The organism is Rhodoglobus sp. G.S.4 (genome assembly GCF_056619605.1).
This window is the reverse complement of record NZ_CM152748.1, coordinates 747,620-804,750: the sequence shown is the minus strand read 5'-3', so window position 1 is coordinate 804,750 and position 57,131 is coordinate 747,620. Positions and strand designations below refer to the sequence as shown.

The 57,131-nt window shown below is 59.6% G+C and carries 55 protein-coding genes and 2 riboswitches (2 of these 57 running past the window's edge); of the genes, 21 read left to right on the top strand and 34 right to left on the bottom strand.

Annotation, left to right across the window (positions count from 1 at the left end; genetic code table 11):
• Window positions 1-831 carry the 5' portion of a PIG-L family deacetylase gene (locus AC061P_RS03940; RefSeq protein ID WP_480391890.1) on the bottom strand. The gene continues 171 nt to the left of window position 1, outside the view, so the window shows 831 of its 1,002 coding nt (coding positions 1-831); the start codon lies at window positions 829-831; the stop codon falls past the left edge of the window.
• 115 nt (window positions 832-946) lie between these two features.
• Between AC061P_RS03940 and efeU the strand changes: the two genes are divergently transcribed.
• From efeU to efeB, 3 genes are read left to right on the top strand one after another with little or no spacing between them, the layout of a single operon-like run.
• Entirely contained in the window at window positions 947-1,804 is an 858-nt protein-coding gene (gene efeU / locus AC061P_RS03935; RefSeq protein ID WP_480391889.1) for an iron uptake transporter permease EfeU, read from the top strand.
• On the top strand, window positions 1,804-2,976 hold the full coding sequence (gene efeO / locus AC061P_RS03930) for an iron uptake system protein EfeO (RefSeq protein ID WP_480391888.1): 1,173 nt from the start codon (window positions 1,804-1,806) through the stop codon (window positions 2,974-2,976). Before efeU ends, efeO begins: the two co-directional genes overlap by 1 nt.
• A gap of 29 nt (window positions 2,977-3,005) precedes the next feature.
• Window positions 3,006-4,271 (top strand): iron uptake transporter deferrochelatase/peroxidase subunit, encoded by a 1,266-nt coding sequence (efeB, locus tag AC061P_RS03925; protein WP_480391887.1) that lies wholly within the window; start codon window positions 3,006-3,008, stop codon window positions 4,269-4,271.
• 160 nt (window positions 4,272-4,431) lie between these two features.
• On the opposite strand, the gene AC061P_RS03920 is transcribed toward efeB, so the two are convergent.
• The 7 genes from AC061P_RS03920 to AC061P_RS03890 all read right to left on the bottom strand — a co-directional run bounded on the left by AC061P_RS03920 (window position 4,432) and on the right by AC061P_RS03890 (window position 14,438).
• On the bottom strand, window positions 4,432-4,884 hold the full coding sequence (locus AC061P_RS03920; RefSeq protein ID WP_480391886.1) for a hypothetical protein: 453 nt from the start codon (window positions 4,882-4,884) through the stop codon (window positions 4,432-4,434).
• A gap of 163 nt (window positions 4,885-5,047) precedes the next feature.
• On the bottom strand, window positions 5,048-6,955 hold the full coding sequence (gene typA / locus AC061P_RS03915; RefSeq protein WP_449648644.1) for a translational GTPase TypA: 1,908 nt from the start codon (window positions 6,953-6,955) through the stop codon (window positions 5,048-5,050).
• Window positions 6,956-7,159: 204 nt separating this feature from the next.
• A complete protein-coding gene (locus AC061P_RS03910; RefSeq protein WP_449648645.1) occupies window positions 7,160-8,962 on the bottom strand; it encodes an ABC transporter family substrate-binding protein in 1,803 nt (600 codons plus the stop codon).
• A 103-nt stretch (window positions 8,963-9,065) separates the two neighbouring features.
• A complete protein-coding gene (locus AC061P_RS03905) occupies window positions 9,066-10,817 on the bottom strand; it encodes a dipeptide ABC transporter ATP-binding protein (protein WP_449648646.1) in 1,752 nt (583 codons plus the stop codon).
• Entirely contained in the window at window positions 10,814-11,773 is a 960-nt protein-coding gene (locus AC061P_RS03900; RefSeq protein WP_449648647.1) for an ABC transporter permease, read from the bottom strand. The genes AC061P_RS03905 and AC061P_RS03900 overlap by 4 nt, the downstream gene beginning before the upstream one ends.
• The gene (locus tag AC061P_RS03895; protein ID WP_449648648.1) at window positions 11,763-12,692 is read right to left on the bottom strand and encodes an ABC transporter permease; all 930 of its coding nucleotides are present in this window, start codon (window positions 12,690-12,692) and stop codon (window positions 11,763-11,765) included. Before AC061P_RS03895 ends, AC061P_RS03900 begins: the two co-directional genes overlap by 11 nt.
• 138 nt (window positions 12,693-12,830) lie before the next feature.
• Window positions 12,831-14,438, bottom strand: coding sequence for a peptide ABC transporter substrate-binding protein (locus AC061P_RS03890; protein ID WP_449648649.1), 1,608 nt, complete (start codon window positions 14,436-14,438; stop codon window positions 12,831-12,833).
• 373 nt (window positions 14,439-14,811) lie between these two features.
• Here AC061P_RS03890 and AC061P_RS03885 point away from each other — a divergent pair, with 373 nt between their 5' ends.
• The 3 genes from AC061P_RS03885 (at window position 14,812) to AC061P_RS03875 (ending at window position 16,626) form a co-directional block, all read left to right on the top strand.
• Window positions 14,812-15,603: a CPBP family intramembrane glutamic endopeptidase gene (locus AC061P_RS03885; RefSeq protein WP_480391885.1), complete on the top strand. Its 792-nt coding sequence runs from the start codon at window positions 14,812-14,814 to the stop codon at window positions 15,601-15,603.
• A gap of 78 nt (window positions 15,604-15,681) precedes the next feature.
• Window positions 15,682-16,158, top strand: a complete 477-nt coding sequence (locus AC061P_RS03880; protein ID WP_480391884.1) for a GyrI-like domain-containing protein — start codon at window positions 15,682-15,684, stop codon at window positions 16,156-16,158.
• Window positions 16,159-16,203: 45 nt separating this feature from the next.
• A complete protein-coding gene (locus AC061P_RS03875) occupies window positions 16,204-16,626 on the top strand; it encodes a VOC family protein (protein ID WP_480391883.1) in 423 nt (140 codons plus the stop codon).
• Window positions 16,627-16,667: 41 nt separating this feature from the next.
• Here the strand turns inward: AC061P_RS03875 and AC061P_RS03870 are convergent, their stop codons facing one another.
• The 5 genes from AC061P_RS03870 to AC061P_RS03850 form a co-directional block, all read right to left on the bottom strand.
• Window positions 16,668-18,380, bottom strand: coding sequence for a VWA domain-containing protein (locus AC061P_RS03870; protein ID WP_480391882.1), 1,713 nt, complete (start codon window positions 18,378-18,380; stop codon window positions 16,668-16,670).
• Between the two features lie 350 nt (window positions 18,381-18,730).
• The gene (gene gcvP, locus AC061P_RS03865) at window positions 18,731-21,655 is read right to left on the bottom strand and encodes an aminomethyl-transferring glycine dehydrogenase (RefSeq protein WP_480391881.1); all 2,925 of its coding nucleotides are present in this window, start codon (window positions 21,653-21,655) and stop codon (window positions 18,731-18,733) included.
• Entirely contained in the window at window positions 21,655-22,026 is a 372-nt protein-coding gene (gene gcvH / locus AC061P_RS03860; RefSeq protein ID WP_449648655.1) for a glycine cleavage system protein GcvH, read from the bottom strand. The genes gcvP and gcvH overlap by 1 nt, the downstream gene beginning before the upstream one ends.
• Window positions 22,027-22,028: 2 nt before the next feature.
• Window positions 22,029-23,186 carry a glycine cleavage system aminomethyltransferase GcvT gene (gene gcvT / locus AC061P_RS03855; RefSeq protein WP_480391880.1) on the bottom strand — a complete coding sequence of 386 codons (1,158 nt, stop codon included), beginning with the start codon at window positions 23,184-23,186 and terminating at the stop codon, window positions 22,029-22,031.
• A 34-nt stretch (window positions 23,187-23,220) separates the two neighbouring features.
• A riboswitch (glycine riboswitch) is annotated at window positions 23,221-23,323 on the bottom strand.
• A gap of 1 nt (window position 23,324) precedes the next feature.
• A riboswitch (glycine riboswitch) is annotated at window positions 23,325-23,445 on the bottom strand.
• A gap of 76 nt (window positions 23,446-23,521) precedes the next feature.
• Window positions 23,522-23,953, bottom strand: a complete 432-nt coding sequence (locus tag AC061P_RS03850) for an Lrp/AsnC family transcriptional regulator (RefSeq protein ID WP_449648657.1) — start codon at window positions 23,951-23,953, stop codon at window positions 23,522-23,524.
• 130 nt (window positions 23,954-24,083) lie between these two features.
• Here AC061P_RS03850 and AC061P_RS03845 point away from each other — a divergent pair, with 130 nt between their 5' ends.
• Together AC061P_RS03845 and ctlX are read left to right on the top strand one after the other, a co-directional pair.
• The gene (locus AC061P_RS03845) at window positions 24,084-25,115 is read left to right on the top strand and encodes an ornithine cyclodeaminase (protein WP_480391879.1); all 1,032 of its coding nucleotides are present in this window, start codon (window positions 24,084-24,086) and stop codon (window positions 25,113-25,115) included.
• A 7-nt stretch (window positions 25,116-25,122) separates the two neighbouring features.
• Window positions 25,123-26,115, top strand: a complete 993-nt coding sequence (gene ctlX / locus AC061P_RS03840; protein WP_449648659.1) for a citrulline utilization hydrolase CtlX — start codon at window positions 25,123-25,125, stop codon at window positions 26,113-26,115.
• Window positions 26,116-26,204: 89 nt separating this feature from the next.
• Here ctlX and AC061P_RS03835 read toward each other — a convergent pair whose 3' ends face one another.
• Window positions 26,205-27,866, bottom strand: coding sequence for a VWA domain-containing protein (locus AC061P_RS03835; protein ID WP_449648660.1), 1,662 nt, complete (start codon window positions 27,864-27,866; stop codon window positions 26,205-26,207).
• 296 nt (window positions 27,867-28,162) lie between these two features.
• Window positions 28,163-28,552 (bottom strand): PPOX class F420-dependent oxidoreductase, encoded by a 390-nt coding sequence (locus tag AC061P_RS03830; RefSeq protein WP_480391878.1) that lies wholly within the window; start codon window positions 28,550-28,552, stop codon window positions 28,163-28,165.
• Here AC061P_RS03830 and AC061P_RS03825 point away from each other — a divergent pair.
• Entirely contained in the window at window positions 28,541-29,650 is a 1,110-nt protein-coding gene (locus AC061P_RS03825) for a prenyltransferase/squalene oxidase repeat-containing protein (protein ID WP_449648662.1), read from the top strand. The genes AC061P_RS03830 and AC061P_RS03825 overlap by 12 nt on opposite strands.
• Before the next feature lie 153 nt (window positions 29,651-29,803).
• On the opposite strand, the gene AC061P_RS03820 is transcribed toward AC061P_RS03825, so the two are convergent.
• The 5 genes from AC061P_RS03820 to AC061P_RS03800 form a co-directional block, all read right to left on the bottom strand.
• Complete coding sequence (locus AC061P_RS03820; RefSeq protein ID WP_480391877.1) at window positions 29,804-30,841, bottom strand: LLM class flavin-dependent oxidoreductase; 1,038 nt, start codon at window positions 30,839-30,841, stop codon at window positions 29,804-29,806.
• Entirely contained in the window at window positions 30,838-31,833 is a 996-nt protein-coding gene (locus AC061P_RS03815) for a Ppx/GppA phosphatase family protein (protein WP_480391876.1), read from the bottom strand. The genes AC061P_RS03820 and AC061P_RS03815 overlap by 4 nt, the downstream gene beginning before the upstream one ends.
• A 33-nt stretch (window positions 31,834-31,866) precedes the next feature.
• A complete protein-coding gene (locus AC061P_RS03810) occupies window positions 31,867-32,355 on the bottom strand; it encodes an SOUL family heme-binding protein (protein WP_480391875.1) in 489 nt (162 codons plus the stop codon).
• A gap of 80 nt (window positions 32,356-32,435) precedes the next feature.
• Window positions 32,436-32,828: a DUF2510 domain-containing protein gene (locus AC061P_RS03805; protein ID WP_480391874.1), complete on the bottom strand. Its 393-nt coding sequence runs from the start codon at window positions 32,826-32,828 to the stop codon at window positions 32,436-32,438.
• An 89-nt stretch (window positions 32,829-32,917) separates the two neighbouring features.
• Window positions 32,918-33,277, bottom strand: coding sequence for a zinc ribbon domain-containing protein YjdM (locus AC061P_RS03800; protein ID WP_480391873.1), 360 nt, complete (start codon window positions 33,275-33,277; stop codon window positions 32,918-32,920).
• Window positions 33,278-33,460: 183 nt separating this feature from the next.
• On the opposite strand from AC061P_RS03800, the gene AC061P_RS03795 reads away from it, so the two are divergent.
• Window positions 33,461-34,045: a nitroreductase family protein gene (locus AC061P_RS03795; RefSeq protein ID WP_449648668.1), complete on the top strand. Its 585-nt coding sequence runs from the start codon at window positions 33,461-33,463 to the stop codon at window positions 34,043-34,045.
• A 55-nt stretch (window positions 34,046-34,100) separates the two neighbouring features.
• Here the strand turns inward: AC061P_RS03795 and AC061P_RS03790 are convergent, their stop codons facing one another.
• The 3 genes from AC061P_RS03790 to AC061P_RS03780 all read right to left on the bottom strand — a co-directional run bounded on the left by AC061P_RS03790 (window position 34,101) and on the right by AC061P_RS03780 (window position 35,940).
• Complete coding sequence (locus AC061P_RS03790) at window positions 34,101-34,364, bottom strand: hypothetical protein (RefSeq protein WP_480391872.1); 264 nt, start codon at window positions 34,362-34,364, stop codon at window positions 34,101-34,103.
• 122 nt (window positions 34,365-34,486) lie between these two features.
• Window positions 34,487-35,161: an SDR family NAD(P)-dependent oxidoreductase gene (locus AC061P_RS03785; protein ID WP_449648670.1), complete on the bottom strand. Its 675-nt coding sequence runs from the start codon at window positions 35,159-35,161 to the stop codon at window positions 34,487-34,489.
• A gap of 521 nt (window positions 35,162-35,682) precedes the next feature.
• Window positions 35,683-35,940: a DUF4190 domain-containing protein gene (locus AC061P_RS03780; protein ID WP_480391871.1), complete on the bottom strand. Its 258-nt coding sequence runs from the start codon at window positions 35,938-35,940 to the stop codon at window positions 35,683-35,685.
• Between the two features lie 176 nt (window positions 35,941-36,116).
• On the opposite strand from AC061P_RS03780, the gene AC061P_RS03775 reads away from it, so the two are divergent.
• Complete coding sequence (locus AC061P_RS03775) at window positions 36,117-37,073, top strand: class II glutamine amidotransferase (RefSeq protein ID WP_480391870.1); 957 nt, start codon at window positions 36,117-36,119, stop codon at window positions 37,071-37,073.
• A gap of 119 nt (window positions 37,074-37,192) precedes the next feature.
• Here AC061P_RS03775 and ychF read toward each other — a convergent pair whose 3' ends face one another.
• The 3 genes from ychF to AC061P_RS03760 form a co-directional block, all read right to left on the bottom strand.
• Complete coding sequence (gene ychF, locus AC061P_RS03770) at window positions 37,193-38,269, bottom strand: redox-regulated ATPase YchF (protein WP_449648674.1); 1,077 nt, start codon at window positions 38,267-38,269, stop codon at window positions 37,193-37,195.
• 74 nt (window positions 38,270-38,343) lie between these two features.
• Window positions 38,344-39,840: a CoA-acylating methylmalonate-semialdehyde dehydrogenase gene (locus AC061P_RS03765; RefSeq protein WP_480391869.1), complete on the bottom strand. Its 1,497-nt coding sequence runs from the start codon at window positions 39,838-39,840 to the stop codon at window positions 38,344-38,346.
• Between the two features lie 109 nt (window positions 39,841-39,949).
• The gene (locus AC061P_RS03760; RefSeq protein ID WP_449648676.1) at window positions 39,950-40,870 is read right to left on the bottom strand and encodes a LysR family transcriptional regulator; all 921 of its coding nucleotides are present in this window, start codon (window positions 40,868-40,870) and stop codon (window positions 39,950-39,952) included.
• 80 nt (window positions 40,871-40,950) lie between these two features.
• Between AC061P_RS03760 and AC061P_RS03755 the strand changes: the two genes are divergently transcribed.
• Window positions 40,951-42,282, top strand: coding sequence for a DNA recombination protein RmuC (locus AC061P_RS03755; protein WP_480391868.1), 1,332 nt, complete (start codon window positions 40,951-40,953; stop codon window positions 42,280-42,282).
• A gap of 44 nt (window positions 42,283-42,326) precedes the next feature.
• Here AC061P_RS03755 and glpX read toward each other — a convergent pair whose 3' ends face one another.
• Window positions 42,327-43,316 (bottom strand): class II fructose-bisphosphatase, encoded by a 990-nt coding sequence (glpX, locus tag AC061P_RS03750; protein WP_449648678.1) that lies wholly within the window; start codon window positions 43,314-43,316, stop codon window positions 42,327-42,329.
• A 212-nt stretch (window positions 43,317-43,528) separates the two neighbouring features.
• On the opposite strand from glpX, the gene fbaA reads away from it, so the two are divergent.
• A complete protein-coding gene (fbaA, locus tag AC061P_RS03745; protein WP_480391867.1) occupies window positions 43,529-44,554 on the top strand; it encodes a class II fructose-bisphosphate aldolase in 1,026 nt (341 codons plus the stop codon).
• A gap of 65 nt (window positions 44,555-44,619) precedes the next feature.
• Here fbaA and AC061P_RS03740 read toward each other — a convergent pair whose 3' ends face one another.
• Both AC061P_RS03740 and AC061P_RS03735 read right to left on the bottom strand, forming a co-directional pair.
• A complete protein-coding gene (locus AC061P_RS03740; RefSeq protein ID WP_480391866.1) occupies window positions 44,620-45,228 on the bottom strand; it encodes a DUF6264 family protein in 609 nt (202 codons plus the stop codon).
• Window positions 45,229-45,231: 3 nt separating this feature from the next.
• The gene (locus tag AC061P_RS03735) at window positions 45,232-46,278 is read right to left on the bottom strand and encodes a 4-hydroxy-3-methylbut-2-enyl diphosphate reductase (protein WP_449648786.1); all 1,047 of its coding nucleotides are present in this window, start codon (window positions 46,276-46,278) and stop codon (window positions 45,232-45,234) included.
• A gap of 135 nt (window positions 46,279-46,413) precedes the next feature.
• Here AC061P_RS03735 and xseA point away from each other — a divergent pair, with 135 nt between their 5' ends.
• Genes xseA through AC061P_RS03710 form a run of 5 tightly spaced genes read left to right on the top strand, consistent with a single transcriptional unit; the run spans window position 46,414 to window position 50,639 of the window.
• Complete coding sequence (gene xseA / locus AC061P_RS03730; protein ID WP_449648681.1) at window positions 46,414-47,634, top strand: exodeoxyribonuclease VII large subunit; 1,221 nt, start codon at window positions 46,414-46,416, stop codon at window positions 47,632-47,634.
• A gap of 19 nt (window positions 47,635-47,653) precedes the next feature.
• Window positions 47,654-47,908, top strand: coding sequence for an exodeoxyribonuclease VII small subunit (locus tag AC061P_RS03725; protein ID WP_449648682.1), 255 nt, complete (start codon window positions 47,654-47,656; stop codon window positions 47,906-47,908).
• Window positions 47,908-48,549 (top strand): DUF4245 domain-containing protein, encoded by a 642-nt coding sequence (locus AC061P_RS03720; RefSeq protein WP_480391865.1) that lies wholly within the window; start codon window positions 47,908-47,910, stop codon window positions 48,547-48,549. Before AC061P_RS03725 ends, AC061P_RS03720 begins: the two co-directional genes overlap by 1 nt.
• Window positions 48,546-49,187: a carbonic anhydrase gene (locus AC061P_RS03715; RefSeq protein WP_449648684.1), complete on the top strand. Its 642-nt coding sequence runs from the start codon at window positions 48,546-48,548 to the stop codon at window positions 49,185-49,187. The genes AC061P_RS03720 and AC061P_RS03715 overlap by 4 nt, the downstream gene beginning before the upstream one ends.
• Before the next feature lie 54 nt (window positions 49,188-49,241).
• A complete protein-coding gene (locus AC061P_RS03710) occupies window positions 49,242-50,639 on the top strand; it encodes a class II fumarate hydratase (RefSeq protein ID WP_449648685.1) in 1,398 nt (465 codons plus the stop codon).
• Here AC061P_RS03710 and AC061P_RS03705 read toward each other — a convergent pair.
• The 3 genes from AC061P_RS03705 to AC061P_RS03695 form a co-directional block, all read right to left on the bottom strand.
• The gene (locus tag AC061P_RS03705; RefSeq protein ID WP_449648686.1) at window positions 50,636-51,403 is read right to left on the bottom strand and encodes a fumarate hydratase; all 768 of its coding nucleotides are present in this window, start codon (window positions 51,401-51,403) and stop codon (window positions 50,636-50,638) included. The genes AC061P_RS03710 and AC061P_RS03705 overlap by 4 nt on opposite strands.
• Before the next feature lie 73 nt (window positions 51,404-51,476).
• Entirely contained in the window at window positions 51,477-52,850 is a 1,374-nt protein-coding gene (locus AC061P_RS03700; protein ID WP_449648787.1) for a PhoH family protein, read from the bottom strand.
• A 231-nt stretch (window positions 52,851-53,081) separates the two neighbouring features.
• Window positions 53,082-53,867 carry an isoprenyl transferase gene (locus AC061P_RS03695; protein WP_449648687.1) on the bottom strand — a complete coding sequence of 262 codons (786 nt, stop codon included), beginning with the start codon at window positions 53,865-53,867 and terminating at the stop codon, window positions 53,082-53,084.
• 63 nt (window positions 53,868-53,930) lie between these two features.
• Between AC061P_RS03695 and trhA the strand changes: the two genes are divergently transcribed.
• Entirely contained in the window at window positions 53,931-54,680 is a 750-nt protein-coding gene (gene trhA, locus AC061P_RS03690; RefSeq protein WP_449648688.1) for a PAQR family membrane homeostasis protein TrhA, read from the top strand.
• Between the two features lie 27 nt (window positions 54,681-54,707).
• Here trhA and AC061P_RS03685 read toward each other — a convergent pair whose 3' ends face one another.
• A complete protein-coding gene (locus AC061P_RS03685; protein WP_449648689.1) occupies window positions 54,708-55,085 on the bottom strand; it encodes a hypothetical protein in 378 nt (125 codons plus the stop codon).
• An 84-nt stretch (window positions 55,086-55,169) separates the two neighbouring features.
• Here AC061P_RS03685 and AC061P_RS03680 point away from each other — a divergent pair, with 84 nt between their 5' ends.
• Both AC061P_RS03680 and greA read left to right on the top strand, forming a co-directional pair.
• The gene (locus AC061P_RS03680) at window positions 55,170-55,646 is read left to right on the top strand and encodes a DUF4307 domain-containing protein (RefSeq protein WP_449648690.1); all 477 of its coding nucleotides are present in this window, start codon (window positions 55,170-55,172) and stop codon (window positions 55,644-55,646) included.
• Window positions 55,647-55,713: 67 nt separating this feature from the next.
• A complete protein-coding gene (gene greA / locus AC061P_RS03675) occupies window positions 55,714-56,205 on the top strand; it encodes a transcription elongation factor GreA (RefSeq protein WP_449648691.1) in 492 nt (163 codons plus the stop codon).
• Between the two features lie 28 nt (window positions 56,206-56,233).
• Here the strand turns inward: greA and ilvA are convergent, their stop codons facing one another.
• On the bottom strand, window positions 56,234-57,131 hold the 3' portion of the coding sequence (gene ilvA / locus AC061P_RS03670) for a threonine ammonia-lyase (RefSeq protein WP_480391864.1). It continues 326 nt past the right edge of the window; the window shows 898 of its 1,224 coding nt (coding positions 327-1,224); its start codon lies beyond the right edge, outside the window; it ends in the stop codon at window positions 56,234-56,236.

The window sequence follows — 57,131 nt, the reverse complement described above, 5'->3', positions numbered from 1 at the left end:
CGGCATCGCTGTCGCCAAAATTGCCGACATCAACAACACTCCAAGCGAAGCAAAACCCGGCGCAACTCTCGTGTCATAGATCAAGCGCAATCCCAAGACGAGAGCCGTCGTGAGGGCAATCGCAGCAATGATCCCCCACGGCACCCGCACCCCCGCCAGAGTGATAGTCGACTGGTGAACAGCGGTAAGCACTAATCCGACCAGTGCGCCAACAGCTGTCGAAACGATAGCGAGCATCACGCGTTCGAGACGATTGCGCTCGCCGATCACCAATTCCCGGCGACGAAGACGTCGCAAGTACTCCGAAGGCGTCGAAACGCTCTCACCGATGGGCGGCTCAGTGCTGTAAATCTCCATGGCACGACGCTTGAACGCAATAGCAGTGGCAGACGAGACAGCAACGCCCCGATCAACAGGCACCGAGGATGCCGTATAGAAGGGAACCGCGGCGAGCTCAGTTGCGAGCGCCGTCGCCTCACGCACGAGCCGCGCATCCGACTCATGCTCACTGCCGCTGGCATAGGAGGCATAGCTAACAACGACATCCGGCTTCAGCGAGGTTATGGCTGCGGCCAGATCCGCAGCGAGGTCGCGCGGGGACAGTCTGGTGAACTGCTGCCCGCCATCTTCTCGCAAGATGTGGTGCGAAGTGATGCCCAAAATCTGGCGCGCGGCGGCGTGGGCTTCGTCTAACTGCGGCGAACTGCTGCACGCAAGAACGATGAGTTCTGTGCCGCGGTGAACGAGAGAAGCAATAGTGGCACCGAAGACTCTGGCCTCATCTTCGGGGCGCGCAGCAATAATCAGCACCCGCTGTGCTCGATCTTTCATGGCCTGACCTCCACTGGTTGCTTGCAGTGAACAGAATAAGCACAGGTAGGCAGAATACGGTTGCTTAGGTTAGGCTTACCAACCTGCCCAAATTTCATTTCTACGAGAGAGTCCAGTGCTCGCTAACTTTCTGATTGGTCTCCGTGAGGGCCTTGAAGCCGCACTAGTAGTAGGCATCTTGATTGCCTACGTTCGCAAGATCGATCGACGAGACGTCCTCCCCCGCATTTGGCTCGGCATTGGGCTAGCCGTGGTCATTTCTCTCGGACTCGGCGCGAGTCTGACGTTTGGCGCTTACGGGCTTTCGTTCCAAGCTCAAGAACTTATCGGCGGCATCCTCTCCATCATCGCCACTGCTTTTGTCACGTGGATGATCTTCTGGATGCTGCGCGCCGCACGCGGTCTCGGTCGCGAACTCCGCAACGAAGTCGACTCGCACCTCACCGGCGCCGGCTGGGGCCTCGTTCTCGTGGCGTTTCTGGCAGTCGGTCGCGAAGGAATTGAGACGGCATTGTTCATTTGGGCCGCAGTTCAGGCAAGCGGTTCAACAGCGTTGCCCCTCACCGGCGCCGCTCTGGGCATTGCTGCCTCGATCGTGCTCGGTTACCTCATTTACCGCGGCGTAGTGAGCATCAATCTCACTCGCTTTTTCACGTGGACTGGGGCCATTCTCATCGTCGTCGCCGCTGGCGTTCTCGCCTACGGCGTTCACGATCTGCAGGAAGCTGGCGTGCTGCCAGGACTCAACGCCCTTGCCTTCGACGTCAGTGCCATTATCCCGCCAAGCAGCTGGTACGGCACGATCCTCAAGGGAACCCTCAACTTCTCGCCCGCCACCACCTGGTTGGAAGCCGCAGTGTGGCTCGGCTATGTAGCAACTGTTATGACAATCTTCATTCGCACCGTTCGCGGGCATGGGCGCTCAGATAAGCCCATCGCTCCCGCAGCATCCCTCAGCACTCAAGGAGCCTGATGACCACCCGCCCCTCCCGCCTCGGATTCCTCGCGGCGGCCACTGTCGCTGCGCTCGCGCTTACCGGCTGCGTTGCCAACAACACCGGCGCTGCCGCAGACAACACCATTACGGTCGACAGCAGCGCCACTGAGTGCACCGTGAGCGCAAATGAAGCGCCAAGCGGCAACCTCGTATTCTCTGTGACCAACTCTGGCGACCAGGTCACCGAGTTCTATCTCCTCGCGGATGACGGCTTGCGCATCGTTGGTGAGGTAGAGAACATTGGCCCCGGAATCAGCCGCGACCTCGTCGTGCTCGCTCAGCCCGGTGATTACTTCACGATCTGCAAACCAGGAATGATCGGCGAGGGTGTCGGCAAGACAGCATTCACTGTTACTGATTCAGGCGCTGACCTTTCCTTCAGTGGGGACATCGCCGAGCAGGTTGAGGCGGCGAACGCCAACTACAAGAGTTACGTGAAAGACCAGATCGAAAACCTTGTTGTCGGCACCGAAGATTTTGCTGACGCGTACATTGCTGGCGATGACGACACCGCCCGCGCCCTTTACGCCCCCACCCGCGTGTTCTGGGAGCGCGTCGAGACTGTCGCTGAGTCCTTCGGCGACCTCGACCCCCGTATGGACCTCCGTGAGGCAGACCTCGAAGACGGCCAAGAGTGGACTGGCTGGCACGCAATCGAGAAAGATCTCTGGCCAGCGGATGCCGAAGCCGGTTTCGAAGCATACGACCAGTCGAAGCGTGAAGCGCTTGCTTCGCAGCTCGTGGCAGACACGAACACGTTATACGCCAACGTGCAGGGCCTCGAGTTCACGCTCGACCAGCAAACCAACGGTGCCATTGGACTGCTAGACGAGGTTGCCAGTGGCAAGGTGACAGGCGAAGAGGAGTTCTGGTCGCACACCGACCTGTGGGATTTCCAAGCCAACATTGATGGAGCCCGCGTTCTTTACGATGGCGTTCGCGACATCCTCATGGTTAAGGATGCCGAACTTGCTGAGACTCTCGATGCTGAGTTCGAACAGCTCCAGACATTGCTCGACGAGCAGCGAGTCGGCGATGGCTTCCGTCTTTACACTGAGCTGTCGACGACTGAGATTCGCGCGTTCTCTGATCAGGTCAATGCTCTGGCAGAGCCTCTCTCCCGCCTCACCGCGGTACTGGTCCTCTAGGCAGACGACTCAACCCCGAAAGATTAGCTATGGCGAAAGATGAAACCACCGGCCTCTCGCGGCGCGGCCTCTTCGGGCTAGCCGGAGCCGGCGTGATTGGCGCCGGCTTGGGCGTCGGTGGAACATTCGCTCTCGGCGGCGATTCAACCGCGACCGGCAACGCTGTGGCGTCAACCTACCCGTTTTTCGGTAAACACCAGTCGGGAATCACTACTCCGGCACAAGACCGGCTCCACTTTGCGGCGTTCGATGTCAACGAGATCTCGCGTGATGAGCTCATTGAGTTGCTCCGCGACTGGAGCTACGCGGCAGCGCGAATGACGGCGGGTGATGGTGCCGGAGACTACGGCCCCGCCAGCGGTCCCTACGATGCTCCACCGGATGACACGGGAGAAGCGCTCGACCTTCCACCCGGGGGCCTCACGATCACCTTTGGTTTCGGCCCGAGCCTGTTCGATGACAGATTCGGGCTCGCAAACAAGCGTCCGTCTGCGCTCATCGACCTGCCTAAGTTCCCTAGCGACGCGCTGCAGCCCGAACTAGTCGGCGGCGACCTCTGTATTCAGGCGTGCAGCGACGATCCGCAGGTGGCGGTGCACGCGATCCGCAATCTTTCTCGTATTGCCTTCGGTAGGGCTACTCTTCGCTGGTCGCAATTGGGCTTCGGGCGCACCTCGTCAACGACTCGAGCTCAGAAGACACCTCGCAATCTTTTCGGTTTCAAAGACGGCACTGCCAACTTGCGCGCCGAAGACACTGCGGGCGTCGAAAAGCATGTGTGGGCCGCTGCCAGCGATGGCAGTTCGTGGATGGCCGGAGGCTCATATCTCGTGAGCCGCAAGATTCGCATGACCGTCGAAACGTGGGACCGCACTTCGCTTCGGGAACAAGAAACAATCTTCGGGCGCACGAAGGGCGAAGGCGCCCCGTTGAGTGGCGGTAGCGAGTTCACTGACCCCGACTTCAGCCAGACTGGTCGCGATGACGCGCCTCTCATCGATGAAAATTCTCACGTGAAGTTGGCGCATCCCGAGAGCCATGGTGGTGTGCAGATTCTGCGTCGCGGCTATAACTTCGTGGATGGAAACGATGACCTCGGTCGTCTCAATGCCGGCTTATTCTTCATCAGCTTCCAGCGGGACCCCGGCACACAATTTGTGCCTATCCAGCTCGCACTTTCCCGCAACGACCTCATGAACGAGTACGTGCGATATGTGGGTTCGGCTATCTTCGCCGTGCCGCCGGGCACTACAGCGTCCAGCTTCGTCGGTGCCGGAATGTTCGACTTGGCCTAGTTCACGGGTCGTCGGCGACCTTCGATCGCCCACGTGAAGCGTCGATCGCCCACGTGAAGCGTCGATCGCCCACGCGAAGCGTCGATCGCCCACGCGAAGCGTCGATCGCCCCCGTCAGGCGTGGATCTCCCAGCTGAACGGTACTGCGGCGTTGAGCAGACTATTCGCTTGCGGGCGCCACGGTGTAGTTAGCGGTGTAGCCGTCATCGGTTTTGGCGACGATCACGCCACCTACCCAGGTGTCACTCGTGAAGATGACGGTGCCTTCACCGTCGGAGTCGGCGCCCTGCAGCTGAAGCTCGAAGCCAGCATCCTTCAGCGCCGTCTCGATACCGTCGAGGGGTGATTCCTGCCCGGCCAAGATCGTGACGTTATAACCGCGTTGGTCGCCCTCTCCCGCTGCGATTCCAAACTGCACGTCACCGGAGACGACAGGAACCTCGCTGGGGAAACCCTCGGGGATCTCTTTGCCGCCCAAGTCGACCTGCCCGCCCGTTGCCTGCTCGACGATGTTCTCAATAGGGTTGCCGAAACAGCCCGAGAGTGCCGGGGTCACGCCCAAGGCAAGAACTACGGCAATGGATGCATTGATGCGTCGTTTCGGGCTAATCATGACTACTCTCCTGCTGTTCGTGACGGGGCTGATGTTCAGGACGGACAATACGCGCCATGGCTGTCGCTCGGGTTAACGAACAATGCAGCCACGGCCTGATGACCGTAGCTGCATCGTACTCCCGCAAGGCTAACGATTCCTCGCTAGCTCCTGAGGTAAGGGGTTAGGCGTTCTGCTTCTTGAGACGCGAAGTGCTGCGTGCGCGAGCGTTGCTGTCGAGCTCGACCTTGCGGATGCGGACGAACTCGGGCGTAACCTCGACACACTCGTCTTCGCGGGCGAATTCGAGGCACTCTTCCAACGTCAGCTTGCGCGACGGTGTCATACGCTCGAACGAGTCCGAGGTCGACTGGCGCATGTTGGTGAGCTGCTTTTCCTTGGTGATGTTGACGTCCATGTCGTCAGCGCGTGAGTTCTCGCCGACAACCATTCCTTCATAGACCTCTTGAGTCGGCTCTACGAAGAACGACATGCGCTCTTGAAGGGCAACCATCGCGAATGGGGTAGCAACACCGGCACGGTCGGCAACGATTGAACCGTTGACGCGGGTGAGGATTTCGCCTGCCCACTGCTCGTAGCCGTGAGACACAGCGTTGGCGATACCGGCACCACGCGTGATGGTCAAGAACTCGGTGCGGAATCCGATGAGTCCACGCGAAGGAACGATGAATTCCATGCGAACCCAGCCGGTGCCGTGGTTGCTCATGCCTTCCATGCGGCCCTTACGAGCGGCAAGAAGCTGAGTGATTGCGCCGAGGTATTCTTCCGGCGCATCGATCGTGAGGTGCTCGAATGGCTCGTGAACCTTGCCGTCAATCTTCTTGATAACTACCTGCGGCTTGCCGACAGTCAGCTCGAAGCCTTCACGACGCATCTGCTCGACGAGGATAGCGAGAGCGAGCTCTCCACGACCCTGGACTTCCCAAGCATCCGGGCGACCGATGTCGACGAGCTTGAGCGAAACGTTACCGACGAGCTCGCGGTCGAGACGGTCCTTGACCATGCGAGCGGTGAGCTTGTGGCCCTTGACCTTGCCGATAACCGGCGAGGTGTTTGTACCAATAGTCATCGAGATCGCGGGCTCGTCGACCGTGATGGTCGGAAGCGGGCGAACATCGTTGGGGTCACACAGGGTCTCACCGATGAAGATGTCTTCGAAGCCGGCAACAGCGACGATGTCACCGGGGCCAGCGCTCTCGGCAGGGTAACGGTCGAGAGCCTTGGTGATCATGAGCTCGGTTACGCGCACGTTGGCGACGCTTCCGTCGTGCTTGACCCAAGCGACCGTCTGGCCCTTTTTGATCGTTCCGTTGAAGACACGCAGCAAGGCGAGGCGACCGAGGAACGGTGAGGAGTCGAGGTTGGTAACCCACGCCTGAAGGGGGTGCTCATCGTCGTATGACGGCGCGGGAACGTGCCTGAGGATTGCATCGAACAGGGGCTCGAGGTCGTCGTTGTCTGGCAACGAGCCGTTCTCGGGCTTGTTCCAGCTAGCGGCACCAGCGCGGCCCGAAGCGTAAACGATCGGGACGTCGAGGATAGCGTCGAGGTCGAGGTCGGGAACGTCATCTGCCATGTCGCTTGCGAGGCCCAAAAGGAGGTCCTGGCTTTCGGCAACAACTTCGTCGATTCGCGCGTCTGGGCGGTCAGTCTTGTTGACCAAAAGAATGACGGGAAGCTTGGCTTCAAGCGCCTTACGCAGCACGAAGCGGGTCTGCGGAAGCGGGCCCTCACTGGCGTCGACGAGCAGAACTACGCCGTCAACCATGCTCAGTCCGCGCTCAACCTCGCCACCGAAGTCGGCGTGGCCGGGGGTGTCAATCACGTTGATCGTGATGGGGCTATCGGTGGCGTACTTGCCGTTGTACGAAATCGCAGTGTTCTTCGCGAGAATCGTGATGCCCTTTTCGCGCTCGAGCTCGTTCGAGTCCATGGCGCGCTCTTCGAGGTGCGCGTGCGCCTCGAACGAGTTCGTCTGGCGAAGCATCGCGTCAACGAGGGTGGTCTTTCCGTGGTCAACGTGGGCAACGATTGCTACGTTGCGCAAGTCGCTGCGAGTGGCCATAGCCATAGCAATATTCCTTAATTCATTGGAGGCTTTGCGGTCTCTCACCGCAGACGCTGCGCAGAAAATTTCGGCAGCAGATCGGCGGCCAAATGCCACCGGGTAAAGATCATGGGAGGGCGCAGAAGATCGTTCAGAGTATCCTGCTCGATCAGTTTACCCTGTTTAGCAAGAATTATCGCCGACTGCGCTCCAAGCGCAATGCAAGTACTACGGTTTCCAGTCCCAGACGTTCCACCAGATGCCAGGGCTCAACGATGAAAGCGATACTTCGGAAACTCGATCTTGGTCGTATGCCGCTGTCACGGGATACTGGAACAGCGGCATTCCGTAGCTGTTTTTCCAGAGTTCGGCATCTGCCTTCGCCAAAGAATCCGTTCGATCGGCTGCATCGAGAGTCACCGAATTTGCTTCCCGAAGGAGCGAGTCAACTCTCGAGTCTGAGAAGTAGTTGAGATTCGCGTAACCATCGGTTGCGAACACCGCTGGAGCGACTCCAACCCCCGGTTGCTCCGCCTGCCAGCTGAAGAGCGCCGCGTCGTAGGCTTCCGGCGTTCCGAGCGTCGCGCGCCAGTCTTCTGCCGAGCAATCGCTCACAACGAATCCCGCAGCCGCCGCAGATTCCTTGATCAGTTCGAACTCGATGAGACGCATGGGGTCCTCAGCAGCATAAAGAACGCACACAGCTGGCTTGGTTACGCCTGCTTCAGCCAAAAGTTCCTTAGCCAGAGTGATGTCAACTTCCGCGAAGAGGTCCGAACCATTGCTCGAGGTCACGCTTCGGTAATCGGGATCATGGGGAGCGAAGAGAAAAGAATCACGGAGTGTTGGCCGTGGCTGAACATCAGCAAGGGCGGCAGCGGCCAATTCCTTGCGAGGAACCGTCAAGAGGAAGGCTTCACGAACCGCGGGGTCGTCAAAGGTGCCGTTTTTAGATTCACCAAATTGGAGATCGAGGTGTTCGAAGCTGTCGGTCGTGCCATCGATGACGGTGGCATCCATGGTTTCGAGCGCATCGCGAACCTCGGACCCCATCGTGGGAACCGCTATGTGCACCGAGCCGACGAGCAGTGCTTGAGCCTGCGCAAGCGGGTCAGCCATGAACCGCACGGTGATCTCTTGGAAGGTGGGCTGGCGGTCTCCGCTGTAGTTTTCGTTGGCACGCAAGGTCACATACTGGTTCGCTACGAGGTCAGAAACGACATACGGCCCATTCGATACAACCAGACTTGAGTTTGCCGGCATCCCTTGAAAATTGAAGACCGTATTCCAGGTGCGGGCAATCTGGGCAAGATCAGTGGTGTCATCCGCCGTAATCGCCGCATAGACCCGCTCCTTGGCCGTGATCGCGTCGTCATTCGCGAATGACATCATTCCCACGACATGCGCGGGCTTTGCCGCAGAACCGGCACCGAAGAATGCGGTCTGCCAATCAGCGAACGGCTCATCGAAGACCAGAGTGAGCGACATGCGATCATCACTAATCTGAGGAAGTTCGGTGACGAGATCGATACCGCTATTGCGTAGTGCCCCAGCATCGAACAGGACACGGTCATCCGCACGATCACGAGGAGCGCCGGTTTCAGGATCAACGGTTTCTGCCGGGTCGGCGTCCGGAGTGTTGAGAGCTCCGGATGTAGCCGCCCATTCCAGGAGGAGGTCCACCGCATCAACGGCTGTTCCATCTGACCACCGCACACCGTCAGACACTGTGTAGGTCACCGCAAGCGGGTCATCCGACACTTTCTCGTAGTGCCCAAAAGACTCGTCGCGAACCAGTTCGGATTCGTCGGTGAAGTAGTTGAATCCGGTGCCGGTCGCATAGGCAATATTGGCGTTGGTTTCGCCAGCACCAAAGGAGGTGACCGGGTTTGCCGATGTGTAGGGCTGGGAAACGGCGACGGTGAGTTCTGAACCGTCAATCGTTGTGGACTTCTGCGGGATGCAACCGGTGAGCACTAGCGCTGCACTGGCGGCAACCGCAATGGCCGCCATGATTCGTGTGGCGCTCACTAATCCTCCTGCATACGATCACGCGATGCACGGTGGCACGCTTGCGTCGATTCTAAGCGAGAAGGGCCGCCCCTAGTGGAACGGCCCTTCTCCCCTCATGAAACTAGGCGCCCAGCTTGATGTTGGCGCCGGGGATCGCCTCAAGCAGCTCCTGCGTGTACGGGTTGGTCGAATTCTCGAATACCTCGTCTGTGGTTGCCGCTTCAACAATGCGGCCACCCTGCATTACACACACGTTGTCAGCCACCAACCGCACAACCGCGAGGTCGTGGGTAATGAACAGGTAGGTGAGGTCGAGCTCGGTCTGCAACTCGGTGAGCAGGTTCAGCACTTGACCTTGGACCAACACGTCAAGGGCCGATACTGCTTCGTCAAGTACGAGCACATCGGGCTTGAGCGCAAGAGCGCGCGCAATGGCGACGCGTTGGCGCTGGCCACCGGAGAGCTCACCGGGATAACGGTGGCGAGTCGCCTGAGGCAGTGACACCTGATCGAGAAGTTCGCTCACACGGTTGAAGCGCTCCTTCGGAGTGCCCATGCTGTGCGCCAGCAAAGGTTCAGCGATCGTGTTTCCGACGCTGTATTGCGGGTCAAGGGAGCCGTAGGGATCCTGGAACACAGGTTGCACTCGGCGTCGGAAGTTCAGGAGCTCTTGCCCCTTGATTCCGGCCAGGTCAACCCCGTCAAACTCGATGCTTCCACTCGTGAGGGATTCCAATTGCAGAATCAGTTTGGCGACAGTCGACTTGCCAGAGCCCGATTCGCCAACGAGGGCAGTTGTCGTTCCCTTTTTGACACCGAACGAGATGTCATTCACCGCAAGCAACTTGTCTTTGCGGAATCCCTGTTTGCGGATCTCGTAGACCTTGGTGATGTTGTTGACCTTGATGAGGTCAGTGCTTGCGCCTGCTTCGCGGCTTGCCGCACGCGCGATAAGCGCATCATCGAGCGAGCCCTGCCCGAAGATGTGGATATCGTTTTCGGAGCTTGTGTGCGACTTGATTGATTGGATGCGACGCGACGCGAGGCTCGGAGCTGCAGCAACGAGACGCTGAGTGTACGGATGCTGGGGGTTCTCGAGAATCTCGCGAGACGGGCCCGACTCGACAACCTTTCCCTTGTACATCACGACTAGCTGCTCTGCACGTTCCGCGGCGAGGCCGAGATCGTGGGTGATGAACAGCACCGAGGTGCCGTAGTCACGCGTGAGCGTCTGCAGGTGGTCAAGAATCTGACGTTGCACTGTGACGTCGAGCGCTGAGGTTGGTTCGTCGGCGATCAGCAACTTCGGACGTGCCGAGAGGCCGATACCAATGAGTACGCGCTGACGCATTCCGCCCGAGAACTGGTGCGGAAACTGCTTGAGGCGTTCGCCAGCATCGCTGAGCCCTGCCTCTTTCAGTACTTCAATGGTGCGAGCCCGTGCAGCTTTACCCTGCGCGATTCCGTTGGCCTTGATGGCTTCTTCTACCTGAAATCCGATGCTCCACACCGGGTTCAAGTTCGACATCGGGTCTTGAGGTACATAACCGATTTGGCTTCCGCGAACCTCGGAAAATTGATCATCCGAGAATTTTGTGAGGTCGTTGCCTTCGAATTCAATCGAGCCGCCAAGCACCTTGCCTGTGCCGGGAAGCAGCCCGATCACTGCTTGCGCAGTGGTGGATTTTCCGGAACCGGACTCACCAACGATGGCGAGCGACTGTCCCTGATACAGAGTGAGGTCGATACCGCGCACTGCCTGAACAATGCCGCGCTGCGTTTCGAAACCAACTTCGAGGCCCCGAATTTTGAGAAGCGGGGTCTCTTCGTTTGAGGACCCTGAGGTCACGGGAACTGTTTCTGGATTAGTCATCGGCGTGCTCTCGCTTCCGGGTCAAGGGCATCGCGAACTACGTCGCCGAACATCAAGAAGGCGAGCACTGTAATTGACAGCGCAGCCGAAGGCAGCAACAGGGTCTGCGGGTGAGTACGAACAGTGACACGCGCCTGGTTAATGTCGTTACCCCAGGACATGACCGTTCCCGGGAGACCAATGCCAAGGAATCCCAGAGTCGCCTCAGCGACGATGAAGATACCGAGCGACACCGTTGCGATAACGATGACCGGCGCGATGGCGTTCGGAATGACGTGGCGAACAAGTGTCGTGAAACGCGAGACACCGAGCGCAGCAGATGCTGTCACGTAGTCGGAGTTGCGAGCCGAGAGCACTGAACCACGCATGATTCGCGCGATCTGCGGCCAGGCGAAGAGAGCGAGAACGAACGAAACGCTCACCGCATCCCGCACGGGGATGACCGAGATAACGACGATTGCACCAAGAACGGTCGGAATGGCGAAGAAGATGTCGCCGATACGCGAAACGAACGAGTCAAGAATTCCGCCATAAAAACCCGCGAGGGCTCCGATGATTCCGCCAAATAACGTGACCATGATCGTCGTGAGAAGACCAATCGTTACAGATGCTTGGGTTCCGAAAATGATTCGCGAGTAGACGTCGCAGCCTTGGCGTGTGAAGCCGAATGGATGCCCGGCTTGGGGATCGCCGTTGCTGAACTTCAAGTAGCACTCTGTTGGGCTATATGTGACGAAGAGGCTCGGGAAAGCAGCGACAACCACAATGACGAGGATGAGCACTGAAGAGATCCAGAACATCGGACGACGACGCATCGACTCCCAGGCGTCAGTCCATGTGCTGCGCGCCTTTCCTGATTCATCGACCTGATCGATCTCAGCAACCGGAGTGTCTGCGAGCGACGCGATGTAGTGTTCTTGGCCAGGACGATACCGGCCAGTGTTATTACTTGGCATAACGAATCCTTGGGTCGAGCGCGGCGTAGAGCAGGTCTACGAGCAGGTTGGCGAGCACGAAGATGATGACCATCACCGCGACGAACGAGACGACCGTTGGGCCTTCTCCCAACGTGATTGCCCGGTAGACGGTTCCACCGACACCGTTGATGTTGAAGATTCCCTCGGTGACGATCGCACCAACCATGAGCGATCCGATATCGACACCCAGGTAGGTAACAACCGGAACGAGTGAGTTGCGCAGTACGTGCACGGTAACCACTCGACGTCGAGATAGTCCCTTTGCTGTAGCGGTGCGCACAAAGTCAGCACCGAGGTTGTCTGCCACGCTTGCACGGGTCAATCGCACGATGTACGCGAACGAAACCGACGCCAACACGATGGCCGGCAGAATCAATTCGCCCCAGGGAGCGTCGCCGCTCACTGTCGTTCGAGCCCAACCGAGTTGGATGCCGAATACAAGTTGGAGCACAAAACCAACGACGAAGGTCGGCACTGAGATCAGCAGCAGGCTGATAACGAGAGCGGAAGCGTCGAACAGCTTTCCCTTGCGGAGCCCAGCTACGAGTCCAACGATGATGCCGAAGAAGGCTTCGAAGACGAGAGCGAGCAGTGCGAGTCGAGCGGTGATCGGGAACGCCTGAGTCATGACGTCAGCGACAGGCCGACCAGAGAAGGTTGTTCCGAAGTCACCCTGGAACAGTCCACCGATGTAGAGGAGGTACTGCACGAGGAAAGGCTTGTCGAGGTTGTACTCAGCTCGAATAGCTTCGATAACCCCGGGAGCTGGTGGATGATCACCGTAAAGTGCGGCGATGGGGTCGCCTGGCACCGCGAAAACCATGAAATAGATCAAGAAGGTTGCGCCGAAAAACACCGGAATCATCTGGAGGAAACGCTTGCCTGCGTACCAAAGCATCAGATAGTTCCCTCGATGGAACGGATAAACATAGGAATCACAATCGCTGAATGAAGGTACTCAGTGTAATGCCCGGGGCTGAAGATAGCCCCGGGCATCACACATTGAGTATGGAAACTGGGTAAAACTAGGAGCTAATTAGCCCTTGGTTACCTCGTCGTACAGCGGGACAGAGTCCCAACCGAATACAACATTGTCAACGGAGTCTGAGTAGACACCGGTAACGTTCGAGTACCACAGCGGGATCGAAGGAAGGTCGACCAGGAGGATTTCCTGAGCTTCCTGGTACTTCGCCGTTGCTTCTTCTACCGACGATGCGCTTGCGCCCTCTGCGAGGACCTTCTCGAACTCGGGGCTCGAGTAGCCTTCCTTGTTCGAGCCAGCGCCATCAACGTAGAGCGGGCCGAGGAAGTTGTACAGCGACGGGTAGTCAGCTTGCCATCCAGCACGGGTTCCACCGGTGAGCGCGTTAGCGTCACGGTCGTTGAGCGCGTCCTTGAATGTGGGGTATGCCTTACCAACAGCCTCGATGCCGAGCGTGTTGCTAATGCTGTTTGCTACAGCATCAACCCATGCCTGGTGTCCACCATCGGCGTTGTATGCCAGGTCGAACACGGTGTCACCATAAGGCGAGATCGCGTCGGCTTCAGCCCACAGCTTGACAGCTTCTTCTGGGTTGAAGTCAAGAACTTCAGCTCCCGCAAGGTTGTCAGAGTGACCGGCGATTACCGGCGAGGTGAAGTCAGTCGCGGGAGTGCGGGTGCCCTGGAAGATGACATCCGTGATCTCTGCGCGGTCGATCGACATCGAGATAGCTGCACGACGCAGCTTGCCCTCGTCGCCCGACCAGTGCTCGAGGTAGTACGGCATGTTGAATGCCTGGAAGATCGCAGCAGGCTGGTTTACCGAACGACCCGGGAAGTCCGACTCGTAGGTTTCGAATGCGGAGTCTGGGACAGCATCGAGGATATCGAGGTTGCCACTCAGAGCGTCAGCATAGGCAGCGTCCTGGCTCGTGTAGAAGATGATCGACACGCCACCGTTGGCCGGCTTGCGAACACCGTCATAGTCAGGGTTCGTCACGAGGTCGATCTTGACGTCGTGCTGCCATCCGTCTTCGGCGATCATGTACGGACCGTTGCCGACGGGGTTCTCACCGAAAGCGTCGAGGTCATCCCATGCGGATTCTGGCAGCGGCATGAATGCCGAGTAGCCGAGACGCAGCGGGAAGTCAGCCTCTGGGTTGATCAGTGCAACAGTGAACTCGGTGTCGCTAACGACGTCGAGGCCAGTCAGCTCTGAGTTCTCGTCATAGCTGAAGCCCTCGATGTTGTCGAAGAAGTATGACGAGCTCTGTGCGTTGTCGAGCAGTGCGCCGTAGGACCATGCCTTGACGAACGAGTCAGAAGTGACCGGCTCACCGTTGGTGAAGGTCCAGCCATCGTTGAGCGTTACGGTCCAGTTTTGTCCATCTTCGGACTCAATTGACTTCGCAACTTCATTCACTACATCGCCGTCAGCGGTGTACGAAACGAGACCAGCGAAGATCGAAGTGATGACCTTGCCGCCACCGGTCTCGGTGGTGTTTGTCGGAATGAGCGACTGCTGTGGCTCACTACCGTTTGTGGTGATGATCGCGGCGCTGTCGCCCTCTGCGGGCTCCTCGCTTGCCGAGCACCCCGCAAGAACTAGTGCCGAGGCTGACAGCAGCGCGACGGCGCTGAAGCCTATGCGTGATCTTTTCAAAGTTTCCTCCTGTGCAGAATTTTGCTAACGGCACGGAATTTGTGGCGCCGCACCGCGCTTGATAGTTCACACCCTAAACGGGGTATTGCCCCATTCAAAACTGTAGAGCCAAACGTTACACACCGGTAACGCCCGTGATGATTATGTGCGGAGGTTGCAGTATTTTCGCGCACAAACCGCAGCGGACAGTGAAATAGTGCGCAAACGCTCGGTGACTGGCGCACAGCATCGTGAGTTAACATCGATCCATGGCGGCCTCCTGCACTACTAGCGAGCGATCACGAGACGAGCTCATCCTCGACGCAGAAAGCCTATTTAGCGGTCGTCATCGCTCCACGATGGCAACCCCAGCCTGCGCCACGCGCGACCCCGAATGACAGCGTCGTCGCCTCTCGCACAATCGCGAGGCAAGCTCTGGGCGGAGATCTCACTTGTGCTCGCGCTCTCCCTTGGGGCATCCGCTATCTACTCTGTTGTATCGATCAGCGACAGACTCACCCGCGCCGTACCGCTTTCGGAACAAACAGCGACGCTCAACAGGTCGCTGAGCGAGCGCCCCAATTTTGATCTGATTTACCAGCTACTGGGGATAACTTTCGACCTCGCACCTGTCGCCCTCGTAGCCTTTCTGCTGTGGAGCGTAACCAAACCGAGATTGTCTCGATTGGGAGTGGACTTTACCCGTCCTGTTCGTGATGGCCTCAGTGGTTTTGTGCTTGCCCTGGTCATTGGTATTCCGGGCATTGCACTCTACTTTGTGGGTCGAAGTCTCGGCATCACAGTCGATGTGGATCCAGCAGCACTCCTGCAGCACTGGTGGACAGTGCCTGTGCTCTTACTCTCAGCACTCCGCGCTGGCATCACCGAAGAAATTATCGTGATCGGATACCTGTTTGCGAGGCTCAGAGATGTGGGCTGGAGTCGCTGGCAAATCATCATCTCGACATCCCTACTTCGAGGCACCTATCACCTCTATCAGGGCGTCGGCGCGTTCGTGGGAAACGTCGCGATGGGCCTGCTTTTCGGTTGGCTCTACTCGCGCTACCACCGAGTGCTTCCACTCGTCATCGCGCATACGCTGATCGACGCCGTGATCTTCGTAGGCTATGGCTGGGCGGTCGGCACCTTCCCCAACTTCTTCGGATCAAGCGATTCGGCCAATTAGCGCCCCTCAGGTTCACGCCAGCCAACCTCCAACCATTGCAGGTACCTTTCGATCGGCATGGAGCGTAAAGTGTCGAACATGGCGCAGGAAATAGCTGTTGAAACCGTGCCAACCCGGCTAGTGGCCGGGATGGATTTCTCCACGACCATGGAGACATTGCCTCGCGACATGACTGCCGCGATCAAGAATCTCTTCGCTCAGCTCACCGATTCGCACGTGACCGAGGCCGGCCCCGTCATTGCCGTCTATACCGAAGCGATGCACCCGGACCGTGCGTGGATGTGCGAAGTGTGTGTTCCTGTTGCCGAAGCTTTCGCTGAGCATCCGACCCTGCGTTGCCACGAGCTGCCTGGCGGCGTTGTCGCGACCGTCACTCACGTCGGTTCCTACGACGGACTAAAAGACACCTACGAAACGGTCTTCGCGTGGTTCTCCGAACACGGCCACACGTATGCAGGAGCACCACGCGAGATCTACCTCAATGGCCCCGATGACGCTCCCGAGGCGCAATTGCGCACCCGGCTGGAGTTTCCGGTCATACTCGCGAGTACATAATGCTGCACGGCCCTCAGGCCTGCACTCCCCGAGGAAGGAACGACGATGAAGTCCAATCCCTATGTGAGCTTCAGGGACAACGCTCGCGAAGCGCTAGCGTTCTATCAATCTGTATTCGGCGGCACCACCGAGATCCACACCTTTGCCGACTTCAACGCCAGCGAAGATCCCGAAGAACAAGAGTGGGTCATGCACGGCCAGCTCGAATCCCCCGCCGGAATTACGCTGATGATGGCCGACACCCCCAAGACCATGGAATACTCCCCCGGCGGATCGATGTCCATCTCCATCGCTGGCTTTCTCAGCGAAAAAGCGGCCCTAGAGGCCTATTGGGAGAAGCTCTGTGACGGCGGCCAGGTGACCATGCCCCTCGAGCGCGCCGACTGGGGCGGAACCTTCGGCATGGTCATTGATCGCTATTCAGTTACTTGGCTAGTGAGCATTAGCGACGACAACGAGACTCGCTAAGCGTCACGCGTTCGATCGGCAACTCTCACCGGTAATTGACGCTACGAACAGTTCGGACGACAAGCACGCTGGGTGAGAGCATCCACGAGCACCTTGCCGAGATCCTCTGGAACAGCGGCTGAATAGGCCGCTCCGCCCGTTGACTGCGCAATTGTCTTCATGGATGCGAGGTCAGTGTCTGGGCCAAAACCGATCAGGAGCACCGGGACGGGCTTCGTCGGATCTTCAATTGCCTTGAGACTGTCAAGAAGCGTCTGCAGATCAATGCCGTTGTCATCCTCGTTGTAGCCATCGGTGATGAGCAGAACCGAGTTGACCTTCGAGGGATCGTAATCTTCTTTGACTCTCTTTACCGCCGCCAGAATGGTGTCGTAGAGGCCTGTGTATCCATAGATTCGATCCGGCAGCGACGCAATAACGCCGTTGATCTGCTTCACGTGCGCGGGATCAGAGAGCGGAGCAATCGGCGACAGATCTTCCCAGTCTTGACTGCCAACACGGTTCTGCGAGAAAACCCACACACCGAGTTCAGCCTCGCCAGAGAACTTTGACAGCGCCTCGCTTGCGGCGAGCTGGAACACGTCAATTCTTCGAAGCCCATTGTTTGCCGGATCGAGCATAGAACCAGAGGTATCAATCACAACGAGAAGCCGCGAACGAAGAGTGAGAACACTCCACGCGCGCAGAATTTCAATCTGAACTGCCGCGCTTGCGGTCGGCTGAGCCGCGGTTGAGGTTTCTGTAACCCCGGCCATCCGCAAATCACCCCCGCCATCAGCATCGCGGAAACCGGCATCGGCGAGCACGTCAGCCGCGGAACGCGCTGCCGCTGACAGCGCGTTGAGGAGTTCCTTCGGAGCACCCGCCGTCACTGGCGCGCTCTCATCAACGGCGACAGCATCCTCGCCGTCACCGGCTGCACCGGCGGGCTCTTGGGAATCACCGATCGCAACGACAAAGGGGTACGTCAATTCGACTGTTCCATCTGTCGGATAGAGCGCGACTATCGGCGCTGCCGACGACGACGTGTTGTGAGCTGCGACATCGCGCTCCGTTGTCACGACAACAGTAGGAACTGTGGCCTCTGCGGCAAGCTCGAATGCGGCCTCTGCGGAAGAGGGGATTGTCTTGCCCATAGCGATCATCGCACCGGCAAACTGTCGCGGATCTGTCTCAGACGAAACCGACTTCACTTGAGCAAGCCCGGCGAGACTCGCGGCCGACGACTCCGGATCGGGCAACAGAGTGTTTACCGTTCCGGAAAGCAGGGTCGCCCACGACAGCGGAGTCTCGGCAAGGGCCGATACCTGTGACGCTGAGCTAGCAAACACCACAGGCGTGCTCGCAATGTTGTCGTACGTGTCGAATTCTGGTGCGGCACGGCCTAAGGAAATCGCCGTAGTCGCTGCGCGATCGAGCCAAGCGCTCGAGTCGGGAACCCACGCATCCAGGTCTCCAGCAACACCAGTAGCGAAGAGTGCTGCAGTGTCCGCAGAGACAAGGGAACGAATCTCCGTTGTCGTGCAGTTGCCGGAAGTCTCATCAAACTCCGCCGCAATGATCGTGAGCGCCGGCGCGATCGATGGATCCGCGGCAACAACGATTGACCGCCTGTCGTTGCATCCCCCGGCGATCGAACCGAAAGCGCTACCGAGCCACCCGACAGCACCAAACTGGATTCCCGCAACGGCCACTGCCACAACGGAAACCAGCACGATCGGCACCATCCACCAGCGTCGCTTAAGCCTCTCCAAGAAAGACTTTCGGTGTCGATGCCGGCGGCTAGTCACGAGGGTCTCCAGTCGGTGAAGCGGCGCAGGGAGGTCGTCGGGTCGACCTCACGCCGTACACCAGACGGACACTACAACATGAAGCGAGAAAATATCCAGCAAATCACGAGAAAATCTTCGCGCGCACAAAGCGATCCCAGTAGATCACTGTGTCCCGCATTTGGGGGACACATTTTTGCGTCGCCCAACCTTCGTCTCGACGCTACACGAGCGAGGGATTAACCGCGTGAGGCGCATGCAGAAACGGACTGGACCGATTCCGCACGCGCCTCACGTCGACTAGCGAACTAGCAGACAGACCGTGACCAATACTTTTAGTGCGCGAACGCCTCAATGGGCGGGCACGAGCAGACCAAGTTTCGGTCGCCGTATGCGTTGTCGACACGACGAACCGGTGGCCAATATTTGCCAGACACGAGCGAAGTCAGCGGATAGACCGCTTGCTCGCGCGAATAGGCATGCGGCCAATTGCTCGACACCGCAGACTGCGCGGTGTGCGGTGCATTGACGAGAGGGTTGTCGTCGGCTGGCCACGTTCCGGCCGCCACGGCATCCGCTTCATCCTTGATCGCGATCATTGCGTCGATGAAACGATCGAGCTCAGCGAGGTCTTCACTCTCGGTCGGCTCGACCATGAGGGTGCCCGAGACCGGGAACGACATCGTCGGGGCGTGGAAGCCGTAGTCGATCAAGCGCTTTGCGACGTCGTTATTGTCGATTCCTGTCGCTTCCTTGAGCGGACGTAGGTCGAGAATGCACTCGTGAGCGACAAGTCCGTTGTCTCCGGCATACAGCACTGGGAAGTGCTCCCGCAGGCGAACTGCGATGTAGTTGGCCGAAAGCACAGCGGCACCCGTTGCAGCCTTGAGGCCCTCCGACCCCATCATGCGAACATAGGCCCACGTGATCGGCAGAATGCTTGGGCTGCCATAGGGGGCAGCGCTGATTGCTCCCCCAGCGTGAACATACGGGCCAGCTTCGCCGGTCTGCATGTCAAACGCCGGGTGGTGATGGCTCTGAGCCATCGGATGTCCTGGCAAGAATTTGGCCAAGTGCGCTTTCGCGACAACCGGTCCAACACCTGGCCCGCCACCACCGTGAGGGATGCAGAAGGTCTTGTGCAGGTTGAGGTGGCTGACGTCGCCGCCAAAGTCACCGAACCGCGCATAACCGAGCAGGGCGTTGAGGTTGGCACCGTCAACGTAAACCTGTCCACCAGCGTCGTGCACCGCCTGCGTGATCTCACGCACTTCGTGCTCGTACACACCGTGAGTCGAGGGGTAGGTGATCATGAGGGCGGCGATTTCACTCGCGTGCTCGGCAATCTTGGCACGCAAGTCTCCAAGGTCAACGTTGCCGAGGTCGTCACAGGCCACCACAACGACGCGCATTCCGGCGAGCACTGCGCTGGCAGCGTTCGTGCCGTGTGCACTCGAGGGGATGAGGCAGATTGTGCGGTCTAGGTCGCCGTTGGCTCGGTGGTAGCCCCGAATCGCGAGGAGGCCAGCAAGCTCGCCTTGGCTGCCAGCGTTCGGCTGCAGCGACGCGGTGTCGTAGCCGGTCACTTCGGCAAGCCACGATTCCAGGTGCGAAATCATGACGAGATAGCCGGAGACATCTTCCGCGGGTGCGAAGGGGTGGATGCCCGCAAACTCTGGCCAGCTCACCGCTTCCATCTCACTTGCCGCGTTGAGCTTCATCGTGCACGAGCCCAACGGGATCATGCCGCGGTCGAGCGCATAGTCCTTGTCGGCGAGGTACTTGAGGTAGCGCATCATGCTCGTCTCCGAGCGGTGCGTGTTGAATACCGGGTGGGTGAGGTACTCGCTCGTGCGGTTGAGAGCGTCGGGGATGCTGACATCCTCTGGGCTGTAGGAGAAGCCATCATCAAGCCCGAACGCCTTCGCGAGGTCGTTCTTCTGCGACGCGAAGATACCCTCGTACGGCTGTGTCGAGACTTCATCGAAGCTCAAACGCACGGTGTCGGCATCCACAACATAGAGAAGGATGTCGAGCTCGAGCGCCTTGGCGGCAATTGCGTGTGCTTGCCCCTTCTTGGTTACCGAAAGGGTGTCGAAGAACGTCTCATTTTCGACCGTGTAGCCCGCAGCGGTCAAGCGTGCTGCGAACTTCGCGGTGTCGTGGTGGATGCGCTGGGCAATCCGCTTGAGGCCCTGGGGGCCGTGATAAACGGCGTACATCGAGGCCATTACGGCGAGCAACACCTGAGCTGTACAAATGTTGGAGGTCGCCTTCTCGCGGCGGATGTGCTGCTCCCGAGCTTGCAACGACAGACGGTAGGCGGGGTCGCCAGCCGCATCCTGAGACACACCAACAAGTCGCCCAGGAAGCTGACGTTCGAGCCCCTTGCGCACCGACATGTAACCGGCGTGCGGTCCACCGAAGCCCATCGGAACACCGAAACGTTGTGTCGTTCCGACAGCAACATCGGCACCAAGTTCACCTGGCGACGTGAGAATCGTGAGGGCGAGCAGGTCTGCGGCAACAACAGCGAGTCCGCCGTGAGCCTTGACCGCCGCAATAACTTCGCTGGAATCCCACACACGACCGCTAGCGCCCGGGTACTGGATGAGCGCACCGAAGCATTCCGGTAGCTCAGGGTTCGCTCCCAGTGTGGCCAGGTCAAGCTCAATAAGCTCGATACCGACAGCCTCCGCCCGATTCTCCAACAGAGCCTTGGTCTGAGGAAGCGTGTCAGCGTCGACGATAAACACGTTCGATTCCACGCGAGTAGCACGGCGAGCGAGCAGCATGCCCTCGACAGCCGAAGTGCCCTCATCGAGCATCGAGGCGTTCGTTGTCGTCATGCCAGCAAGATCAGCAACCATGGTCTGGAAGTTGATCAACGCTTCGAGGCGCCCCTGCGAAATCTCGGGCTGGTACGGCGTGTACGCCGTGTACCAGCTGGGATTTTCGAGCACATTGCGCTTGATGACGGCCGGCGTAATGGTGTCGTAGTAACCGAGACCAATCATGCTGCGACGAACCTTGTTCGCGTTGCCGAGGGCACGCAGTTCGGCGAGCGCTTCCCGCTCCGAAGCCGGAGTAGGGATCGTGGAATTGACGACCGGGGTCTGGTGGATCGCTGGCGGAACTGCGGCATCGACGAGGGCTTCGAGGCTGTCGTAGCCGACGGCGGCAAGCATGCTCGCCTGAGCGGCAGCATCCGTGCCGATGTGACGGTCGGCGAAAGTGCCGCTGATGTAAGGGTTGGGCATTATTCGCCTGTCAGTGCGGTGTATTCGTCGAGGCTGAGCATCGACGGAAGTTCGGTGAATTCGATCTTGACCAGCCAGCCTTCGCCGAAAGGGTCGCTGTTGACGAGTTCTGGGCTGTCGGAGACGGCGTCGTTGGCTTCAACGACGGTTCCCGTAACGGGAGCGAAGAGTTCACCTACCGACTTCGTTGACTCAATTTCGCCGACAATTTTGCCTTCAGCGACGGTGGCGCCCACCTTGGGGAGGTCGACGAAGACGATGTCACCGAGCTTGCCCGCGGCAAAATCGGTGATGCCGATGGTCGCAACGTTTCCATCAACGAGCACCCATTCGTGCTCGGCGGTGTACTGCAATTCGCTCTTCTCAGCCATGATCAGGCCTCTCTCTTATAGAAGGGTAGGGAAACAACGGATGCAGCAGTGCGACTGCCCCGCACATCAATGTGAAGCTCGGTGCCGATCTCGCTCACGTCGGGATCGACGTAGGCCATAGCGATCGGGTGACCCAGAGTCGGCGAAAGTGCACCGGAGGTAATGATTCCGACCTCGGTGTCGCCGTGGAAGATGAGATAGTCGGCGCGACCGGCACGACGGCCCTCGGCGGTGAGTCCGACGAGAACGCGAGCACCGGCATCCGGTCCTGCTTCGATTGCAGTGCGGCCAACAAAATCGCCATCCTTGCTGAGCGCAACAACACGACCAAGACCGGCCTGGACCGGGAAGGTGCTGAGGTTCAACTCGTGACCGTACAGCGGCATGCCCGCTTCGAGGCGCAGAGTGTCTCGGCACGCAAGGCCGGCGGGCACGAGACCGAGAGGTTCGCCAGCGACCGTGAGTGCTGCCCAGAGGTCGGCTGCGGCATCCACCTGAATGTAGAGTTCGAAACCGTCTTCGCCGGTGTAACCGGTGCGACCAATGATGAGGTCGGTACCGGCAAACGTTGCGGCCGTCTCGCGGTAGTACTTGAGTTCGTCAAGCGGCGTAGCGAAGTCGGTGAGACCGGCAGTCGCTTCGAGAATCGCCCGCGAAACCGGGCCCTGCACAGCGATGAGCGCGTAATCGTCACTCTCGTCGGTGACGGCAACATCAAAGCCCGCACTACGCTCGGAAAGTGCCACCGCTGCGGCAAAACGGTTCCCCGCGTTTGCGACAACCAAGAAGTGATCATCACCGAGACGATAAGTGACGAGGTCATCAATGATTCCGCCGGCCTCGTTGAGCAGCAGACTGTACTTTGCCTGCGCCAAGGCGATGCCGGAAAGCTTGCCAGCGAGCGCGAAGTCGAGAAAAGCACCAGCATCGGCACCACGCACATGAATTTCGGCCATGTGAGAGATGTCAAAAATGCCGGCTGCCGTGCGCACCGCATGGTGTTCGGCAAGGTCTGAGCTGTATCGCACCGGCATCATCCACCCGGCGAAGTCGGTGAAGGTGGCGCCCAACTGCTCATGAATGCTGTGCAGCGGCGAATACCTCACGACAGTAGGTGAAGATTCAGCTGGTGATGCTGCGGAATTTGATACATCGGTCACGGAGTTCTCCCGGCGCGTGGCTAGTGAATAGAACTCCCCCTCTGTGATGAGCCTGAGAGCTTCACGCACCTTCAAACTAGTGCGCTTTCACCGTCGGCGGAACCTCATGGTGATGCGAGGTTCTCTTTCCAGAGTGGCCAGTGCGATGCGGTACATGAACCTGAGAGATTGGCGGGGAGGCTTGCTCCTTCGGTGCCGTGCTGGCGTCTAGTCAGAAAGATGACCAACGCCGTGTGCCCGGCTCTCCCGCATCGTGTTGCGGCCCGATGTTCAGTTGTTAGCTCAGCATAGCAATGCTGGGCGGATGCTCGCGCCTCTGTCACTGCCAAAAAGGGTTAGAGCAGCGCTGAGCTGAGCAGCAAACTCGTCTCACTGTTGACGACGCCGTCAACGTTGCGCATGCTCGCCAGCACTCTGTCGAAGTTACTCAGGCTGTCGGTGCGGATGTCAGCGACGAGATCCCAGGCGCCATTTGTGGTGTGGAGTTCGTGAATCTCGGGAACTCCGCGCAGCTTGCGAATCACGGCATCCGTCGACCGCCCCTCGACCTCGATGAACGATATTGCTCGAATAGTCGACGGGTCCCGGTCTTCGCGAATGCGAACCGAGAATCCGAGTACCGTTCCACCACTAACGAGGCGGTCAATACGACTAGTGACGGTTGCCCTCGTGACGCCAAGTCGGCGTGACAGGCTCGCTATTGACTCTCTCGCGTCGGCCCTGAGGGCGGCGAGAAGACGTCGGTCGAGATCATCCAATTGAGGCATGAGCAAATTGTACAATAGCGCTCTCAATTTTGCTCAGTTGTTGTGAACTAATCGCGTCTAATGGTTGTTGTGTGTGCATAGTGCATATTCGTAACGTGGGAACCAGTAACACCGAAACGAAGGGAGTGACATGGTCCACTATGTAGACGTCAACAACATGGGGCGCTGGATTGCCGACACCGGAATCGAGCCAATCATTATGGGCATCGTCAGCTACCTTGAGCAGGATTATGCCAAGTGGCCTCAGTTCGACAAGTCCGCTCGCGTTGCCGCTCATTCGGCAGAGGGCGTTATCGAGCTCATGCCAACAAGCGACGGCGAAACGTACGCCTTTAAGTACGTTAACGGCCACCCCTCAAACCCAGGAAACGGCTTCCAGACCGTCACCGCTCTCGGCATGCTCGCGCGAGTTGACAACGGTTATCCCACATTCTTCTCAGAGATGACGCTGCTCACAGCGTTGCGTACCGCGGCAACATCGGTACTCGCCGCTCGCGCCCTTGCTCGCCCTGACGCACAAGTGCTCGCCCTCATCGGCACCGGTACCCAGTCAGAATTCCAAGCACTCGGATTCCGCGCAGCCTTTGGTATCACCGAGTTGCGCATTTGGGACACCGATCCCGCTGCCCTCGACAAGTTCATCCGCAACCTTGAACCACTCGGCTTCCAGATTGTGCGCGCGACCTCTGCAGCGGATGCCGTTTCTGGCGCCGACATCGTCACCACCTGCACGGCAGACAAAGCGAATGCCACAATTCTCACCTCCGACATGATCGAGCCGGGCATGCACCTCAATGCAATCGGCGGCGACTGCCCAGGTAAGACGGAGCTCGAAGCGTCAATCGTGCGCGACGCAACGGTGTTTGTTGAGTTCCCCGAGCAGACCCGCATCGAGGGTGAGATTCAGCAGCTCGAAGCAGACTCGCCGATCACCGAACTGTGGGAAGTCTTGGCTGGCCGCGCTGCCGGTCGCACCTCGCCAAGCGAAGTGACCCTCTTCGACTCTGTTGGTTTCGCGATCGAAGACTTCTCAGCGTTGCGCTACGTTTTCGATGCTGTTCGCGGCACCGATTACGCGACAGATCTAGATCTCATCGCCAATCCCGCCGATCCGAAGGACCTGTTCTCACTCGTCTCGCGCGCACCAGCGCTGACCGCGTAGGCCCTCAGTGAGCGTTCAAGCGCCGTCCGCCGCCGTTCTCATTCGCCCGCATCTGTTTACACCGAATAGTCAGACCGCGAGCGACAACGCATTCCAGTCGACCGATCCCACCCGCACTCCGGATGAGATTGCTCGCGCCGCGTATGCCGAGTCGACGATGGTGGCGGAGACGTTGCGCGACGCTGGTGTCAACATCCACGTGTTCGAAGACACGGAGAGCACGCGCCCCGATAGCGTGTTCCCCAATAACTGGTTTTCGACGCACAGTGGCGGCCGTGTTGCGGTCTACCCCATGTATGCACCGAATCGTCGCACTGAGCGTCGCACCGATGTCGTCGAAATGCTCAAGCACGACTTTCGCGTGCAAGATGTTGTCGACTATTCCGGTCTAGAGCACGACGGAATTTACCTTGAGGGCACCGGTGCGATGGTCATCGACCACACCAACCGGGTTGCGTATGCGGCGGAGTCGCACCGCGCGAATCCGCTCGCGCTGGAACGCTTTTGCGCCTCATTCGGCTATGAACCGATGATGTTTGAGGCCCGTGATAGCCACGGGGTGCCGATTTATCACACCAATGTGATGATGTGTATTGCCACGGATTTCGCGATGATCGGTCTCGATTTGATTGCTTCTGGCGATCGTCGGATGGAGATCGCGGAGCGCTTGACGGCACCGGGACGCACTCTCATCGACCTGACCGCAGACCAGATCGCTAACTTTGCCGGAAACGCACTAGAGCTCAAGGGCTCGAGTGGGCGCATCTTGGCGTTGTCGACGCGCGCGTTGTCGAGCCTTACTGCTGCGCAACGTTCAGTGATTGAGGCTAGCTGCCAGATTGTGCCCTTGGATATTCCGACGATCGAGTTGGCTGGCGGGTCGGTGCGTTGCATGGTTGCTGGCATCCATTTGGATCGGCGTTCACGAATGGCTTCGGATGTTGCTGCCGGCGTTCCAGCCGCCGGTTCTGCCGAAACAGCACCGACGGCTGGCGCGTGATCGACCTGAGGCTCTGACGGGTCCCTCCGTCGTCGACTCGGGCCACAGAGCACTGCGACGCTAGGGCGACGCAGTGCTCTGTGTTTTCGCTAACTGCAGTTCGGGCGGCAGTCGCGTTGGGACAACGCCTCGAGCATCACATTGCTGAGCTCGGTGGGGTTGTTTGCTTGGTAGGCCGTTCCGCCGGTGGCTTGCGCAATCTTGCGCATCGCTTCGACGTCGGTGTCTGGCCCGATTCCGACGAGCACGACAGGCACTGGTTCGTCGGTGTTTTTGTCGATCATTGCGGTGAGGTTGTCGAGAAGTTTCTGCAGCGAGATGCCGTGGTCATCTTCGTTGCGCCCATCTGTAATGAGCAGCACTGAGTTGACCTTGTCGGCGTTGTAGTCTTCGCGCACATGGGTGACGGCAGCGAGCACAGTGTCATTGAGCCCGGTGTATCCATTGATGCGGGCGGGTAGCGAGTCGATGATCGCCTGCAGGTTTTCGACATGCTCGGGGTCGTTCATCGAGCGGATGCCGGCGACATCTTCCCAATCCTCAGCTCCGACGCGCTCTTTGGAGAACAGCCACATTCCGAGCTCGTCGTCTTCTGAAAGGGTGCTGAACGCATCTTCGGCAGCATTTTGGAACATCTCGATGCGGCGTTGCCCGTCCCAAGCCCGTTCGAGCATCGATCCAGAAACGTCGACGACCGTCAGGATGCGTGAGCGCAGGTTGAGTGCGTTCCAGTTGCGCAAGATCGAGACGAGCTCGGTGGTGTCTCCCACCGACTTGGTTGCCGTCGGTGCGGCGATAACACCGGAAGCAAGAATCTCCCCTCCCCCGGCGTTGTCACGGAAGCCTTCAGCGTTGAGCACCGCGTCTGACCCGCGGACCAGTTCGGCGAACTCTTCAAGCAACGAGGCCCTCGTGGTTTCTGCTTCTGCAATCGTGGCACGCTCCTCTTCTGTCATGCGCGACAATTCGAGTTCCGAGACCGTTGTGTTTCCCACGAGTACGAAAGGGTACGTGAGGGCTGCCGTGCCTTCAGCGGGATACAGCGCCACTAGCGGATCATCCGGATGGGAGGCATTGTGCGCCACAATTTCGCGCTCCGTTGCCAACGCAACCATGCGCGAGTCTGAAATTTGCAGTTCGGTGAAAGCCGCTTGAGTGGAGTCAGGAATGGAACGACCGAGAGTGATGAGGGCTCGGTCGAAATCGGCCGGATCACCATCGGAAGCGAGATCGTTGAGAGTTGCGAGCGCGATCATGCTTGCGGCTGAGCTATCGGGGTCGGGTAGCAGAGTGCGATAGCGGCCCGAAAGTACCGCCGACCATCCGACTTCTGCAGCCTCAAATTCGCCAACCTTTACCGCAGGAGTCGCAAACACCAGAGGACTCGATGCAACCGAGTCCCACTCCTGAGTTACCGGGACTTCGCGACCGAGTGAAGTGGCAGTGCTTTCCACGCGATTGAGCCACACCGGCGAATCGGGAATCCAGGCGTCGGCACCGGTTGACGTTCCCGAAGCAAGCAGGGCTGCAGTGTCAGCGGAACGCTGCGTCACGACCTTGGCAGAGAGGCACTGGCCGATGTGCTCTGAATTGAAAGCATTGGCAACGGTTTGGACTGTCGACGAAATAGTGGGATCGGCGACAACAATGAGCTCGGTAGCGTTGGAGCATCCGAAAGTCTGGGCGACAAAGTCGTCAAGCTTGTTTTGCGCTGCGAGAGCCACAATCGCGCCGCCGCTGGCGAGCGACAAGGTGAGCAGCGTCGCCAATGCGGGCGTGCTTATACGAATGAGCCAAGATTTAAGTGTTCTTGAACGGTGGCGGGGTCGGGACACGGGGACTCCATCGATCACGGGTGCACTCGGTTTCGGGGGAACCGAGAGTTGACCCCCTTTCAGGGGTAATGCACAATAGTGACACAAAATCGCGTCACTAAATCGCCTCTCCACAGGTTATTTTCAGTTTTTGCGCGGAAAAGTGACAAAACATCCCTTGGCGCGACAAATAGTCACTAGTAGCGCAAAATTATTGCGCCCGAGCCGTTACCCTAGGCGCGCAACTCGACCGCCACCGACTGCCCTGCGGTTCCCCGAACTTTCTGCGCTAGCCGAATGGCCGTGTATTTGGCACCGTACTTTTTCTGCAGAGCGGCATCCATCGCCTCTAGAGCTTCTGCATCATCGCGCACAACTGCGGTGGCAATAACGGTTTCGGCGCCGTCTGCGACAGCGCCTCGCATATCGCAAGGAGTCAGCTCAACACGATCCGTGTGGCGGATGCGCTTCACTTTTCCTGAGGAAGGTGCAGTAGTCACGAGCAGTCGGTCGCCATCCGCGACGATCCATACCGGGGTCGACACCGCATCCCCTGACTTGCGAAAGGTGGTCAACGAAACGTACGTCTCGTTGGCGAGGGTGGAAAGCTCGTGGGGCGTCATCCTTCCATTATTGCCGCAGTTCTGATGTCGATTCGCCGCGGTGGCCTGTGCTGGATGCCTGCTGAGGAGTACTGTGTCGCCATGGATGTCACGACATGGCTCTTGGACTCCGACCCATCAATTCGGTGGCAAACTTTGCGAGATCTCGCTAATGCCCCGGTCGAGGTTGTCGCATCAGAGCGAGCGAAGGTTGCAACGACGGGATGGGCCTCCCGCGTGCTCGACCTTCAGGGCGCCGACGGTCAGTGGGCAGGCGGAGCTTACTTTCCCGAACATTACAACGGGGCTGGGCAGCCCTGGACGGCGACCGCATTCAGTCTCCAATTTCTGCGTGAGCTCGGGGTGGATCCGGCGGCCTCACGCGTTCGCGGCGCTGTGGCGCGCGTGCGCGAGAACAGTCGTTGGGAGTATGACGGTTCACGATTCTTTGATGGCGAAGTAGAGCCGTGCATTAACGGGCTCACGGTGGGAATCGGTGCCTACTTTGGCATGCGGGTTGAGGGGATCGTCGAACGATTGCTTGGCGAACAGATGGAAGATGGCGGGTGGAACTGTGAAGCCGAAAACGGTTCGGTACGCAGCTCTTTTCACACCACTCTCGCGGTGCTTGACGGCCTGCGCGAATATGAAGACGCCGTTGATGGCAACGATGCGGTAGCACTTGCTCGCTGGCGGGGCCACGAATATCTTCTAGACCGTCACCTAATGCGCCGGCTCAGCACCGGTGATGTTGTCAATGACAAATGGCTGCAATTCTCGTTCCCCCCACGATGGCACTATGACGTGCTGCGCGCGCTCGACTACTTTCGGGCATCCGGAACTGCTTATGATCCACGGATGGATGAAGCACTCGCGCTTGTCGAAAGCAAACGCGGCGAAGACGGGCGGTGGCTACTCGAGAACACCCACCCGGGGAGCGTTCACCTCGAAATGGAGGACGGCGACGGCAAGCCCAGCCGCTGGAATACGCTGCGAGCGCTGCGCGTGCTCGAGCGGTTTGGGCGCAACGCCGCAGCACGGGGCGGACGAAGCAGCGATACGGGCTTTGGCATCGACACCGCTTCCGTCGCCAGCACGAATGCGAACGAAGCAGCCTGAGTCGACCGCAGGCCAAGAGAGGCGCGCACGAGTAGTGGCAAGTCTCGGCGCATCCCGACGCTTACCGTCGGAGGTGCCCCCTTCCCCGATTCGATTCGATTCGATTCGATTACTACGTTCGGGGAAGGCGACGCCGACAAGGAGATCGGATTCTTAGGCCATTGAGGGCGCAATCTTTGCGTCGACCACGGGCATGACGTGCGTCACGAGAGCCTCGAGGATACGAGTGTTGAACTCGACCCCGAGCTGGTTGGGCACGGTAACCAGCAGAGTATCGGCGGCCTGCACTGCTGCATCGCGCGCGAGTTCAGCGGCGATCACGTCGGGAGCTCCGATGTAGGAGCGGCCGAAGCGGGAGCGCGAGCCGTCGAGCATTCCGACTTGGTCGCGTTGTTCGACTTGCCCCTGAACACCAAAGTAGTACTCGGTCTCGTCATCGATAATGGGCAGGATGCTGCGGCTCACCGAAACCCGTGGCGCGCCGGCATGCCCGGCACTCGCCCAAGTGTCCCGGAACAGAGAGATCTGCTCAGCCTGAAGCTCGTCAAAGGGAACCCCTGTGTCTTCAGTGAGGAGCGTTGAACTCATGAGGTTCATGCCCTGCTCGGCCGTCCAGATCGCGGTGGCACGGGTGCCTGCACCCCACCAGATGCGTTCGCTGAGTCCTGGCGCCTGCGGCTGGATTGGTTGAAGAGCGCTCGTGCCCGTCATCTGCGGGTTGCCGGGGGCGAACCCAGCGCCTGCGATCGCACGACGAAACAGGTCAGTGTGAGTGCGAGCCATATCGGCATCGCTCTCTCCCGCTGTCGGTTCATAACCGAAAGCGCGCCATCCATCGATCACAGTTTCGGGTGAGCCTCGGCTAATGCCCAACTGGAGTCGCCCCGCGGCAATGAGGTCTGCCTGCGCCGCGAGTTCTGCCATCGCCAGCGGGTTCTCGTAACGCATGTCGATGACACCAGTGCCGAGCTCGATTGTTTTGGTGCGCGCAGCGGCAGCGGAGAGCAACGGCCACGGTGATGCATGCTGGCGCGCGAAGTGATGCACGCGGAAGTAGGCACCGTCGACTCCGACTTCTTCTGCGGCAACGGCGAGCTCCACTGCCTGGAGCAACGCGTCAGCTCCGGTGCGGGTGCGTGACCCCTGAACGTCTTGCCAGTGTCCGAAGGAAAGGAACCCAATTTTCGTCATACTGGCAGAACAGGTGCAGAGTCGGCGTTATTCCACAGCGAGAGGGCGACACCGTCGAGGATGTCGTGCTCGCTGGTCGTAATCCACTCCAGCGGGTGACCGGCTGCGCCTGCGGCATCCGCCACTCGTTGCAGGACGGTGGCCCAAATGACGGCACCGGCCGCAATGACGTCGACACGACCGGGGTGCATGTAGGGCAGGGCGGCGCGTTCGGCGCGCGGCATGCGAGTGAGAGCTTCGCACGATCGAAGAACTTCAGCGAGGGGAAGGCGACTGCCGCTGATCGCGACAGGGTCGTAGCTCGAGAGGCCGAGAGCGTGCGCTGTGATTGTCGTGACGGTGCCGGCGACTCCGATGACTTCCGTCGCTTGCGAAAGGTCGACGGTCGCGGTGGCGATGTCGAGGGCTGCGGTGACGTCGCTGTGGATGGCGGCGAGCTCAGAATCGGAAGGCGGGTCGCTCACGATGGTGCGTTCAGCGAGGCGCACACAGCCCACATCCATCGAATATGCCACTTCGGGGATGTCGCCGCCGAGGACGAGTTCGGTGGAACCGCCGCCGAGGTCGACGACGAGGTGCTGCGGCGCTGGCGCGGTGTCGTCGGGGCCGAACGCGGGCAGCGCCGTGAGTGCGCCACGGAACGACAGCGCGGCTTCTTCTGTTCCGGGAATCACTTCAACCGGCACGCCAAGAATCGCAAAGACCGCGTCGGTGAACTCGGCACGGTTGGCGGCATCCCGAGTGGCAGATGTTGCCACGAAACGGATGCGCTCAGCGCCATGCTCACGGCACAGCGCGGCGTAGGTGCGTACGGCCGTGAGGGTGCGGTCGAGCGCACCCGGGCTGAAGCGGCCGGTGCGGTCGACGCCCTCCCCCAGTCGCACGACTTCGAGGATGCGCACGACGTCGCTCAGACCGCCGAACCCATCAAGGTCGGCGATGAGGAGGCGGATTGAGTTGGTTCCGCAGTCGATCGCGGCAACACGGGTCATGATGTGCTCCTGAAGGGCGGGGTGGTGGCGTCGCTAGCGGACGACAACGAGGGCTTCGTTGTGCTTGAGGAAGCCTGGCTTCCACGGCGGGTCAAAACGAGCAAAATAGACGGCGCCGAGGGGCGCAAGACAGTCACGCTTGAGGGCGGCGAGCAGAGCATCCGCATTCTGTTGGTATTTTTCTTCGTTCGAGCCGCCACTAAAACGTCGAGCGGCGACCCGCTGCTCGGGCACATCAACGGTGCGCACGGTGGCATCGCGAGGGACCGGAACGCTCGTTGCCCCGGCGGGCATCACAAAACTCACGGTGTATCTCTTGGCTTCACCCGGCGCTTGAATAACCGGCGCCGTCATCGAAATATTTGACGTGCTGATGTAGCGGATGAGGGGCCGAAAGCCCTGATTTCCCGCCTCAAAGAATGAGCCATCGGCATCGACCTGGGCAAGGATGTGCGCGGGATAGAGCCGCACTTCGTAACCATCATGCTCAGAGATGAGGGTGTACGGCTGCTTTTCGGTCATGCCGTCACCCTACGCCTGCGGCCCTTCATCTAGCTGGGACTTCTCGCGCAGGCTTGCAGCACAGCACAAGTGAACTGCCTCTAGTAAGAGAGCTTCTCGAAGACCATCGTTGTCTGAATTCGGTCACCGCCACCGAGGCCCTTGGTCCCGGACGTAGCGGTCGTGATGGTGTGCAGGCGGTAGCCGAGCGCGGCTTGAGCGTTTACTGCCTGTTCGAGTTCGGTAAGGTTTCCCGATCCGGTGCCCCAGAGCTTCTCTTTCAGGATGACTTGGAGCACAACGTAGGTCGCGCCGGTCGCTGCTGGTCGAGGCTGGGCACCCGCAACGGCTTCTGCTTCAATTCTGTTGATGACGCCGCCGAGCCCGCCCTCCTGCGGTTGTGGGTCCTGATACTGATCCGTCCAGACTTGACCGTCCCACCAACGCTGTCGGTCAGATCCATCGTCGTACCAGCCTGCTGTAGGGAGCACCATCGGTTCCTCATCTCGTCTCAACTCTGTGACGTCGCCATACTATGCCGCACCATAGTTTTACCGAGGGAGATTCAGGTTGAACGTGTCAGCTACACCTTCTTGACCACACTTGACTTAAGCTGCATTTGGCCAAAACCGTCAACCTTGCAGTCAATGTCGTGGTCGCCAACACCATCAACGAGGCGGATGTTGCGCACCTTCGTTCCGACCTTAATCGACGTGGGGCTGCCCTTAACTTTGAGGTCCTTGATGATGCTCACCGTATCGCCATCGGCGAGCGGAGTGCCGAACGCATCCTTGATGACCGCAGCGCCCTGCTCGGCTTCGGCAGCGGCATCCGCTTCACTCGGCGACCATTCGTGACCACACATCGGGCACACCAACAGCGCACCCATCTCGTAGGCGAGGTCGCTTGAGCAGTTCGGGCAGAGGGGTAGAGCGTCAGGCATGGGGAACTTTCGGTTGAGCGCGCGGTCTGCAGCACAGACACGGAAAACGTTTCGTACTTATCGAACTGTACGACGGATTCCGGGACGGGTTTGTTGCCCGCGACGGAATACCTCCACGCGCACGTCGGTTGCATCCTCCGACATGGCAGATCTGTTCTGCACCGGATTTCGAAAGGTCCCTTCATGACCATGCTTCACGACCGCCTCGCCGCGACCGACTCCCCCATCCTTGATGTGCTGGCCGAACGGTGGAGCCCCCGCCATTTCGACTCCGCCGCACCGCTCGATGAGGCGGCGCTGCAGAACGCTCTCGAAGCTGCCCGGTGGGCACCGTCGGCCTATAACAGCCAGCCGTGGCGCATGATCGTCGCTCGTCGCGGCACCGCCCAGCACGACGCGATCCTCTCCACTCTTAGTGGCTTCAATCAGTCGTGGGCCGGCTCTGCCTCAGCCCTGATCATCTTCCTCACGGAACACCACAACGCTGAAGGCAAGGCCCAGCCGACCGCCGCCTATGACACCGGCCAGGCCGTTGCCTACTTCACGATCCAGGCTCAGAGCCACGGACTTTTTAGCCACCAGATGTCAGGCTTCGACCCGGATGCCGCAGCAGCAGCCCTCGCAATCGATGGCCGCTTCACCCCCACCACGGTCATGGCCGTTGGCGCACTGGGCGACCCCGCCGAAATGACGGACGCAATCCGTGAGCGCGAAACCGCACCCCGTGCACGACGTGCCTCCGCCGAATCGGTGCTCGTTAACGCCTGACATTTAGTGGCGCGTGGGGTCCACGTTGTAGCTGCGCGGACCCCACGCCGCTTGGCTATTCATCTCGCGATGCGGGGGCCGATCGCCCGTCTCGCGGATTCATGACGATATGGATCAGGCTCCCGAACATCCCGATCACACAAAGTACCAAAACCGAGAGCACGGGAACTAGGTAGTGCCACGCTTGCTCGAATTCCCATTCGTCGTCACGGGATCTCACTACGAGCGCGCTGCTCCAATCGCCCGAGAACTCGGGAAGTCCAGCGATAAACGCGCCTAGGGAAAAGTAAGCCCCCATGGCTGCAAGAACAGCCAGCATAATGACCCTGGCTCTGCCGCGACTTGGCGGCGAAGCCAGCCAGAAGTCCACTGGCCGATGCGGATCGTCTTTATGCCACAATGTCGCCCGCGATCAGTTCTCGCAATGCAGCCAAAATCCCGCTACTCGCGGCCATCTTCGAGCGGGATGAGCATCGTGCGGAACTCGCCTGCCGCGGCGTGAATGTCCCAGATGCGTGACGCCACATCGTCGATGCCGTTGGGCAGCTGAAGCTTGGGAATGCCGCCCGGGATGATGAGCTGACGCACGCGAATATTCTCGTCTTCGAGGGCTTCGTGAAGCATCTCGCCGTAGGCACTCTCCGACGGGAAGGCAACCGAGGTTCCTGCGAAGCCGGCGCGTGACTTTACCGAGGTTCCGCCGTTGATCAGGATGATGCTGCCGTCGCCATTCTCACGCATCGCGGGTAGCACAGTGCGCACCGCATGAATGAGACCGAGCGCTGAGAACTGCAGCGCTTCGAGCGCGAGTTCGGGGGTCAGCTCGAGTACTGGCTTCAGATAAGTGCGTGCCGGGAGCGGGCTGTACTGCAGCGTCGTGATCGGCCCAAGCTCGGCAGCTGCGCGCGCGAGTGCGGCCTCCAGAGCCTCTGGCTCTAGCACGTCAGCCGCGTAGCCGCGGGCGGTCACGCCATCGGATTCAAGCTCCGCGGCGAGCGCATCGAGCTTCGACTGATCCCTTGAAATCAGGGCGACAGCGAAGCCTTCGGTTCCGAACCGGCGGGCGACTGCTGCGCCGAGTCCGGGGCCCGCTCCGATGATGGCGATAACGGGCATGAGATTCCTTCGATCGAAGTGTTCGGCGGGCCGTGCTGCTTGAAAAAGCTTACCGGCACACTCCCGCGCAATTTAAACGGGATGACTTACGGACAAGTGGCTGTGACGCAAGCGAGTGCTGCCTCTAAAACTCCTCGTCGGTAATGCCGAGTCTCTCTTTCGTAGCGGCCGCTTCGGCCTGGTCGAGCCAAGCGAAGTCGTAGCGACCGTTGTGTGGCGACTTGTGCCCGCTGAATTCGAAATATCCCGCTTGCAGCTCCCGCACGGTGATCCACGACGGATAGTCCTCCTGGGATAGCTCGTGAGTGCCGTCGGCCCAGACGACGATGTACCAGACCCACCATGTCTACTGAAAGAGACTCAACGGCGATACGAAGTGCCCTACGACTGACGCGATGTGGCCGGCCAGGACGCCATCTTTCGTTAAAACACCAACGCCTCCCCTGAACGGATCCACGGTTTCGTCCGGGAGCGGAGGCTTGACGTGCTTCTTCCAAAAGGACCGAATCATGGTCGAGGCCCTAGCCCAGAAGGCCGCTCTGCGCGATCCCAGCAGTCATAAGGGTCAGCCAGACTGCGAAGAAGGCGACTTGGATCAGCGTGCCCAACATTCCGATGATGATCGCCGCGCGAGCAAGCCCGCGACCGGACTCCCCACTCGAAGTGATTTGCTTGCGACCCATTGCGCCCAGCACCACTCCCACGATCGGAATCATGAATGCGGCGATGAAGCCGATGAGTGCGAGCGTGTTCGTGCGCGGGACAGGATTTGTTGTCATACGTCATAGTGACACGACCGCGGAAAGCCGTCGTGCGACACTGCGAGCCGCGGCTAGTTGTTGAAGCGGAACTCCACCGCATTCCGTAGCCGATTAACCTGGGTGTGCTGTTCAGATGACCAGCACCGGCTACATGCACCAACGGTAGGATGACAGGAGCCCAACGAAGGAGACGTATGTGCCGCGTGCTCGCCTACCTCGGTCCTGAGACACCACTGGAGAACCTCCTCCTCACGCCAGAGAACAGCCTGATCAACCAGGCACTCGACCCCGAACGGCACCCCGAGCTCCAGTTGGCCGGATGGGGATTCGGGATCTGGGGCGAGCACCTGCTGAAGCCCGAAGAACCCTTCATCTACCGCCGGCCCATGGCCGCCTTTTACGACGACAACGCCAGCCGGATGATCCCCAGCCTCCAGGCCAGCACGATGTTGGCACATGTGCGAGCCGCGGCGTACGACTCGAAGGTCGTGATGGTCGACGAGAACTGCCACCCGTTCTCCTTCGAGGAGACCCCGTGGATCGTCGCCCAAAATGGCTACCTGCCCAACTGGCAGCTTCTGCAGCGCGAGCTGCTGCAGCACTGCGAGGATCGGTATCTCAAGCAGATGCGCGGGAACACGGACACCGAGTTCATCTACGTGCTACTCCTCTCGCTGCTCGAGGGCGACAGCAATGAGGACGTCCAACGAGCGATCGAAAAGCTCATTGAGCTGATCGCCCAGGCGATGAAGAAGCTCGACCTAGGCGCTCTGACCAAGCTGAAGATGGCGCTCGTGTCGGACGGCCGCATCATCGGTGTCAACGTCGGCCTCGGTCACCACGGTGAGTCCAACCCCGCTGGTGACTGGAAGGAGCTGCGGAAGTCAGCACCCGACAGCGACGACTTCGCGCTCTCGATGCTCCTCGAACCGATGTACCTACTGATGGGGCGCAACTTCGAGGACGACGCAACGACCTACGATTTTAAGGAGTGCGGCGAGGATGACGCGACCGGTGTCATATTCGCCTCCGAGCCCTTGACCGAGGGCGACGACTGGTCGCAGCTCAAGTTCGGCGAGATCGTCTTCCTCGAGAAAGACGGTGAGCGCATCACCAAAACCGTCAACACACTGAAGGTCTCAGCGCGCTAGGTGTTCGCCTCACGGAGGTTGTGATCTTCATGGCGCCAAATTCTTTCTCTGGCGACCTCACACACGTCGTGCTTGAGCACTGAGCGGACGAATACCCCTACGCCCGGATCAGAAAACCCCTAGTTGTTGAAGCGGAACTCCACGACGTCGCCATCCTGCATGACGTATTCCTTGCCCTCAACGCGAGCCTTGCCCTTGGAGCGAGCCTCCGCGATGGAGCCGGTCTCAACGAGGTCGTCGAAGCCGATGACCTCAGCCTTGATGAAGCCCTTTTCGAAGTCAGTGTGGATGACGCCGGCAGCCTGGGGTGCCTTGGCGCCCTTCGGGATCGTCCAGGCGCGAGTCTCTTTCGGACCAGCCGTGAGGTACGTCTGCAGGCCGAGAGTGTCGAAGCCGATGCGGGCGAGCTGGTCGAGGCCGCTCTCGTCTTGACCGGTGCTCGCGAGAAGTTCTGCGGCATCCTCTTCGTCGAGGTCGATGAGTTCGGCCTCCAACTTTGCGTCGAGGAAGATCGCCTTCGCGGGGGCGACGAGAGCAGCCAATTCGGCGAGCTTTGCGGTGCTGCCGAGCACCTCTTCATCCACATTGAAAACATAGATAAACGGCTTGGAGGTGAGCAGACCCAGTTCGCGGATCAGTTCGAGGTCAATCTTCGTTGCCGCCGACAACGGCTTGCCCTCATTGAGGAAAGCCTGGGCGGCAAGCGCAGCCTCGAGAACGGCAGGCTCAACGCGCTTGGTCTTGAGTTCCTTCTCATAACGAGCAACAGCCTTTTCCAGCGTCTGCAGGTCAGCGAGAATCAGCTCAGTGTTGATGGTCTCCATGTCGGATGCCGCATCAACCTTGCCGTCAACGTGAATAACATCCGGGTCGCTGAAACCGCGCACGACCTGAGCGATAGCGTCAGCCTCGCGGATGTTCGCCAAAAACTTGTTGCCCAACCCTTCGCCCTCGCTGGCGCCCTGCACAATGCCGGCGATATCAACGAACGAGACCGGAGCGGGCAGGATGCGCTCACTCTTGAAAATTTCCGCCAGCACTTTGAGGCGCGGGTCGGGCAGGTTGACGATACCCACGTTCGGTTCGATGGTCGCGAACGGATAGTTCGCGGCGAGCACCGAATTCTTGGTCAGAGCGTTAAAGAGGGTGGACTTGCCGACATTCGGGAGTCCAACGATTGCAATAGTGAGAGCCACAGAAGCCAATCCTACCGGCGATAGCGGCCCCGAGAAACGGGACCGCTACCACTGCGGAGAAAGCCAGCCAGTTGCTAGCCGTTGTTTTGCGGGAAACCCAGGTTGATTCCACCGTGGCTGGGGTCGAGCCAGCGGCTGGTGACAGCCTTCTGGCGGGTGAAGAAACGGATCGCATCCGGGCCATACGCCTTCGCGTCGCCGAATGCCGAATTCTTCCAACCGCCAAAGGAGAAGTAGGCAACCGGAACAGGAATCGGAACGTTAATACCGACCATGCCGACCTCAACTTCACGCTGGAAGCGACGAGCCGCTCCCCCATCGTTCGTGAAGATCGCGGTGCCGTTTCCGTACTGCGAAGAGTTGATCAGTTCGAGACCCTCTTCATAGCTCGCCACACGAATCACGCTGAGAACGGGGCCGAAGATCTCGTCTTTGTAGACATCCGAATCGGTCGAAACGTTGTCGATCAGGGTCGGGCCAAGCCAGAAACCGTTCGCGTCACCATCAATCGCGATGCCGCGACCATCAACAGCGATCGTGGCGCCGTCAGTCTCAGCGAGGTCGATGTAGCTGGCGACCTTGTCGCGGTGCTGCTGTGTGATGAGCGGACCCATGTCGCAATTGCGGGTTCCATCGCCGACCGTGAGGCCGGCCATCCGCTCGCTGATCTTCGCAATCAGCTCGTCGGTAACGGGCTCAACAGCAACGATGACCGAGATCGCCATGCAGCGTTCCCCGGCCGAACCGAAACCAGCGTTGACGGCAGAGTCAGCAACGAGGTCGAGGTCAGCATCCGGAAGCACAAGCATGTGGTTCTTTGCACCACCGAGAGCCTGAACGCGCTTGCCGTGGTGGGCAGCCGTTTCGTAAATGTACTTGGCGATCGGAGTGGAGCCAACGAATGAAATGCTGGCGACATCGGGATGCTCTAGCAAGGTATCGACGGCAACCTTGTCACCGTGCACTACGTTGAACACGCCATCCGGCAGTCCGGCTTCGGTGAAGAGTTCAGCCATCCAGAGCGACGACGATGGGTCCTTCTCGCTGGGCTTCAACACAACAGTGTTACCCGCGGCGACAGCCATCGGGAAGAACCACATCGGCACCATGGCCGGGAAGTTGAACGGGCTAATGATCGCGGTCACACCGAGGGGCTGCTGCAACGAGTACACGTCAACACCCGTCGAGACGTTTTCGCTGTACTCGCCCTTGCTGAGGTGCGCGATGCCGCAGGCGAAGTCGAGAACTTCGAGGCCACGAGCGATCTCTCCAGCGGCATCCGACAGCACCTTGCCGTGCTCGGCTGTAATGATCGCGGCAAGCTCATCCTTGCGAGCGTTGAAGAGCTCACGGAAAGCAAACATCACCGCGGTGCGCTTAGCGATCGAAGTATTGCCCCACTCAGGGAAGGCAGCCTTAGCCGCGGCAACACCAGCGTTGACATCAGCGACGGATGCGAGAGGAACCGTGCGAGCGACAGCGCCGGTTGCAGGGTTGAAGACATCGCCACGGTTGGGCGAGTCGCCCTCGGTAGCTGAGCCATTGATCCAGTGGGGAATCGTGGAGTACATGGGCCTACTTTCGATCGGAGGTAGCCCCAGTCTGTGCCCGCAGCGATCTGCGATCAAGACCTATTCATGCACGGTCAATCTGCAGAAATGCAGATACTGCCGCGAGACGCTACTCCAGTGGCAAAAGCTCCGACGCACGACGGGCAACCTCGCGGTGAAGAGCAGCCCGCACTAGCTGCACCGCCTCAATCTCGGCTGCCTCTTTGCGTATCGACAGCGCAAACTCGAGCCGGAAACTCACCTCGTCGGGCAGCACCGCAACAAGCCCGGGCTCCGGCTCAGCCATAAACGCGTGCAGCAGGCCAATGCCGGCTCCGCGACGGGTGGCCTCAAGCTGCGCAAACACACTCGTCGAACCAAACCCCACGCGCATACCGCCGAGCACCGGGGCCAGATCGAGCTCGCGAACCGTGAGCAGGGCATCCACATAGAAGACCAGCGGATGACTGTCGAGGTCGGCGACGGAACGGATCGGCGGATGCGTCGCGACATAGTCGGGCGAGGCGTAAAGCCGCAGAGCGTAGGCGGCGAGAGGTTCGGAGGCGAGGCGCGATGTTGCCGCCGAGCCGATCGTGATCGCTAAGTCGAAGCCGGCGCCGCGCAAACTCAGCGGGCGCGTTGAGGTCACCAGTTCGACCGTGATTGCCGGATGCTCCGCCTGCACTGCTGCGAGCGCTGCAGTAACAAAGGTGGCCCCGAAGCCATCGGGCGCGACGATTCGCACGGTGCCGCGCACTTCGTCGGCACCGCCGCTGGTAGCCCCAACGACGTTTTCGACAATGTTTTCGAGGCCTGCAGCGCGGGTGGCGACTTCCCGGCCGATGGCGGTGAGTTCCCAGCCGTCAGCCCCGCGGTCGAGGAGGCGCACGCCGAGGGCTGCTTCGAGACGGTCAATACGGCGGCGCACTGTCGTGTGGTCGACGCCGAGCAGGGTCGCGGCCGACACCATTCGTCCGGCGCGCGCGACAGCAATGAGGTACCGCAAATCGTCGGTGCTCACATCAAGCGGATGCACTGAATCGCTGGCCATTGACCCAGCCTAGAGCGACGAACCGGTCGCCCTTCCGCATTGCTCCCCGAAATGTCCGCGCCGGCTGGCACACTGGCGGAATGGATCCCATCCTTGCTCTCATCATCGGCCTTCTCGTCGGCACTATTCTTGGCGTCGTCATTGGGTTGCTCGTCGCCCGCGTGCGCGCAAGCGCTCCCACTGATCAGGTCGACCCTGAGGTGATTGAGGCGCGACACCTGGCAGCGATTGCTCAAGTGACAGCGCAGGAGCGCGAGGAGCAGTCACGACTTTCGGCGGAGCTTGCATCCATTACGGCTCGCGCCGGGGCGCTTGGTGAACAGGTTGCTTCCCTGCAGCAGCAGTACCGCGAAACTCTCGACCGCCAGCGTGAAGAAGCGACAGCGCTTGCCGAACGCGAGCGCCGCGAATCCAAGGTGCTACAGGCGCTCACTCCGGTGCAAGAGACTCTGCGCACGATGCAGAACAAGGTCACCGAGTTGGAATCGCAGCGAAGCCTTCAGCACGGCGAACTGAGCCAGCAGCTGAAGTCGGCCACCGAATCCGAAGAGCGCTTGCGCAGCACCGCCGAGTCTCTGGCTTCGGCACTGCGCAACAACTCCACGCGCGGAGTGTGGGGAGAAACCCAGCTGCGCAACGTTGTCCAGGCCGCTGGGCTCATCGAGCGAGTCGATTTCGATGTGCAGTCGAGCATCACCTCGGATGCCGGTGCCGGTCGCCCTGACATGGTCGTTCACCTTCCCGGCGGCAAAAACATCGCGGTCGACGCGAAGGTACCGTTCAGTGCTTTCCTTGAAGCAAGCCAGATCTCGGTCACTGCCACCGGCGAAGAAGGCGCTCGACGCGAAGCACTCATCAAACAACACGTCAAAGTGATGCGCGGCCACATCGACACCCTCGCGAGCAAGGCCTACTGGGCAGGGCTCGACGCCTCCCCCGAACTCGTCATCGCCTTCATCCCCAGCGAATCGCTCGTATCGTCGGCGATGGAAGCTGACCCCTCGATCATGGACTACGCGTTCGGCAAGCGCGTCGCGCTCGCCTCCCCCGTCACCCTCTGGTCGGTACTCAAGACCGTCGCCTTCTCGTGGCAACAAGATGTGCTCACTGACCAAGCCAAAACACTGTTCGATCTCAGCAAGGAGCTTTATCAGCGCCTAGCCACGCTTGCCGACCACGCCGACAAACTGCGTCGCTCAATCGACACCACCGTGAACAGCTACAACCAGTTCGCCAACTCGCTAGAGACTCGCGTGCTCGTGACCGCCCGCAAGCTCAATGCCCTCGACGAATCGAAAGTCATCGGCACCACCAACACGGTTGAGGGCACGCCGAAACACATCACCGCCGTCGAAATGGATCTCGCCCAGCCCGAAGACGACGACGACGACGACGACGACGACGACGACTAAAATAGACGTCGAGAAGCGACGCCTAACAGGCAGGCAAAACGCTCTTAGTGGTCAAGCCACTTCTCAGCGAGGTGGTCAGCCGAAATGCGGCGGATCGTTCCCGAATGTGAACGCAAGACAATCGACTCCGTGCGAATGATGGGGCCAAAGCGGCGCACACCCTTCACCAAGCCACCGTCGGTAACACCCGTAGCAACAAAGAACGTGTTGTCGCTGGCGACCATTTCATCGGCCGTGTAGACGTGATCGAACTTGAGCCCGGCATCCATACCGCGTTGACGTTCGTCATCGGTCTGCGGGTACAAGATTGTCTGAATTTCTCCGCCGAGTGCCTTGATCGCGCACGCCGTGGCAACACCCTCAGGGCTACCACCGATACCGACACACATATCAATGCGCGTTCCATAGAGCGCAGCATTGATTCCGCCAGCAACGTCACCGTCAAGCATCAGACGGGTACCAGCGCCGGCCGCACGGATGTCATCAATGAGCTGCGCGTGACGCGGGCGGTCAAGCACGGCAACCACGATGTCTTCGGGAAGCTTGCCCTTAGCTTTAGCAAGGGCACGAATGTTCTCACCGATGGGCTTATGGATATCGACAACCCCAACGCCTTCAGCGCCGGTAACAATCTTGTCCATATAGAAAACAGTGGACGCGTCGAGCATGGTGCCGCGGTCGGAGACAGCAATCATTGAGATCGCGTTCTGTCGCCCGGCCGCCGTCAGCGACGTGCCATCGATCGGATCAACGGCGATGTCGCAAGCCGGCCCACGACCGGTGCCAACATGTTCACCGTTGAAGAGCATAGGGGCGTTGTCTTTTTCGCCCTCACCGATGACGACGAGACCATCGAAGTCGACGGTGCCCAAAAATTTGCGCATCGCATCGACCGCAGCGCCATCGGCACCGAGCTTGTCGCCCTTGCCAATGAAGGGAACAGCGCGAATGGCGGCCGCTTCGGTTGCCCGCACAAGCTCAAGAGCTAGGTTGCGATCGGGGTGGAGGAATAGCGTGCCGGTTTCTGTACTCACCTAGAGGCATCCTTCGTTGAGAGTGGTCGACTGGGGACGCGCCGGTGGTGGTCAGCGCAGCCCTCAGTCTATCCGAATCGTTACACCGCCTTCGGCCCTTACCGCAGAGATCGCACTAACGTGCAACAGTTCGCGCCCGCCCCGAAGGGGTCGCTAGAATCAAGGCGAGCCGGACCAAAGCGGTAGTCGGTACCGCATGAGGAGAGACAACAATGCCCGTCGCAACCCCAGACCAGTACGCAGAAATGCTCGACAAGGCGAAGAAGAACTCCTTCGCCTACCCCGCCATCAACGTTTCGTCGTCGTCCACCATCAACGGCGTGCTTCAGGGCCTCAGCGATGCCGGCTCTGACGGCATCATCCAGGTCACCACCGGCGGCGCTGACTACTTCGCCGGCCAGTCCGTCAAGGCCCGCGCCTCCGGAGCACTCGCCTTCGCCGCCTTCGTCACCGAGGTCGCCAAGAACTACCCGGTCACCGTTGCGCTGCACACTGACCACTGCCCTAAGAATGCCCTCGACGACTTCGTTTACCCGCTCATCGCGGCATCCGAAGCTGAAGTCAAGGCCGGTCGCAACCCGATTTTCCAGTCCCACATGTGGGATGGCTCGGCTGTTCCCCTCGACGAGAACCTCGCCATTGCGCGCGAAATTCTGCCGCGCATGAAGGCCATCAACTCGATTCTCGAAGTTGAGATCGGTGTTGTCGGTGGAGAAGAAGATGGTGTCAGCCACGACATCAACGACAGTCTCTACACAACTCTGGATGACGTCATCGCTACCGTCGAAGCGCTCGGCCTCGGCGAGCAGGGCCGCTACATTGCAGCTCTCACCTTCGGCAACGTGCACGGCGTCTACAAGCCAGGAAACGTGAAGCTTCGCCCAGAACTGCTCGGCGAAATTCAGGCAGGAATTGCAGCGAAGTACGGCACCGACGCTAACCCGCTCGACCTCGTCTTCCACGGGGGATCAGGTTCAACGGATGAAGAAATCGCGACGGCTGTTGCTAACGGTGTCATCAAGATGAACATCGACACCGACACCCAGTACGCCTACAGCCGCTCGATTGCGGACAGCGTTCTGAAGAACTACGACGGCTTCCTCAAGGTTGACGGCGAAGTCGGAAACAAGAAGATTTACGACCCCCGCGCCTGGGGCAAGACGGCAGAGTCAGCTCTCGCGTTGCGCGTTGTGGAAGCCACCAAGCAGCTCGGGTCGGCTGGATTCTCCGGCAAGTAGCCACTAACGCAGAACGGGGTCATCCTTCAGGTTGGCCCCGTTCGGCATTTAACGTGGTGGTTGCGTTACTGAATGCTGTCGACGTAAGCCATGAAACCGGGGTCGTTGAGCACAGCAACAAGCATCGCGACAACGAGTACCACTCCGGCGATTACAGCACCGACGACGGGAATCCAGAATGCTAGACGCCGGCGTTGAATCTGAATGAGCGCGAACACGATAGTGAGAATCAGAACGGCAACACGAATAATATTTGCGGTGCTTCCGGCCTCAGCGGCAATGTCATCCGACGTGAACGGTTCAGCTCCCTGAGCTGCGAGACCTTCGCGAAGAATCGGGCCAAGGTTGGCCACGGTGGGAAAACTGTTGATGATGTCCGCGACGCCGAGGAGTAGCAGCGTCGCCGTGAGAAATACATCCCACATGCGTCGTTTGCGTTCGGGAACAACAGCATCGCTCGCCGTGTTGGCGAAGGCGGGTTGGGGAGAACCCAGTGGCGCTCCGCTCTGCTGCGCTGGCGCAGAAGGCGCCGGGTACGACGGGCGAGAGCCTGCGCTTAGGTCGTGCGAACCAGTGCCTGAATCGGCACCGCCCGCATCGCCACCGTGGCCGGGGGCAGCGGGAGGCAGCGGTGCGTACTCGCCATATTTTGGTCGCGGGCGCGGGTCAGTCATGGTCTATTGCCAATCAAGTTTGCGATTGCGCCCACCTAGGCCGCGCTCGTCTGGGTTGCCTGCCGCATCGGTGCGCAGCTCTTTGGGCAGCGAGAACATGAGATCTTCCTCGGCGGTCACCACGCTGGATACATCACCGTAGCCTGCGTCAGCAAGGTCGGCGAGAACTTCTTGAACCAGAACTTCAGGAACGGATGCCCCGCTCGTGACACCGACAGTCGAGATGCCGTCGAGCCACTCTTGTTTGATTTCGCTGGCGTAGTCGACCCGGTAGGCGGCTTTTGCGCCGTACTCTAGGGCAACATCCACCAGTCTAACCGTGTTTGAGCTGTTTGCGCTGCCCACAACGATCACGAGTTCTGCCTCTTCGGCAACCTTCTTGATGGCGACCTGGCGGTTCTGGGTGGCGTAGCAAATGTCGTCACTTGGCGGGTCTTGCAGTGTGGGAAAGCGTTCGCGCAGCAGGCGAACCGTTTCCATCGTTTCGTCGACGCTCAGAGTTGTTTGCGAAAGCCACACCAAGTTTTCGGTGTTCTCGACCACGATATTGGGCACGTCGGCGGGGCTGTTCACGAGGATGGTGCGCTCAGGCGCGTGGCCCATTGTGCCTTCGACCTCTTCGTGCCCGTCATGGCCGATCAACAAGATTTGGTAGTTGTCGCGAGCGAATCGCGTTGCCTCACGGTGCACCTTGGTGACGAGAGGGCAGGTTGCGTCGATCGCGTGCAGCTCGCGGTCGGCTGCGCCCTTGACGACAGCAGGCGAGACACCGTGGGCAGAAAACACCACCGTTGATCCTTCGGGAACTTCGTCGACCTCATTCACAAAAATGGCGCCCTGTGCTTCAAGGGTCGTCACGACGTGGATGTTGTGCACAATCTGCTTGCGAACATAGACCGGAGCACCGTAGTTGGCGAGCGCTTTTTCGACCGCGATGACGGCCCGATCTACTCCTGCACAGTAGCCACGAGGAGCGGCCAACAGCACACGTTTGCCGCCCGCAACCGGCAGATTTTGTAGCTGTTCGCGGCGTGCAGGCATCGGGGGCATCGCTAGCGCTTGGGCGCTTCCGTTAGAAATGGTGCTCACTTAAATGATTCTACCGAAGAGTGCTGCACGAAAGCCGAGCGCACTGCGGTATCAGCGGCATCCTCTACCCTGTAGTGACGAGCTTGAGGAGGCTAGGTGACGATCACAGAGGGCCCGCCCACCGTTGATACTCCGTGGCCAGTGTCGGTGCTGTCGCAGAAAATTCGCGGCTGGATTGAGAAACTCGGTACCGCCTGGGTTGAAGGCGAAATCACCCAGTGGGGTGGTTCTGGCGGCAACATTTACGGCAAGCTCAAAGACCTTGAGGTCGACGCCACAATTTCGTTCACGGTGTGGTCGTCGGTGCGCACCAAACTTCCCAACGATCTGAAGCAGGGCGATCGCGTTGTTGCTCTCGTCAAACCCAACTACTGGGTCAAGGGCGGCACCCTCACGATGCAGGTCTTGGAAATGCGCCACGTCGGTCTCGGCGACCTGCTCGAACGACTCGAGCTTTTGCGCCAGAAGCTGCGAGCTGAGGGCCTGTTCGAGCACAAGAAACCCCTACCGTTCTTGCCCAATTGCATCGGCCTCGTCACGGGCAAAGACAGCGATGCCGAGAAAGACGTGCTGCGCAATGCGCAATTGCGGTGGCCTGCCGTGAAGTTTCGCACCGAGCACGCCGCTGTTCAGGGCGAGCGCGCTGTCAGCGAAGTAACGAAAGCGATCCGACTATTGGATGCCGACCCCGAAGTCGATGTCATCATCGTCGCGCGCGGCGGCGGAGACTTTCAAAATCTGCTCGTGTTCAGCGATGAATCGCTAGTGCGCGCCGCCTCGGAGTGTGTCACTCCCCTTGTCTCCGCGATCGGGCATGAGAACGATCGACCACTGCTCGACGAGGTTGCCGATCTGCGAGCATCCACCCCCACGGATGCGGCAAAACGGGTGGTCCCCGATGTTGCTGAGGAGTTGAACCGGGTGCAGCAGGCACGCGCGGGAATGCGTTTGCGCATCACTCAACGTTTGGGCCATGAGGGTGACAGGCTGGAGTCGCTGCGTACGAGGCCGGTGTTGGCGAATCCGGTATCTCTGGTTGATGCGCACGCCGATGAACTTTCTCGTTACGTTTCGCGCAGCAATGAGCTGGTGGAGCGTGCGATTGAGAAAGCTCACGCTGGCGTTACCGAGCTCACCGGGCAGTTGCGGGCGTTGTCTCCGCAGCGCACACTGCAGCGCGGGTATGCGATCGCTCAGTTGCCTGATGGCACGGCGCTGCGCTCCACCGCGGACGCTCCCGATGGCACTGAGCTCCTGCTCACGGTTGCCGACGGCAAGATTTCCACCACTGTCACCGGCCAGCCGGCAGACACCTAGAGAACAGTAGAATTACATCGTGGCTACCCCCAATGAGACCCCCGTCAGTGACCTCAGTTATGAACAGGCTCGGGATGAGCTCATCGCCGTTGTCAACGAACTAGAGCAGGGTTCAGCGACTCTTGAACAATCACTCGCGCTCTGGGAGCGCGGTGAAGCACTCGCACAGCGGTGCGAGGAGTGGCTCATCGGAGCGCGTGCGCGGCTCGATGCCGCCAGAAGTGTTTCTCCAACGGATTCTGGGTCCGCTGGTGATGCGAGCACTGACCAGTAATGGCCAAGAACACCGAACCGCGCGTCGTCGCCGAGCTTGGTCGCCCTGAGACCCCGGAGGAAACGTTCGCCCGCAAGGCGGAGAATTCGCGCAAGCACCGCGCCAACCAAACGTTATTCAATTTGGTAATTGCCACGGTCGCGTCTCTCGGCATCGTGCTGTTCCTGGTGTTGGTTGTCGTTCGCCCCACCGACGAAGTTCCGGTAACCGCCGACTACCAGACGATTGCCGCCGATGCGCAGACGAATGCCAGCGAACCTCTCTTGTCTCCGTCACTGCCCGATGATTGGTACGCGAATTCGGCGCGGCTCGGCACCAGCTCTTCTGTTCAGACCTGGTACATCGGCTTTGTGACTCCACCATCGCCCTCGGCCCAATTTGTTGCTCTTGAGCAGGGAATTGAGGCGAATGAGACGTGGTTATCGATCACCACCGACGGTGCGCTTGCTACCGACACCACAACGATTGACGGAATTGACTGGACAATTTATGACCGTCGCTCTTCCTCAGACACCGGAAACTACGCATACTCAATGTCGGCGCAGATTGCTGGAAGCACGGTAGTGCTGCATGGCACAGCCACAAATGACCAGTTCGAACTATTGGCAGTGGCAATCGCTGCCGAGGCGGAGGCGCAATGACGAACCCCACCAGAACACCGTCACAGGTCTGGAATGAAATGGCGCGCGGCAACGAGCGCTTCGTAGCGGGGGTGCCCAACCATCCCCGACAAGATGTTGAACGACGCACGGAACTCGCAATGGCTCAAGCGCCGCACGCCGCCCTCTTCGGATGCAGCGACTCGCGACTGGCCGCTGAGATCATCTTCGATAAAGGACTCGGAGACCTCTTCGTCGTGCGAAACGCTGGCCAGATCATCTCCGACTCCGTCATCGGATCGCTGGAATATGCGGTCGGTGTGCTGAATGTTCCGCTCATTCTGGTGCTCGGTCACGATGAGTGCGGTGCAGTAGCGGCAGCGATCGAGTCACAGGCTGCAGACGCTCCGACGCTTCCCCCGCACATTCAGTCCCTCATCTCGAAAATCGTGCCAGCCGTCCGTCGCGTAGCCGGCAGCGAGACCGGCGCCATCGACATCCAGAGCATTAGTTCTACGGATGTCGGCCGCGAGCACTTGCGCGAAACTATTGCCGAACTGGTGGGTTCCTCTGAACTCATCAGCGACGCAATCGCCGCGGGTACGCTAGCCGTAGTAGGCGCTAACTACCGTTTGCTTGAAGGTAGAGCCGTTCCCGACGTCGTCGTCGGCACCGTATAGCGCTCTCCGCCACGTTCTCACCCAGTTCGCTCACAAACAAAGGATTACAACGCTGTGACGAGTTCCACCGAATACCGCATTGAGCACGACACCATGGGCGAGGTACGAGTGCCCAAGGACGCCCTCTACGGCGCCCAGACGCAGCGTGCCGTCGAGAACTTCCCCATCTCTGGCACTGGCCTCGAACCAGCCCAAATCGTCGCTCTCGCCCGCGTCAAGCGCGCAGCAGCCATCGCAAACGCTGAACTCGGCAAGCTGGATTCCGGCATTGCCGACGCCATCGTCAACGCTGCCGACCAGATTATCGACGGCCAGTACCACGACCAGTTCCCGGTAGACACCTACCAGACCGGCAGCGGCACCTCCTCGAACATGAACATGAACGAAGTTCTTGCTCGACTCGCGAGTGACTCATTCGGCAGTGCAGTGCACCCCAACGACCACGTGAACGCGTCACAGTCGTCAAACGACGTTTTCCCCACATCGGTCCACCTCGCCGTGACCGGTGCGCTCATCGGTGACCTCATCCCGTCGCTCGAGCACCTCGCGGCAGCCCTCGACGTGAAAGCAGAACTGTGGAAGGGCGCCGTCAAGGCTGGTCGCACCCACCTCATGGATGCCACCCCCGTTACCCTCGGCCAAGAATTTGCCGGCTACGCCCGCCAGATTCGTCTCGGCATCGCCCGCATCCAGTCGGCAATCCCCCGCGTCGCAGAGGTTCCCCTTGGCGGCACAGCAGTCGGCACCGGCATCAACACCCCACTGGGTTTCCCCCAGCGCGTCATCGCGATCCTCGCTGAGAACTCGGGACTGCCCATCACCGAGGCTGAAGATCACTTCGAAGCTCAGGGCGCCCGCGACTCGCTCGTTGAAGCATCCGGTGCCCTGCGAGTGATCGCCGTCTCCGTCACCAAAATCTGCAACGACCTGCGCTGGATGGGCTCGGGCCCCAACACTGGGCTCGGCGAATTGCGCATCCCCGACCTTCAGCCGGGCTCATCGATCATGCCAGGCAAGGTCAACCCGGTCATCCCCGAAGCCGTACTTATGGTGTGTGCCAGGGTCATCGGCAACGACGCCACGATTGCGTGGGGTGGAGCATCCGGAGCATTCGAGCTCAACGTCGCAATTCCCGTCATGGGAACCTCGCTGCTCGAATCGAGCAGACTGCTTTCCAATTCGTTGCGCGCCCTTGCAGACAAGACCGTCGAAGGACTCGAAGCGAACCTGCCGCGCGCACTCGCGCTTGCTGAGTCATCGCCGTCGATCGTGACGCCGCTCAACAAGATCATTGGCTACGAAGCCGCCGCCAAGATCGCCAAGCACTCGGTCGCACAGTCGATGACGGTGCGCGAAGCAGTGATCGACCTCGGCTTCGTCGAACGTGGCGAAGTAACTATCGACCAATTGGATGCGGCACTCGACGTTTTGTCGATGACCACGCCTGGCTAATAGCCGAGATCCACCAGCGCGAGGGGCGCACCGTCGAGAGCTTCGACGGTGCGTTCTCCTATGGGGTCGTTCAGTTTGATCGGAATCAGGACCGAACCGGTGATGTCTTCACCGAGCTTGCATCCCTCAGTGTTGTCAGGAACTGAACCATCGTCCGGAGTCGGCAACCCATAGAGCACTGCGAGCTGAACCCGCTCAGGGGTTTCGATCGCCACCACACGACGCGGCACGCACAGCAGCGGACCTCGCACCTTGACGACGACATCCGCCTGACTGATCGTGGAATCAGTCTCGCTTGGCGTGCTGCCGATATAGCCGGGGATGTTGGTGGTGCCCAGTCGAGAAAAAGGCTCGAGATCGAGCAAATAGAGTGGCGCTCGCTCTTCGTCATTCACCGGCAAATAGCTGTCGATGGGCACATCAACGAGAGTCGCGTCTGCCGAGACGCTGGTCTGAAACGTTCGATACACCAGCAGCGGTTCGGGGGTTCCCCACGTCTGTTCGATGTCATTTGCCCGCGGCGGCTCTACCGGTTCTTTCGCGGCGGAGGCGAGCACTGTGAGCACAATAGCGAGTAGGGCAACGCCCAAAGCGATGGCCGCGATGAGCTGCCGGTACGCGAACGCCGCACCCCCGGGCTCTGAGCTGTGGGTATCGGCAACAGACCAAGAAAACAGGCTCCGCCACTGATTTCGGGGAGCAAAAAGCGCCCACAACGCGGCGACCCCTAAAGGAACCGCAAGAAACCACCAGACCGAGCCCACGAGAAAACCTTACGTTGTCTGAGCGCGCCCCGCGAACACTCGCGCGGCGCGCTCGGACTTCCCAAGACAATTGTCAGGCGATTTCGTTGCCCTCCAAGAGTTCGGTAACGAGCGCAGCAATCGCGGAACGTTCCGAACGAGTCAGCGTGATGTGCCCAAAGAGCGAGTGACCTTTCAGGGTTTCGATCACTGAAGCAACACCGTCGTGGCGACCAACCCGCAAGTTGTCTCGCTGAGCCACATCGTGAGTGAGTACTACACGAGAGTTCTGGCCAATGCGGCTGAGCACCGTCAGCAGAACGTTGCGTTCAAGCGATTGGGCCTCGTCCACGATGACAAAAGCATCGTGGAGCGAGCGTCCGCGAATGTGGGTTAGCGGGAGCACCTCGAGCAGACCACGATCGAGTACCTCTTCGAGCACGTTCTCCGACACCACTGATCCCAAGGTGTCGAATACTGCCTGCGCCCACGGATTCATCTTCTCGGAAGCATCACCTGGCAAGTACCCCAACTCTTGACCTCCCACCGCATAGAGCGGACGGAAGACCATGATCTTGCGGTGTTGTTGCTTCTCCAGCACCGCTTCGAGACCAGCGCAGAGTGCGAGAGCAGACTTGCCGGTGCCGGCGCTACCGCCAAGCGAAACAATGCCCAGCTCTGGGTCGAGAAGCATATCGATTGCTAGTCGCTGTTCAGCGCTGCGCCCATGAAGACCGAAAATGTCACGGTCGCCGCGCACGAGCGACATCTTGCCGCGCGCTGTCACCCGCGCCAAGGCCGACCCCCTTTCGGAGTGGACGACTAGTCCCGTATTGATCGGCAAATCGCCCACAGTTCGAGAATGCAACTCTTCTTTGTCATAAAGCTCAGAAACTTGATCACCGTTGAGTTCAATCTCGGCCTGACCAGTCCAGCCAGAGTCAACGGCAAGCTCTGCACGGTACTCCTCGGCTGCGAGACCGATGGATGCCGCCTTCACCCGCAAAGGAAGATCTTTCGAGACCACAGTGACGTCTAGACCCTCGTTGGCAAGGTTCAGCGCAACGGCAAGGATTCGCGAATCGTTATCGCCCAATTGCAGGCCGGAGGGAAGCACAGACATATTGGAGTGGTTGAGCTCAACCCGTAGCGTGCCGCCATCGTCACCGACCGAAATCGGAAAGTCGAGCCGCTCATGCTTGATGCGCATCTCATCAAGGCTGCGCAACGCCTGCCGCGCAAAGTACCCGATCTCGGGGTCATTGCGTTTGGCTTCGAGTTCGGTGATCACCACGACGGGCAGAACAACGTTGTGTTCTGCAAACCGTTTGATCGAGCTCGGGTCGGAGAGCAAAACGGAAGTGTCGAGAACGTAGGTGCGCTCGGCTTGTCGTTTGGCCCGCCCTCCCGCCTTCGACGTGGCGATCGTGGTCTTGGGGGTAGCTAGGTCGGCCAACGTGCACTCCATCCCCGAGTGCGCGAGCACTCGGATCCAGTCTGCGAAGACGGCCAGTACTTTACGAGAACGAACTTACGTGGCCGTCTCGATCAGGCGCCATACCTGATGAATTGAACGCTAAACCTGTCGCGCTATCTGAGCGTCACGACACGCCACGAGAAACCGTTGCGTCACTAACTGGGGGCAAAGTTCACTTTGCCAATGGGTTCCGTCCCGGGTTCGACCACGGGCCGCACTGGACTAGTGGCCGAAGCGACGGCTGCGTCGCGAGAAATCTCGCAGAGCCCGCAAGAAGTCGACCTCACGCAGGTCGGGCCCCAACGCTTCCACAAAATACAACTCGCTGTGGGCAGACTGCCACAGCATGAAGTCACTAATGCGCTGCTCACCCGAAGTGCGGATGACCAGATCAGGGTCAGGTTGACCCTTCGTGTAGAGGTGTTCGCCGATGAGTTCTGGCGTCAACAGTTCCGCCAACGCTTCAAGGCTGTGTCCCTCAGCGCTGTGGTTGCGCACGATACGACGCATCGCTTCTGCGATTTCATGGCGTCCGCCGTATCCAATCGCGAGATTTACGTGAAGCCCAGTGTTCGAGGCGGTGCGGTCGCGGGCTGCAGTGAGCTGAGCTTTGAGCTGTTCGGGGAGGCCGGCATCCGATCCAACATGTTGCACACGCCACTCACGGAAGTGGGAAAGATCCTCGGCAAGATCACCAATGATGGTGAACAGCTCCCCCAGCTCTTCAGGGGAACGACCCGTGAGATTGTCTGTCGACAGAAGATAGAGCGTCGCGACGGAAATGTCGAGGTCGTCGCACCACACCAGGAACTCTCGATACTTTGCCGCGCCCGCACGATGCCCATGCGCGGCAGTCTCGAGGTCCTTCAGCTTTGCCCAGCGCCTGTTGCCATCAATGATCATGGCTACGTGGCGCGGCAATTGCTGGCCCTCTAGTTGGCGCCGCAGCTTCTTCTGGTAGAGACCGTAAAGAAAACCGCGCCCGAGTGGAAATTGTCGCTGACTCACGCAACTACGTTAGACCACTGCGACGCGCAGCAAGTGAAACTAGACCGGGCGTAAACTGTGGGCATGAATCAAGAAGCCTCAGAATCTGCTGCGCTCGAGGCCGTTGACCACGAGGATGCTGCCGGACTTCCCCAGCTTCCCCTCGTCGACGATGCGATCGCTTATGACGCCGTTAATGCAAAGCCGACTTGGCGTGGCTGGATTCACGCGGGAACATTCCCGGTCGCCATTGTGCTTGGCGTCATCCTGTTGGTCATGGCCGATGGTGTCGCTGCCACGGTGAGTTCGGCAGTTTTCGTCGCCTCATCGCTCATGCTTTTCGGAATCTCAGCGCTCTATCACCGCTTCAACTGGAGCGATAAGACTCGGATGTTGCTGAAGCGCTTCGACCACTCCAACATTTTCTTGCTGATCGCTGGCTCCTATACGCCCATCACGGTTCTCGCATTGCCACCCGAGAAGGCGACCATTCTGCTCTGGATCGTGTGGACGGGTGCCGCTCTCGGCATCGGGTTCCGCATCTTCTGGGTTGGCGCCCCGCGCTGGCTCTACGTGCCGTTGTACGTGCTACTGGGCTGGGGCGCGATGATGTTCATCGTCGACTTCTTCCAAGCGAACTGGATCATGATGACGCTCATCATGGCCGGCGGACTTTTTTACACCGTTGGCGCCGTCATCTATGGTCTCAAACGCCCCAATCCGATCCCCGGAGTTTTCGGCTTCCATGAGATCTTCCACACGCTGACGCTATTGGCGTTCCTGTGCCACTGGGTCGGCATCTTCCTCGTGGCAACTAATCCGCCCGTTGTGTAAGCGGAACGTCAGTGTGTAGGCGGAACGTCAGTGTGTAGGCGGAACGTCAGTCTCTGGCGCACTGCTCGATGCCTCATCGCTGGCAGCAGCCGAGGTGCTGGCGTCTGTGTCTGTCGCACCGTCATCGATGGTGGCGGTGGCGTCGGCGTCGGCGTCAGCAAGCGCCTGCTCGTTGCGGATGGCCTCTTGAGCGAGCTCACGGTACCGGACACGTCGAACGCGACGATTCATGTCGGTGATGATGAGCAGGGTGGCAACAGCAATGAAGAGGGTGGCTGCGAAGCCGATAACCCCAGGAGTCACCAAGTTAACGTCTCCGTCAAACTCTGGGTAGAGGCTCGGTTCTGGGCTGGGTGTCGCGGTCCAGAGAATCGCACTGTGGGCGAGCGAAGTGAAAGAAATCAACTGTTGTCCTCTGGAATGTGCACCCGATGATTTCATCATCCGAGTTTGCGAATAGCCTTGTAGTAACAAGAATACCGTCGCCGAATGGAGCCACGCGTGCCCGAAGCATCCAGTAACACCACTGGCAGCGCTGACGCCCCTGTCATTGTCGACGGTTCCGCCCATTCTCGAGCCGACCTCGATGCGCGCTACGGGCGCAGCCCGAAGGCTAAGCGAAATAACCGCGTCATCGTTGTCACTGTCGCGATCGCCTTTGTTGCCGTGTTTACGGCTTGGCTAGTGTGGGGCGGGTTGCTCGAAGCACCGGCCCAGTTCGAAGCAAAAGACACCGGTTTTGAGCTCGTCAACGATTCCACCGTCACCGTTCGCTGGCAATTCAATGTTCCGGAGAATACGGATGCTCGCTGCGCTGTTCAAGCGCTCAACTCAACTTTTGCGATCGTGGGCTGGAAAGTTGTCGACGTTCCTGCCAGCGATCAGCGCAACCGTGCCCTCAGCGAAACCATTCGCACAACAGAACAAGCGGTCTCTGGCTTGATCTACCGGTGCTGGCTCACCTAGGCTGTAGCAAATCATCTCGAAACCGGTCGTTTTCGGCCGGTTTCTCTTTTGTATAGGGAGAAGCACAGTGGCTGCACAAGATAACGTCACGTGGTTGACCCAGGAGGCGTTCGATCGTCGCACCGCCGAACTGGAACAACTCACTGGCGAAGCACGGTACGAAATTGCCAAAAAGATTGAGGCTGCCCGCGAAGAAGGCGACCTGAAGGAGAACGGTGGCTACCACGCTGCCAAGGAAGAGCAGGGCAAGATTGAGGCCCGCATCCGCGTTCTCACTGAACTTTTGCGTCACGCCGTCGTGGGCGATGTTCAAGACGCCGATGGTCTCGTTGAGCCCGGCATTCTCGTAACGGCCAAGATTATGGGCGACGAGAGCGTGTTCCTGCTCGGAAGCCGTGAGATCGTTGCCGACGATAGCGACCTCGATGTGTACAGCGAAAAGAGCCCGCTCGGCTTGGCGATCAACGGCCTCAAGGTCGGCCAATCGGCTACTTACACCGCACCCAATGGCAAAGAGATCACCGTCGATATTTTGAAGGTCGCAACCTACTCAGGCTAGAAACAGCCTTGGTATGGTCCGTAGTCGACTAAAAGTCGATCTGCGGGGCGAATCCTTCGTCCCTGAGCCGCGCGAGCACTGCTTCTGCGTGCTCAGGGCCACGGGTCTCGATGTGCAGTTCGAGCTCAACCTGGCTGAACTGCACCTTGTTGTTGTGTCTGCTGTGCAACACTTCGACGACGTTGGCGCTTGCCTCAGCAACAATGCCCGAAATACGAGCGAGCTGACCGGGGCGATCAGGGAGTGGGATCCGCAACCGCAGGTACCGTTCGGATGCAGATAGTCCGTGACTGATGATTCGTTCCATCATCATGGGGTCGATATTGCCGCCGCTGAGCAGGACAACGGTGTTTCCGCTTGGTGCAACTTTTCCAGCCAGAATCGCTGCGACACCGACCGCGCCAGCCGGCTCGACAACAAGCTTGGCGCGCTCGAGAAGCACGAGCAGCGCGTAGGCGGTCTGGTCGTCGCTGACGGTGATGACTTCGTCTACGAGGTCGCGCACCATCGGAAAGTTGACCTCGCCGGGTTTGCTGACAGCGATACCGTCAGCGATGGTCGGAGTGGTGGTGATCTCTACGATCTCGCCTTTTTCGAGCGAGACTGGATACGCTGCGGCGTTTGCCGCTTGCACGCCAATTACCCGCACATTACGGCCGTCTTCGCGAGCGCGCTGCTTGATTGCTCCCGCAACACCGGAGATTAGTCCTCCGCCACCGATCGGCACAATGACCGTATCGACCTGAGGCACCTGGTCGTACACTTCCAACGCCAACGTTCCCTGACCGGCAACCACATCGAAGTGATCGAACGGGTGGATAAGCACGGCGCCAGTGTCTTCAGCGAAACGCGCTGCCGCCCGAAGGGGTTCGTCGACCGTGTGTCCACGAAGAACGACTTCTGCCCCGTAAGCGCGAGTGGCCTGC

Excerpts from the sequence above, each read along its gene's own strand:
- efeO (WP_480391888.1), top strand. The coding sequence starts at position 1,804 with ATGACCACCCGCCCCTCCCGCCTCGGATTCCTCGCGGCGGCCACTGTC.
- efeB (WP_480391887.1), top strand. The coding sequence starts at position 3,006 with ATGGCGAAAGATGAAACCACCGGCCTCTCGCGGCGCGGCCTCTTCGGG.
- AC061P_RS03920 (WP_480391886.1), bottom strand. The coding sequence starts at position 4,884 with ATGATTAGCCCGAAACGACGCATCAATGCATCCATTGCCGTAGTTCTT.
- typA (WP_449648644.1), bottom strand. The coding sequence starts at position 6,955 with ATGGCTATGGCCACTCGCAGCGACTTGCGCAACGTAGCAATCGTTGCC.
- AC061P_RS03905 (WP_449648646.1), bottom strand. The coding sequence starts at position 10,817 with ATGACTAATCCAGAAACAGTTCCCGTGACCTCAGGGTCCTCAAACGAA.
- AC061P_RS03900 (WP_449648647.1), bottom strand. The coding sequence starts at position 11,773 with ATGCCAAGTAATAACACTGGCCGGTATCGTCCTGGCCAAGAACACTAC.
- AC061P_RS03895 (WP_449648648.1), bottom strand. The coding sequence starts at position 12,692 with ATGCTTTGGTACGCAGGCAAGCGTTTCCTCCAGATGATTCCGGTGTTT.
- AC061P_RS03885 (WP_480391885.1), top strand. The coding sequence starts at position 14,812 with ATGACAGCGTCGTCGCCTCTCGCACAATCGCGAGGCAAGCTCTGGGCG.
- AC061P_RS03880 (WP_480391884.1), top strand. The coding sequence starts at position 15,682 with ATGGCGCAGGAAATAGCTGTTGAAACCGTGCCAACCCGGCTAGTGGCC.
- AC061P_RS03875 (WP_480391883.1), top strand. The coding sequence starts at position 16,204 with ATGAAGTCCAATCCCTATGTGAGCTTCAGGGACAACGCTCGCGAAGCG.
- gcvP (WP_480391881.1), bottom strand. The coding sequence starts at position 21,655 with ATGCCCAACCCTTACATCAGCGGCACTTTCGCCGACCGTCACATCGGC.
- gcvH (WP_449648655.1), bottom strand. The coding sequence starts at position 22,026 with ATGGCTGAGAAGAGCGAATTGCAGTACACCGCCGAGCACGAATGGGTG.
- AC061P_RS03850 (WP_449648657.1), bottom strand. The coding sequence starts at position 23,953 with ATGCCTCAATTGGATGATCTCGACCGACGTCTTCTCGCCGCCCTCAGG.
- AC061P_RS03845 (WP_480391879.1), top strand. The coding sequence starts at position 24,084 with ATGGTCCACTATGTAGACGTCAACAACATGGGGCGCTGGATTGCCGAC.
- AC061P_RS03830 (WP_480391878.1), bottom strand. The coding sequence starts at position 28,552 with ATGACGCCCCACGAGCTTTCCACCCTCGCCAACGAGACGTACGTTTCG.
- AC061P_RS03820 (WP_480391877.1), bottom strand. The coding sequence starts at position 30,841 with ATGACGAAAATTGGGTTCCTTTCCTTCGGACACTGGCAAGACGTTCAG.
- AC061P_RS03815 (WP_480391876.1), bottom strand. The coding sequence starts at position 31,833 with ATGACCCGTGTTGCCGCGATCGACTGCGGAACCAACTCAATCCGCCTC.
- AC061P_RS03810 (WP_480391875.1), bottom strand. The coding sequence starts at position 32,355 with ATGACCGAAAAGCAGCCGTACACCCTCATCTCTGAGCATGATGGTTAC.
- AC061P_RS03805 (WP_480391874.1), bottom strand. The coding sequence starts at position 32,828 with ATGGTGCTCCCTACAGCAGGCTGGTACGACGATGGATCTGACCGACAG.
- AC061P_RS03800 (WP_480391873.1), bottom strand. The coding sequence starts at position 33,277 with ATGCCTGACGCTCTACCCCTCTGCCCGAACTGCTCAAGCGACCTCGCC.
- AC061P_RS03795 (WP_449648668.1), top strand. The coding sequence starts at position 33,461 with ATGACCATGCTTCACGACCGCCTCGCCGCGACCGACTCCCCCATCCTT.
- AC061P_RS03790 (WP_480391872.1), bottom strand. The coding sequence starts at position 34,364 with ATGCTGGCTGTTCTTGCAGCCATGGGGGCTTACTTTTCCCTAGGCGCG.
- AC061P_RS03785 (WP_449648670.1), bottom strand. The coding sequence starts at position 35,161 with ATGCCCGTTATCGCCATCATCGGAGCGGGCCCCGGACTCGGCGCAGCA.
- AC061P_RS03780 (WP_480391871.1), bottom strand. The coding sequence starts at position 35,940 with ATGACAACAAATCCTGTCCCGCGCACGAACACGCTCGCACTCATCGGC.
- AC061P_RS03775 (WP_480391870.1), top strand. The coding sequence starts at position 36,117 with ATGTGCCGCGTGCTCGCCTACCTCGGTCCTGAGACACCACTGGAGAAC.
- AC061P_RS03765 (WP_480391869.1), bottom strand. The coding sequence starts at position 39,840 with ATGTACTCCACGATTCCCCACTGGATCAATGGCTCAGCTACCGAGGGC.
- AC061P_RS03760 (WP_449648676.1), bottom strand. The coding sequence starts at position 40,870 with ATGGCCAGCGATTCAGTGCATCCGCTTGATGTGAGCACCGACGATTTG.
- AC061P_RS03755 (WP_480391868.1), top strand. The coding sequence starts at position 40,951 with ATGGATCCCATCCTTGCTCTCATCATCGGCCTTCTCGTCGGCACTATT.
- fbaA (WP_480391867.1), top strand. The coding sequence starts at position 43,529 with ATGCCCGTCGCAACCCCAGACCAGTACGCAGAAATGCTCGACAAGGCG.
- AC061P_RS03740 (WP_480391866.1), bottom strand. The coding sequence starts at position 45,228 with ATGACTGACCCGCGCCCGCGACCAAAATATGGCGAGTACGCACCGCTG.
- AC061P_RS03735 (WP_449648786.1), bottom strand. The coding sequence starts at position 46,278 with ATGCCCCCGATGCCTGCACGCCGCGAACAGCTACAAAATCTGCCGGTT.
- AC061P_RS03720 (WP_480391865.1), top strand. The coding sequence starts at position 47,908 with ATGGCCAAGAACACCGAACCGCGCGTCGTCGCCGAGCTTGGTCGCCCT.
- AC061P_RS03715 (WP_449648684.1), top strand. The coding sequence starts at position 48,546 with ATGACGAACCCCACCAGAACACCGTCACAGGTCTGGAATGAAATGGCG.
- AC061P_RS03700 (WP_449648787.1), bottom strand. The coding sequence starts at position 52,850 with ATGGAGTGCACGTTGGCCGACCTAGCTACCCCCAAGACCACGATCGCC.
- trhA (WP_449648688.1), top strand. The coding sequence starts at position 53,931 with ATGAATCAAGAAGCCTCAGAATCTGCTGCGCTCGAGGCCGTTGACCAC.
- AC061P_RS03680 (WP_449648690.1), top strand. The coding sequence starts at position 55,170 with ATGGAGCCACGCGTGCCCGAAGCATCCAGTAACACCACTGGCAGCGCT.